Annotated in this window: 41 protein-coding genes and 2 tRNA genes; 24 read left to right on the forward strand and 19 right to left on the reverse strand. The window is 70.0% G+C overall.

Annotation, left to right across the window (positions count from 1 at the left end; all coding sequences use genetic code 11):
• Positions 1–40 precede the first annotated feature (40 nt).
• The 4 genes from RUH65_RS04150 to RUH65_RS04165 all read left to right on the forward strand — a co-directional run bounded on the left by RUH65_RS04150 (position 41) and on the right by RUH65_RS04165 (position 3,244).
• The gene (locus RUH65_RS04150; RefSeq protein ID WP_313815939.1) at positions 41–934 is read left to right on the forward strand and encodes a F0F1 ATP synthase subunit gamma; all 894 of its coding nucleotides are present in this window, start codon (positions 41–43) and stop codon (positions 932–934) included.
• A gap of 93 nt (positions 935–1,027) precedes the next feature.
• Positions 1,028–2,485 (forward strand): F0F1 ATP synthase subunit beta, encoded by a 1,458-nt coding sequence (atpD, locus tag RUH65_RS04155; RefSeq protein WP_313815940.1) that lies wholly within the window; start codon positions 1,028–1,030, stop codon positions 2,483–2,485.
• Positions 2,486–2,490: 5 nt separating this feature from the next.
• On the forward strand, positions 2,491–2,784 hold the full coding sequence (locus RUH65_RS04160) for a F0F1 ATP synthase subunit epsilon (protein WP_313815941.1): 294 nt from the start codon (positions 2,491–2,493) through the stop codon (positions 2,782–2,784).
• A 1-nt stretch (position 2,785) separates the two neighbouring features.
• The gene (locus RUH65_RS04165; RefSeq protein WP_313815942.1) at positions 2,786–3,244 is read left to right on the forward strand and encodes a DUF2550 family protein; all 459 of its coding nucleotides are present in this window, start codon (positions 2,786–2,788) and stop codon (positions 3,242–3,244) included.
• A 97-nt stretch (positions 3,245–3,341) separates the two neighbouring features.
• Here RUH65_RS04165 and RUH65_RS04170 read toward each other — a convergent pair whose 3' ends face one another.
• Positions 3,342–4,499, reverse strand: a complete 1,158-nt coding sequence (locus RUH65_RS04170; RefSeq protein WP_313815943.1) for an N-acetylglucosamine-6-phosphate deacetylase — start codon at positions 4,497–4,499, stop codon at positions 3,342–3,344.
• 10 nt (positions 4,500–4,509) lie between these two features.
• The gene (nucS, locus tag RUH65_RS04175) at positions 4,510–5,205 is read right to left on the reverse strand and encodes an endonuclease NucS (protein WP_313815944.1); all 696 of its coding nucleotides are present in this window, start codon (positions 5,203–5,205) and stop codon (positions 4,510–4,512) included.
• 95 nt (positions 5,206–5,300) lie between these two features.
• Between nucS and RUH65_RS04180 the strand changes: the two genes are divergently transcribed.
• On the forward strand, positions 5,301–5,636 hold the full coding sequence (locus RUH65_RS04180; RefSeq protein ID WP_313815945.1) for a hypothetical protein: 336 nt from the start codon (positions 5,301–5,303) through the stop codon (positions 5,634–5,636).
• 25 nt (positions 5,637–5,661) lie between these two features.
• Here the strand turns inward: RUH65_RS04180 and RUH65_RS04185 are convergent, their stop codons facing one another.
• On the reverse strand, positions 5,662–6,996 hold the full coding sequence (locus RUH65_RS04185; protein ID WP_313815946.1) for an AI-2E family transporter: 1,335 nt from the start codon (positions 6,994–6,996) through the stop codon (positions 5,662–5,664).
• Positions 6,997–7,167: 171 nt separating this feature from the next.
• Here RUH65_RS04185 and RUH65_RS04190 point away from each other — a divergent pair, with 171 nt between their 5' ends.
• The 6 genes from RUH65_RS04190 to RUH65_RS04215 all read left to right on the forward strand — a co-directional run bounded on the left by RUH65_RS04190 (position 7,168) and on the right by RUH65_RS04215 (position 15,096).
• Positions 7,168–9,021: a hypothetical protein gene (locus RUH65_RS04190; protein ID WP_313815947.1), complete on the forward strand. Its 1,854-nt coding sequence runs from the start codon at positions 7,168–7,170 to the stop codon at positions 9,019–9,021.
• 68 nt (positions 9,022–9,089) lie between these two features.
• The gene (locus RUH65_RS04195) at positions 9,090–10,097 is read left to right on the forward strand and encodes a tetratricopeptide repeat protein (RefSeq protein ID WP_313815948.1); all 1,008 of its coding nucleotides are present in this window, start codon (positions 9,090–9,092) and stop codon (positions 10,095–10,097) included.
• Between the two features lie 116 nt (positions 10,098–10,213).
• A complete protein-coding gene (locus RUH65_RS04200; RefSeq protein ID WP_245952031.1) occupies positions 10,214–11,032 on the forward strand; it encodes an ABC transporter ATP-binding protein in 819 nt (272 codons plus the stop codon).
• A complete protein-coding gene (locus RUH65_RS04205; RefSeq protein WP_313815950.1) occupies positions 11,017–12,594 on the forward strand; it encodes a hypothetical protein in 1,578 nt (525 codons plus the stop codon). Before RUH65_RS04200 ends, RUH65_RS04205 begins: the two co-directional genes overlap by 16 nt.
• A 51-nt stretch (positions 12,595–12,645) precedes the next feature.
• Complete coding sequence (locus RUH65_RS04210; protein ID WP_313815951.1) at positions 12,646–13,020, forward strand: DUF3039 domain-containing protein; 375 nt, start codon at positions 12,646–12,648, stop codon at positions 13,018–13,020.
• 255 nt (positions 13,021–13,275) lie between these two features.
• Positions 13,276–15,096, forward strand: a complete 1,821-nt coding sequence (locus RUH65_RS04215; RefSeq protein ID WP_313815982.1) for a DEAD/DEAH box helicase — start codon at positions 13,276–13,278, stop codon at positions 15,094–15,096.
• Positions 15,097–15,117: 21 nt separating this feature from the next.
• Here the strand turns inward: RUH65_RS04215 and RUH65_RS04220 are convergent, their stop codons facing one another.
• Together RUH65_RS04220 and RUH65_RS04225 are read right to left on the reverse strand one after the other, a co-directional pair.
• Complete coding sequence (locus RUH65_RS04220; RefSeq protein WP_313815952.1) at positions 15,118–15,789, reverse strand: isochorismatase family protein; 672 nt, start codon at positions 15,787–15,789, stop codon at positions 15,118–15,120.
• Positions 15,790–15,843: 54 nt separating this feature from the next.
• Complete coding sequence (locus RUH65_RS04225) at positions 15,844–17,184, reverse strand: nicotinate phosphoribosyltransferase (protein ID WP_313815953.1); 1,341 nt, start codon at positions 17,182–17,184, stop codon at positions 15,844–15,846.
• A gap of 87 nt (positions 17,185–17,271) precedes the next feature.
• On the opposite strand from RUH65_RS04225, the gene clpS reads away from it, so the two are divergent.
• The 7 genes from clpS (at position 17,272) to RUH65_RS04260 (ending at position 23,023) form a co-directional block, all read left to right on the forward strand.
• The gene (gene clpS / locus RUH65_RS04230; protein WP_313815954.1) at positions 17,272–17,688 is read left to right on the forward strand and encodes an ATP-dependent Clp protease adapter ClpS; all 417 of its coding nucleotides are present in this window, start codon (positions 17,272–17,274) and stop codon (positions 17,686–17,688) included.
• Positions 17,688–18,362 carry a DUF2017 family protein gene (locus tag RUH65_RS04235; protein ID WP_313815955.1) on the forward strand — a complete coding sequence of 225 codons (675 nt, stop codon included), beginning with the start codon at positions 17,688–17,690 and terminating at the stop codon, positions 18,360–18,362. Before clpS ends, RUH65_RS04235 begins: the two co-directional genes overlap by 1 nt.
• Before the next feature lie 74 nt (positions 18,363–18,436).
• Positions 18,437–19,459, forward strand: a complete 1,023-nt coding sequence (murI, locus tag RUH65_RS04240; protein ID WP_313815956.1) for a glutamate racemase — start codon at positions 18,437–18,439, stop codon at positions 19,457–19,459.
• Entirely contained in the window at positions 19,456–20,277 is an 822-nt protein-coding gene (locus tag RUH65_RS04245) for an MBL fold metallo-hydrolase (RefSeq protein ID WP_313815957.1), read from the forward strand. The genes murI and RUH65_RS04245 overlap by 4 nt, the downstream gene beginning before the upstream one ends.
• Before the next feature lie 96 nt (positions 20,278–20,373).
• Complete coding sequence (gene rph / locus RUH65_RS04250; protein ID WP_313815958.1) at positions 20,374–21,171, forward strand: ribonuclease PH; 798 nt, start codon at positions 20,374–20,376, stop codon at positions 21,169–21,171.
• A complete protein-coding gene (rdgB, locus tag RUH65_RS04255) occupies positions 21,168–21,833 on the forward strand; it encodes an RdgB/HAM1 family non-canonical purine NTP pyrophosphatase (protein ID WP_313815959.1) in 666 nt (221 codons plus the stop codon). Before rph ends, rdgB begins: the two co-directional genes overlap by 4 nt.
• Positions 21,833–23,023, forward strand: coding sequence for an exonuclease domain-containing protein (locus RUH65_RS04260; protein ID WP_313815960.1), 1,191 nt, complete (start codon positions 21,833–21,835; stop codon positions 23,021–23,023). Before rdgB ends, RUH65_RS04260 begins: the two co-directional genes overlap by 1 nt.
• Positions 23,024–23,120: 97 nt before the next feature.
• Here the strand turns inward: RUH65_RS04260 and RUH65_RS04265 are convergent, their stop codons facing one another.
• Positions 23,121–25,025, reverse strand: coding sequence for a DUF222 domain-containing protein (locus tag RUH65_RS04265; RefSeq protein WP_313815961.1), 1,905 nt, complete (start codon positions 25,023–25,025; stop codon positions 23,121–23,123).
• A 205-nt stretch (positions 25,026–25,230) separates the two neighbouring features.
• Complete coding sequence (locus RUH65_RS04270; protein WP_313815962.1) at positions 25,231–26,202, reverse strand: LysR family transcriptional regulator; 972 nt, start codon at positions 26,200–26,202, stop codon at positions 25,231–25,233.
• A gap of 229 nt (positions 26,203–26,431) precedes the next feature.
• Between RUH65_RS04270 and RUH65_RS04275 the strand changes: the two genes are divergently transcribed.
• Positions 26,432–27,724 (forward strand): Glu/Leu/Phe/Val dehydrogenase dimerization domain-containing protein, encoded by a 1,293-nt coding sequence (locus RUH65_RS04275; RefSeq protein WP_313815963.1) that lies wholly within the window; start codon positions 26,432–26,434, stop codon positions 27,722–27,724.
• Positions 27,725–27,759: 35 nt separating this feature from the next.
• Here the strand turns inward: RUH65_RS04275 and RUH65_RS04280 are convergent, their stop codons facing one another.
• Both RUH65_RS04280 and RUH65_RS04285 read right to left on the reverse strand, forming a co-directional pair.
• Positions 27,760–28,518, reverse strand: a complete 759-nt coding sequence (locus RUH65_RS04280) for a maleate cis-trans isomerase (RefSeq protein WP_313815964.1) — start codon at positions 28,516–28,518, stop codon at positions 27,760–27,762.
• Positions 28,515–29,273, reverse strand: a complete 759-nt coding sequence (locus tag RUH65_RS04285) for an Asp/Glu/hydantoin racemase (protein ID WP_313815965.1) — start codon at positions 29,271–29,273, stop codon at positions 28,515–28,517. The genes RUH65_RS04280 and RUH65_RS04285 overlap by 4 nt, the downstream gene beginning before the upstream one ends.
• 221 nt (positions 29,274–29,494) lie before the next feature.
• Here RUH65_RS04285 and RUH65_RS04290 point away from each other — a divergent pair, with 221 nt between their 5' ends.
• On the forward strand, positions 29,495–30,877 hold the full coding sequence (locus RUH65_RS04290; RefSeq protein WP_313815967.1) for an amidase: 1,383 nt from the start codon (positions 29,495–29,497) through the stop codon (positions 30,875–30,877).
• 3 nt (positions 30,878–30,880) lie between these two features.
• Here the strand turns inward: RUH65_RS04290 and RUH65_RS04295 are convergent, their stop codons facing one another.
• Both RUH65_RS04295 and RUH65_RS04300 read right to left on the reverse strand, forming a co-directional pair.
• A complete protein-coding gene (locus RUH65_RS04295; protein ID WP_313815968.1) occupies positions 30,881–31,384 on the reverse strand; it encodes a DUF3830 family protein in 504 nt (167 codons plus the stop codon).
• A 17-nt stretch (positions 31,385–31,401) separates the two neighbouring features.
• The gene (locus tag RUH65_RS04300; RefSeq protein ID WP_313815969.1) at positions 31,402–32,661 is read right to left on the reverse strand and encodes an aminotransferase class III-fold pyridoxal phosphate-dependent enzyme; all 1,260 of its coding nucleotides are present in this window, start codon (positions 32,659–32,661) and stop codon (positions 31,402–31,404) included.
• Between the two features lie 110 nt (positions 32,662–32,771).
• Here RUH65_RS04300 and RUH65_RS04305 point away from each other — a divergent pair, with 110 nt between their 5' ends.
• Complete coding sequence (locus RUH65_RS04305) at positions 32,772–34,244, forward strand: NAD-dependent succinate-semialdehyde dehydrogenase (RefSeq protein WP_313815970.1); 1,473 nt, start codon at positions 32,772–32,774, stop codon at positions 34,242–34,244.
• 13 nt (positions 34,245–34,257) lie between these two features.
• On the opposite strand, the gene RUH65_RS04310 is transcribed toward RUH65_RS04305, so the two are convergent.
• The gene (locus RUH65_RS04310) at positions 34,258–35,448 is read right to left on the reverse strand and encodes an ADP-ribosylglycohydrolase family protein (RefSeq protein ID WP_313815971.1); all 1,191 of its coding nucleotides are present in this window, start codon (positions 35,446–35,448) and stop codon (positions 34,258–34,260) included.
• Positions 35,449–35,567: 119 nt separating this feature from the next.
• Here RUH65_RS04310 and RUH65_RS04315 point away from each other — a divergent pair, with 119 nt between their 5' ends.
• Together RUH65_RS04315 and RUH65_RS04320 are read left to right on the forward strand one after the other, a co-directional pair.
• Positions 35,568–36,803 (forward strand): exonuclease SbcCD subunit D, encoded by a 1,236-nt coding sequence (locus tag RUH65_RS04315; protein WP_313815973.1) that lies wholly within the window; start codon positions 35,568–35,570, stop codon positions 36,801–36,803.
• Positions 36,800–39,895 (forward strand): SMC family ATPase, encoded by a 3,096-nt coding sequence (locus RUH65_RS04320; protein WP_313815975.1) that lies wholly within the window; start codon positions 36,800–36,802, stop codon positions 39,893–39,895. The genes RUH65_RS04315 and RUH65_RS04320 overlap by 4 nt, the downstream gene beginning before the upstream one ends.
• On the opposite strand, the gene RUH65_RS04325 is transcribed toward RUH65_RS04320, so the two are convergent.
• The 7 genes from RUH65_RS04325 to RUH65_RS04355 all read right to left on the reverse strand — a co-directional run bounded on the left by RUH65_RS04325 (position 39,882) and on the right by RUH65_RS04355 (position 46,560).
• On the reverse strand, positions 39,882–41,366 hold the full coding sequence (locus RUH65_RS04325; RefSeq protein WP_313815976.1) for a malate:quinone oxidoreductase: 1,485 nt from the start codon (positions 41,364–41,366) through the stop codon (positions 39,882–39,884). The two genes, RUH65_RS04320 and RUH65_RS04325, sit on opposite strands and share 14 nt — an antisense overlap.
• A gap of 55 nt (positions 41,367–41,421) precedes the next feature.
• Entirely contained in the window at positions 41,422–43,125 is a 1,704-nt protein-coding gene (locus RUH65_RS04330) for an ABC transporter substrate-binding protein (protein ID WP_313815977.1), read from the reverse strand.
• 45 nt (positions 43,126–43,170) lie between these two features.
• Positions 43,171–43,255: transfer RNA gene (locus tag RUH65_RS04335), tRNA-Leu, on the reverse strand.
• Positions 43,256–43,338: 83 nt separating this feature from the next.
• Positions 43,339–43,815, reverse strand: coding sequence for a thioredoxin-dependent thiol peroxidase (gene bcp / locus RUH65_RS04340; protein WP_313815979.1), 477 nt, complete (start codon positions 43,813–43,815; stop codon positions 43,339–43,341).
• Between the two features lie 76 nt (positions 43,816–43,891).
• A complete protein-coding gene (locus tag RUH65_RS04345) occupies positions 43,892–45,520 on the reverse strand; it encodes a peptidoglycan DD-metalloendopeptidase family protein (RefSeq protein WP_313815980.1) in 1,629 nt (542 codons plus the stop codon).
• Between the two features lie 319 nt (positions 45,521–45,839).
• A tRNA-Lys gene (locus RUH65_RS04350) sits at positions 45,840–45,912 on the reverse strand.
• A 96-nt stretch (positions 45,913–46,008) separates the two neighbouring features.
• Entirely contained in the window at positions 46,009–46,560 is a 552-nt protein-coding gene (locus RUH65_RS04355; RefSeq protein WP_313815981.1) for a hypothetical protein, read from the reverse strand.
• Positions 46,561–46,770: 210 nt separating this feature from the next.
• On the opposite strand from RUH65_RS04355, the gene ilvD reads away from it, so the two are divergent.
• Positions 46,771–48,331: dihydroxy-acid dehydratase (ilvD, locus tag RUH65_RS04360; protein ID WP_313815983.1), on the forward strand; the 1,561-nt coding region annotated here is incomplete at its 3' end.

The following is a 48,331-nucleotide window of genomic DNA, read 5'->3' on the forward strand; positions in this document are numbered from 1 at the left end:
GGCGGGGCGCCGGAGGCGGACGCGTAAGGAAAGGACCACCATGGGAGCCCAGATCCGGGTCTACCGCCAGAAGATCGCCTCGACCCAGTCGATGCAGAAGATCTTCAAGGCGATGGAGCTGATCGCCACGTCCCGCATCGGCAAGGCACGCGAACGCGTGTCCGCGTCGCTGCCGTACGCCAACGCGATCACCCGCGCCGTGTCCGCCGTGTCATCGCAGCAGGACATCGAGCACGTGCTGACGTCCGAGGTCGAGAACCCGAAGCGCGTCGCCGTGCTGGTCCTCTCCTCGGACCGTGGCATGGCCGGCGCCTACTCGGCGAACATCCTGCGCCATGCGGAGGCACTGCTCGAGTCGCTGCACGCCGAGGGCAAGGAGACTGACATCTACCTCGTGGGCCGCAAGGCACAGGGGTACTTCGACTTCCGTAACCGCGAGTATCAGGAGGTCTGGACCGGCAACACCGACGCTCCGGAGTTCCTGCGGGCCCGCGAGATCGGAGAGCGACTCGTCGACTCGTTCCTGGAGGACACGGAAGCCGGTGGCGTGGATGAGATCCACGTCGTCTACACCGCCTTCCACTCGCTCGTCACCCAGGTCCCGACCGTCGTCCGCCTGCTGCCCCTCGAGGTGGTGGAGGAAGAGGTCACCGACTCCACGGACCTGCACCCGCTCTACGAGTACGAGCCGGCCCCGGAGGACGTCCTGGACGCCCTGCTGCCGAAGTACATCGAGTCCCGGATCTTCTCGGCCATGCTCCAGGCGTCGGCATCCGAACTGGCCAACCGCCAGCGCGCGATGAAGTCGGCCGGGGACAACGCCAAGGACCTGGTCACCGAGTACACCCTGAAGATGAACAACGCCCGCCAGGCCGAGATCACCCAGGAACTGACCGAGCTGATCGCCGGTGCGGACGCGCTCAGCGCATCCTGACCGGGCACCGGCTCTTCACCCGACGAGCCAACTGACTGCCAACTGACTGTCAACTGACTGTCAACCTCCAGCCACACCAAAGAAGTGAGAGAGATGACTGCCACCACGAACGAACAGGGCACCGGTACCGCCACCGGTGGCGCCACTGGCCGCATCGCCCGCGTGATCGGGCCGGTGATCGACGCTGAGTTCCCGGCCGACGCCATGCCGGCCCTGTACAACGCTCTGACCGCCGAGCTCACCGTCAACGGCGAGACCCACACCATCACCTTCGAGACCGCGCAGCACCTGGGCGACAATCTGGTCCGCGCCATCTCCCTGCAGGCCACCGACGGTCTGGTCCGAGGCTCCTCCGTGGTCGACTCGGGCGCCCCGATCTCCGTGCCCGTCGGTGAGGTCGTCAAGGGACACATCTTCAACGTCCTCGGCGAGTCCCTCGACGTGCCGACCTCGCAGCTCGAGGTCACCGAGCGCTGGCCCATCCACCGCCCGGCGCCGAACTTCGCCTCCCTCGAGGGCTCCACCGAGATGCTCGAGACCGGCATCAAGGTCATCGACCTGCTGACCCCGTACATCAAGGGCGGCAAGATCGGCCTGTTCGGCGGCGCAGGCGTGGGCAAGACCGTGCTCATCCAGGAGATGATCACGCGTGTGGCCCGCAACTTCGGCGGCACCTCGGTGTTCGCCGGCGTCGGTGAGCGCACCCGTGAGGGCAACGACCTCTGGGTGGAGATGGAAGAGGCGAACGTCCTCAAGGACACCGCCCTCGTGTTCGGCCAGATGGACGAGCCGCCGGGAACGCGTCTGCGCGTCGCCCTGTCGGCCCTGACGATGGCGGAGTACTTCCGTGACGAGATGAACCAGGACGTGCTGTTGTTCATCGACAACATCTTCCGGTTCTCCCAGGCCGGTTCCGAGGTCTCCACGCTGCTGGGCCGTATGCCCTCGGCCGTGGGCTACCAGCCGAACCTCGCCGACGAGATGGGCGTGCTGCAGGAGCGGATCACCTCCACCCGTGGCCACTCCATCACCTCGATGCAGGCCGTCTACGTGCCCGCGGACGACTACACCGACCCGGCGCCGGCCAACGTGTTCGCGCACCTGGATGCCACCACGAACCTGACCCGTACCCTGGCCTCCCGTGGCCTGTACCCGGCCGTGGACCCGTTGGCATCGACCTCCCGCATCCTGGACCCGCAGTACGTGGGCCAGGATCACTACGATGCCGCCACCCGCGTCAAGCAGATCCTCCAGAAGAACAAGGAACTGCAGGACATCATCGCGATCCTCGGCGTGGACGAGCTCTCCGAAGAGGACAAGATCGTCGTCTCGCGTGCCCGCCGCATCGAGCAGTTCCTGTCCCAGAACACCTACACCGCCAAGCAGTTCACCGGTGTCGAGGGTTCGACCGTCCCGATCAAGGACACCGTGGAGGGCTTCACCGCCATCGCCAACGGCGACCTTGACCACATCTCCGAGCAGGCCTTCTACAACGTCGGCGGGCTGGATGACGTCGAGCGCAACTGGGCCAAGATCCAGTCGGAGAACTGATCCCCATGGCTGAGCACGAACTCGAAGTCGAGATCGTCGCCGAGGACCGCTTCGTGTGGTCCGGACCGGCGCAGTCGGTCAGCGCCCGGACCGCAGAGGGCGAGATCGGCATTCTGCCGGGCCACACCCCGCTGCTGGCCGTGCTGGGTGACGGCGACGTCGTGGTCCAGCGGACCAACGGGCAGACCATCACGGCACATGCCGAGGGCGGGTTCTTCTCGGTGGACAATGACCGCGTCGTGATCGTGGCCGGGGCGGCGACCCTCCAGGGCGAGTCTGCCGGCCAGGGCGCAGCCTGAGGTGACGCCCGGGTGGTCCGCGCTGATCGTAGCGGTGCTGGCTGCCCTGGTGGCGGCCGTCCTGGTCGTCGCCTTCATGGTCTACTGGCGCTGGCGCACTTTGGTGCGCACTCCCGGTACCTTCACCGCCCGCATCCGCGGGGCAGGTGAGGGCACCGGGGGTGTCCGCGTGATCGGTCGGTACGACGAATCCGGTCTCGACCTCATGACGGTGGCCTCGGTGGATCCGCGACCCCGCTGGTCGGCGGCCCGTCACCTGTTGCGGCTGCAACGCGAGGGGACGGTCCGCCAGGACGGCTCGGTGGTGGTGCGGGTGGACGGCGGGCCGGCCCCGGTCGACCTGGTCATCCAGGCGGACGCCTGCGCCGGACTCTCGGCGTGGGTCGAGTCCGGTCCGGCCGTGGGTTTCGGCACCTGGCGGGAGCTCCCGCCGCGGGGCTACCGGCGCAGGGCCCACTAGGACACCTCACGCGGTCCAGCAGACGGACATCATCATCTCACCAGGCACCCCGGCCTCGCCGGGGTGCCTGGTGCTTTAAGGAGTGCCGTCAGGGCCGTCAGTGCCCCGGAGCACCCGGAGGAATGACGACGGCCGGCGGGCCGGGCGCGGTCGTCCCGTTCTCGGCCTCCCACTCCCACTCCACCCACCCCGAGGCGCGGCGTGCGGGTGGCAGGGTGAGGGCCGGCGTCGTGCTCACGGCGGGGACCGCGAGTTCTGTCGGAACGCCCCACGCGAGCAGGTTCCGCAGCGCACCGTCCAGGGTGACGGCACCGGAGGCCAGGGTCGGCTGACCCGCCACGCGGGGTGCGGCGGAGATCCCGTTCTCAGGGATCCCGGTGTTCCGTGCGGACTCGATGGCGACCGCGCCCAGGGTGTAGGCGCCTGCGGGCGCGTCGGTGGCGGCGGAGGCGTCTGAGACCACGCAGACGGCACCCGGGGCGAGGCGCAGGACATCCAGAACGACGCCGGGATCCACATGGAGGCCGTCGGCCACCAGCTCGACCCGGAGGTCTCCACGGGCCGCGGCGCGCAGGGCCGCCGGCACCGGTCCCGGGGCGCGGTGGTGGAATCCGGGCATGGCGTTGAAGAGGTGGGTCACGGCGGGGCGCCGCTGCTGGCCCGTGCCGCCCAGGTTCGGACCCGGCGTGTGCATTCCGGTCCACCGCTGCAGTGCGGTGATGAACTCGGCCTCCGTGGCGTCGGTGTGGCCGGGGGAGGGCAGGACGCCCGCGGTGAACAGGGTGCGCTCCACCACCTCCGCGGCGTCGAGTTCGGGGGCATAGGTCATGGCGACGATCGCTTGGGCGTCCGGGCCGCCGTGATCGTGCCGTCCGGCCTGCACCAGCGACTCGAGCAGCCGGCGGGACCGGTCCGAGCCCGGTTCCAGCACATCCTGGGCGGACTGCGCCCCGCAGTGGTGGCGGGACAGGAACGGCCCCTCCAGGTGCAGACCCGCCAGGGTGCCCTCCCAGACCAGCGGGGCGAGTCGCCGGACGGCGGCCAGCAGGTCGGCGGCGGGCAGGGTCGGGAGGGACGCCACCACGCGGGTCACACCCCGCCGGGCCAGCTCCCGGAGCGCCTCACGGACCTGGTGCACGGGGGCCGTGGCGAAGTCCACGCCGTCCAGTCCGTGGCAGTGCTGGTCGACGAGTCCGGGCGTGATGAGACGGCCCGTCCGTGGTCCTGGTGCGGAGCCGCGGTAGGCTGCCGGCACGCCAGCCGGCTCAGAAGAGTCGGGACTCGGCATCGTCCACGCCGCGCATGGCGTCGTAGTCCAGGGTGAGGCAGCGGATGCCCCGGTCCTCGGCCAGGGTGCGGGCCTGGGGCTTGATCTGTTGCGCGGCGTAGACACCCCGGACGGGGGCCAGCAGCGGATCGCGGTTCATCAGCTCGAGGTAGCGGGTGAGCTGCTCCACCCCGTCGATGTCCCCGCGGCGCTTGAGCTCCACGGCCACCGATCCGCCGGTGGCGTCCCGCGCGAGGATGTCCACGGGACCGATGGCGGTCATGTACTCACGGCGCACCAGTGTGTGGCCGTCGCCCAGGAGGTTGATCTGCTCGGCCAACAGCCGTTGCAGATCAGACTCGACGCCGTCCTTGACCAGTCCCGGGTCTACGCCGAGCTCATGGGAGGAGTCATGCAGGACCTCGAAGAGGTGCACGATCAGCCGGTCGTCGGACTTCGTGGCCTGCACCGTCCAGACCTGGACGACGCCCTCGGCGGCCAGCTCCTCGGTGGGCTCGGCTGTGCGCAGGGTCGCCGGCGGGCTCATCCAGTTCAGCGGCTTGTAGGAGCCGCCGTCCGAATGCACCAGCACCGAGCCGTCGGCCTTGACCAACAGCAGGCGCGTCGCCTGGGGCAGGTGGGCGCGCAAACGCCCCTCGTAGTTCACGGAACACCGGGCTATCACCAAACGCACACAGGGGAGTCTAGCTGTACTGTCCCGCCAGGTGAGGCACGAGGTCCGTGCATGAGCGGCGTCCGTGCACCGGCGGGCTGTGGAAAGATGGTGGTGTGCCCCGCTCGAACCGACCCCGCCGCTCCGGGCCCGCCCGGCGCCCGGCGCCGGCACCCGGTCGGCAGGACCGGTTGGATGCCCTCCTGGGCCTGGATCCCGGGTACCGGCAGGAACAGGGGCACGACGGCGGCTGGCACGTTCGCCAGATCGCCGCCTGGCGCGCGGTGAAGGACTACACCTGCCCCGGTTGCGGCCGGGCGATCCCGCCTGGGATGGCCCACCTGGTGACGTGGCGCAGCGATTCGATCTTCGGTGACGAGGCGGCCGGTGCGGACCGCCGCCATTGGCACCGGGCCTGCTGGTCCAATCGCCGGCAGGACGGGCTCTACTGACTGACGGGCTCTGCTGACGGGCTGGTCAGATCCGGTCCTGCCGGGGGATCAGCACTTCCTTGACCACCAGCATGACGGCCGCCGCGAGCGGGATGGCCATCAGGGCGCCCAGCACCCCGAGGAGGGCGGCACCGGCGATCACGGCGATCACGGCCACGGAACCCGGCACGGCCACCGCCTTGCTCATCACGCGCGGGGAGACGAAGTAGGCCTCGACCTGGAGGTAGATGAAATAGATCGCGGCGAAGATCAAAGCCGGCTGCCATCCGGAGGTCAGTGCCACGAGGGTCACGATGATGCCGCCGGTCAAGGCGCCCACGAGGGGGATGAAGGCCATCAGTCCAGCGAAGAAGGCCAGGAGCGCCCCGAAGGGGATCCCTGCGATGGAGATGGCGATGATGGCCACCAGTCCGTTGAGGCCCGCCACGGCCGACTGACCGATGACGTAGTAGCCCACGGAGGAGGTGATCTCCTCGCCGAGGTACTCCACCCGGGGACGTCGGCTACTGGGGGCGAGCCGGTAGGCCCAGAACTTCATGGCCGGCAGGGTGGCGAGGAAGTACAGGGTCAGGACCAGCACGATGAGCACGGAGAACCCGGTGTTGACGATGGCGGTGCCCACCCCGAAGAGCCCGCCGAAGATGGCGGTGACGTTGGCCGAGTCCCCGATGAACTTCTCCAGCTCAGACATCGCGATGTCCCGGATGCCGAACTGGCTGTCCAGGTCGTGGAAGAACTGCGATTCGAGGAAGTCGGAGACCATGGCCGGCAGGTTGTTCACGAAGGCCGTGGTCTGCTCGACCACCGTGGGGATGAGCAGGGAGAAGAACAGCGTCAGGATCGCGGCCAGCAGGAGCACGGCCGCCGCCACGCCCACCCCTCGGGGGGCGCCCCATGACTCGATGCGCCGGACCACCGGATCCAGCCCGAGGGAGATGAACAGGGCCGCGCCGATCCACACGAGCAACTGGGTGTTGGCGGAGATGATCCCGTACAGCAGGAAAGCCAGGCCCACGCCGAACGTGAACAGGAAGCCGGTCTGGACCGGATGGGCCCACTGGACCAACCGGACGCGGTGGGACGGATCGGTGGCGTCGGCGGCACGAACTGCCGGACCCGTATTCGCCTCGACCTCTGCCGCGGAGGCTGACGCGGCCGCCGGCCGCAACTCGAATCGGGGACGGGGCCGGGCACCGGGCAACCGGCGCGCGGCCCACCACCGTCGGAGGATGCCGGAGCGCGGTGTGGCGGCCGAGGTGTCGGCGGCTGCGGGGGTACCGGAGGCGGCCCCGGACGGGCTGCCGGAAGCGGCCTCGGGGACGGAATCGGAAGCCGCGTGGGGGGAGTCGTGGTCCTGCACAAGCCACAGGTTACGTCACCCGCATGAGTCCCGGGACGACCTGCGTCGTTATCATTCGGTGACCTTCTCGGTATACTGGGGTGCTGAGGTGCGGCAGGAATCTGTCCTCGCACCGCCGTCAGCAGTGACACCGCCACAGATCACCCCCCGAACCACAGACAGGTAGACCGCGTGCGAGTAGTTTCCGGAGTAGTAGCCCTGGTACTGGGCCTTGCCGCCATTTTCGGCGCCGTCGGCCTGCAGACGATCTGGGCCCCTCCGGCGACGCTGACGGCCACCACCGACCAGTCCTCCGTCGATGCCGCGCCGGAGGCTCCCCTGACCGTCATCACCGGTGGCATCAACGAGGTCGCGGAGGACCCGGTGGACTACACGCTCACCGGTGACGGCGACTACACGGTCATGCTCGGCCAGACCCGGGACATCGAGGCGTGGATCGGCGACGCCGCCCACAACACCGTCACCGGCGTCGAGACCGAGGTCCCTGACGGCCAGGACCCGCAGGTGGTGGTGGAGCACACCGAGGGAGAGGCCACGGTTCCCGACCCCGCCGGTTCCGATCTGTGGGTGGACACCCAGGAGGCCAGCGGCACGATCGACCAGCGGTGGTCCGTGCCGTCCGAGGGGGACTGGTCCCTGTTGGTCGCCACTGACGGCACCGAGCCTGCACCGGCCGAGATGACGGTGAGCTGGACCAACACGCTCGGCGACAGCCCGTGGATCGTCCCGCTGGCCATCATCGGCGGCCTGTTGGTCCTCGCCGGACTCGGCCTGCTGGTGTGGGCGTTCCTGATCCTCCGCCGGAAGGCTCCGGGCAACACGGGACACCACCATCACGACGGCGGTGCCGACGGTACCGGAAAGGTCTCCCCGGACGTGCGTGGCAGCTCGGCTTCGACCACGTCGTCCAGTTCGACCACGCCGACCGCCGACGGCACCGGGCAGGTCTCCCGCACGCATGCTCCCCGCATGAATACTGCCCGGGCCCGGCTCGCCGGCCTCCTGGCCGGAAGCCTGGCGCTGGTGGGGGTCCTGGGCGTGGGCCCGGCGACCGCGCAGGGCACTCAGAGTGCTCCGGCCAGCGACGCGCCCCAGACCCCGGACCAGGAGCCGGCGGGCGAGGGCGATCAGTACCCGATCCTGACCGACAGTCAGTTGGAGCGCATCCTCGGTCAGATCGAGTCGGTCGTGGCCGAGGGCGATGAGGCGCAGGACCCTGACGTCCTCACGCCCCGCGTGGCCGACCCCCAGCTGTCCATGCGGCGCGCCAACTACGCCAATGTCCAGGTCTCGGACGACGTGCGGGCGGCAGAGCCGGTGGCGGCCACACCCCTCCGGTCCGTGCTGGCACCGGCCGATCCCGCGTTCCCGCGCACGGTCACCGTCGTGACCCAGGGTGAGGCCAACACCACCCCGCAGCTGCTGGTGTTGCGGCAGGACTCGGCACGGACGCAGTACCGGCTGGTGACCGCCGCCTCCATGATCCCGGCGGCCAGGCTCCCCGCCAGCGACCTCTCCAACACCGAGGTCGAGATGGTGGCGGAGGATGACGGCAGTGGTCTGGTCATGTCCCCCGCCACTGCCGTGGACGGGCTGGCTCGGTACCTGAATGTGCCGGACCACTCCTTCGGCGACCAGTTCGTGCACAACAGCATGGTGGATGGCATCCATGACTACCAGGCCAGCATCGAGGAGGAGGCGCCGGACGCCCGCCTGTCCCTGCTCCGTGAATCGATTCCGGGGACGACGACCACGATGCGCCTGGCCGATGGCTCGGCCCTGGTGACCGGTCTCCTGGACGCCCGGATGACCATCGCCCCGCGCGAGGAGGGGGCCACGGTGATGGTGGACGAGGTGGCTGCCGCACTGGCGGGCGAGGACAGCACCGAAAGCGACTCGCCGGTGGAGATGACGTACCGTGAGGTGGTGGCCCTGCGCATCCCGGCCGAGGGTGCCACCGGAGACGAGGCCAAGGTCTCCATGGTGGCCCTGACGGACGAGTTGCAGGCCGTCACCTACGAGTGACGGGTGCCCGCCTCAGTTCTCGATCCAGTCCTCGACCCAGCTCTCGATCCCTTCAAGGAGTGCCCGGAATGTCCCAGCAGCCCCCAGCCATGCCGACCCACCTGCGCGGGGCGCTCGACCTGTCCGCCCTCAAGCGGCCGGCGGGCCAGCCCGGTCAGCCGCCCGTTCAGCAGGCGCATGCCGGACCAGCGGGTCAGCCGTCAGCCCAGGGCGCGCCCGCGGGAAGTTGGGTCCTGGAGCACGCGAGCCAGGGTGACCTCCAGCAGCTGGTCCAGCTGTCCTCGCGCGTCCCGGTCCTCGTCCATCTGGCGGCGCCCTCGAATCCCGCGAGCCAGCAGATCGACGATCTCGTGGCCCCCGCCGTGGACGCGCGGGGCGGCCAGCTGATCCTGGCCAGGGTGGATGCCGAGGCCGATCCGCAGGTGCTCCAGGTCTTCGGGCTGGCTGCCGGGCCGGCCGTCGTCGCCGTCCTGGCCGGCCAGCCGATCCCCGTCCTGAACCAGGCGGTTCCGGCCGACCAGCTCGAGCAGCTCCTGGACGAGCTGCTCGCCGCCGCCGCCCAGAACGGCGTCTCCGGCACCGTGCCCCCGCTGGCCCCGGCCCGCGAGTACGGTCAGGGTACTAGCGGGTCCGCGGGGGACGACACCCCGGCCGCCCCGCCGCTGCCGCCGCTGCACCAGGAGGCCCAGGACGCGCTCGAGGCCGGGCAGTACGAGGATGCCGAGGACGCCTACCGCAGGGCACTGGCGGAGAACCCCGCCGATGCCGAGGCCAAGGTGGGACTGTCCCGCGCCGGGCTGTTCGCCCGGACCGCGGCCATGGACTCGAATGCCGTGCGGGAACGTGGCGCCACCGAGCCGGACGAGGTCCAGGCCCAGATCGACGTGGCCGATCTCGACGTGCTCGGCGGCCACGTGGAGGACGCCTTCCACCGACTGGTCCGCTTCATCGCCGGACACCCGGGGCAGGAGCGGAACACCGCCCGCGAGCATCTCGTGGACCTCTACACCGTGGTGGGTGACCAGGACCCGCGCACGGCCGCGTCCCGCAAGGCGCTGGCCATGGCGTTGTTCTAGACATGGGTTGACAGACACGTGCGGACAGGCCCCGGCCCAGATCCTGACTTAAGTCATGGCCGTCCTGGCCATGGCGCTCTCGTGCTCTGGGTCCGGCCCTTGCTAGCGTCAGGGACATGAGCAATCCTGAGAGCTCCCTGTCCGCGCCGTTCCCGCCTCAACAGCCCGGTGCCGTGCCGGATCCGGACACCGCGCTGGCCATCCGTGGTCTGGCCAAGCGGTTCGGGGAGAAGATCGCCGTCAACGGCATCTCCCTTGATGTGCCCGCCGGTTCGTTCTACGGACTGGTCGGACCGAACGGTGCCGGTAAGACTACCGCCATGTCCATGGCCACGGGACTGCTGCGACCGGACCACGGACAGGTCTGGATCCACGGCACCGACGTCTGGTCCGAGCCCCTGACCGCCAAACGGCGCATGGGCGTGCTCGCTGACGGCGTGCGCCTCTTCGACCGGCTCACCGGCGAACAGCTCGTCACCTATTCGGGACTCCTGCGCGGGCTGGACCGGGACACGGTGGCAGAGCGCACCGCAGATCTGCTGCGCGTCATGGACCTCACGGGGGACGCCGGAAAGCTGGTGGTGGACTACTCGGCCGGCATGACCAAGAAGGTCGCACTGGCCTCGGCCATGATCCATGCCCCGAAGGTCCTGGTCCTGGACGAGCCCTTCGAGGCCGTGGACCCCGTCTCCGCCGCCAACATCCGGGACATCCTGGCGCAGTTCGTGCAGTCGGGTGGAACCGTGATCGTCTCCAGTCACGTCATGGACCTCGTCCAGCGGATGTGTGACCACGTGGCCATCATCGCCCAGGGCAACCTGCTGGCGGCCGGAACCGTGGACGAGGTCCGGGACGGACAGAGCCTCGAGGACCGCTTCGTGGACCTCGTGGGCGGCCGCTCGACCGGAGAGGGCCTGTCATGGTTGCGCACCTGATCCGCATGAAGCTGGCCATCACGGTCAACGGGTGGAAGAAGAGCACCGGCCAGTTGGTTCTGGCCATCCTGCTGATGGCGTATCTCGCCTTCGTCCTCGTGATGGTGGGCGTCGGGGCCTCCTTCATGCCGGAGCTCGGGACGGACGCCCGGGGTACCATCCTCACGCTGGTCGGTGCCGTCGCCGTGCTCGGCTGGATCATCATCCCCGTGTTCTTCACCGGGGTGGACTTGACCCTGGACCCGGCGAACTTCGCGACCTTCGGCGTCCCGTCCCGTCAGCTGGTCCTCGGCCTGGCCATGGCCGGTCTCGCCACGATCCCCGGCGCGGCCACCCTCATCGGCTTCCTGCTGTCAACGCTCGCGTGGCGGGACCAGGTCGGCGCGATGCTGCTGGCCGTGCCGACCACCATCCTCGGGGCCGTCTTCTGCATCTGCATCTCCTATGCGGTGACAGGGCTGCTGGCCGGGATCACCGGGCAGCGGCGGATCCGCGAGATCATGTCCATCGTCGCCTTCATCCCCCTGATGCTGGCCGGTGTGATCCTCACCGGCATCGTCGAGTCCGTGGAGGCCGCCCTGGAGCAGTTGCCCGGCCTGGCGGCCATTGTCGCCTGGACCCCGCTCGGCTCCTTCACCGGTGCCCCCTGGGCGCTGGCCGAAGGGCGCCTGCTCGAGGCCGCGGCGCAGGCGGTGCTGTGCCTGGTCTGGGTGGCCGGGGCCCTGTGGCTCTGGCAGCTGGCCGTGAACCGCAGCTACGCGCAGGTGCGGGGTTCCGGACCCGCCAGCTCGAAGACCAAGACCGGCGTGGGACTGCTGGGGGTGTTCCCGGGGACACCGGCCGGAGCCATTGCCGCCCGGTCGCTGATCTACTGGCTCAAAGACCCCCGCTACTCGGCCTCCCTGGTGGTGCTGCCGCTGCTGCTGGTGCTCTTCTGGTTCCTCGGCTACCAGTCCGGTGAGTACGTGATGATCCTGTTGATGGGTCCCATCACCGGCTTCATGCTCGGCTACTCCATCTCCGCGGACATCAGCTATGACGGTTCGGCCTTCGCCCAGCACGTGACCGCCGGTGTCTCCGGCCGGGACGACCGCGTCGGCCGGATCGGCTCCCTGCTGTCATGGGGGATCCCCGTGACGCTGCTGTTCACCGTCGCCACCGTGTGGATGGCCGGCCAATGGTGGCTGCTGCCCGGGCTGATCGGTATCGGGATCGGCGCCCTGCTGACCGGGGCGGGTGTCTCCGCGCTGGTCTCGGCCCGGTTCATCTACCCGGTGCCGCCACCCGGCGCCAGCCCGTTCGCCACGCCTGAAGGCGGTGGCATGCGCATGATGCTCATCTCCCTCGGTGCCATGGTGGTGGTCGGTGCGCTCTGTTTGCCGGGACTGATCCTCTACGTCGTGGCCTTGGCCACCGGCGCCATGCCGCTGATGTGGATCACCCTCGTGGTGGGCCTGGGAGTGGGGGCGTTCCTGCTGTGGCTGGGCATCCGGCTCGGCGCGAAGTGGTTCGACCGTTCCCAGGCCGAGACCTACCAGTCGGTGCTGGCCGCCACCGGCTGAGTGACCCTGACCTTGACCGGACCTGGGTGCCAGGGCGGTAGACTGGTGGACATGAGTTTGCCTGCCGATCCTGACCCCCACCAGCCTGGCGCCCCGGGGGCTCCCGGCGGCCCCAGCAGCGGCGGAGCCGCGGTCCTCGACCGCCAGGAGCAGCTGCAGGAGGCCGAGCCGGGCGACCACGAGCGCTTCTCCCACTATGTCCGCAAGGAGAAGATCATGGAGTCCGCCGTCACCGGCGATCCCGTGGTGGCCCTGTGCGGCAAGGTGTGGACTCCGGGCCGGGACCCGGAGCGATTCCCCGTCTGCCCGGAGTGCAAGGAGATCTACGACGGCCTGAAGTCCCCCAAGGACGGCAACTCCGGTGAGGGCTCCGGCCAGGGCGGATCCGGCGGGGGGCGGCGCGGCTGGTTCGGCGGCCGCGGCTGAGTTGCGGTCCTGTCCAGTTTTGCCGTGACCGGACCGTTCGTCCGTCCCGCCGTGACCTACGCTGCGTTCCCGTACCGTTGGGCACCCGTCTTTCCCTGACCGCGTCCACGTGACGCGCCGCGCCCGACCCGGCCGGCCGGCGTCGCGCCGGGTCCCTCATCCCGCGGTCCGGGACCGCTCCACGCATGACCCTGTGCATGCCCACGCCCGCAAGGAGGCCTTCGAAGCTCCGTGACTGAACCCGTGACTGATGCCATGCCCGGCGCCCTGTTCCACATCGGTGATGACCTGCCCCCGGCCCTGCCGGAGCGGGCAGCCTGGGGTACCGCCCAGAAGCTGCGTCAATGGCAGCAGGAGGCCCTGGAGCTGTACTTCTCCCGGCAGCCGCAGGACTTCATGGCGGTTGCCACCCCTGGAGCCGGCAAGACCACGTTCGCCCTGCGTGTGGCCAAGATGCTGCTGGAGGCCGGGACTGTCACCCGCATCGCCGTCGTGGCACCGACGGAGCACCTCAAGCGCCAGTGGGCCGACTCTGCGGCCCGCATCGGCGTCGCCATCGACCCCAATTTCAAGAACTCGGACGGTCGGCACGGGGACGAGTACATCGGCGTCGCGCTGACGTACGCCCAGGTCGCGTCCAAGCCCGTCCTGCACCGCAACCGCACCGAGAACGCGCGCACGCTGGTGATCCTGGACGAGATCCACCACGGCGGTGACGCTCTGAGCTGGGGCGAGGGCATCCGTGAGGCCTTCGAGCCGGCCACCCGGCGGCTGTCCCTGACCGGCACCCCGTTCCGTTCGGACACGGCGACCATCCCGTTCGTCGAGTATGTGGAGTACGACGACGGCATCCGCCGCTCGAAGTCCGACTACACCTACGGCTATGGTCCAGCCTTGCGGGACCATGTGGTGCGTCCGGTGATCTTCATGGCGTACTCCGGACAGATGCGCTGGAAGACCACCACGGGCGACATCATGGAGGCGCAGCTCGGCGAGGCCGCCACCAAGGACATCACGGCTCAGGCCTGGCGGACAGCGCTCAACCCGGAGGGGGAGTGGATCCCCTCGGTCCTGGCGGCCGCGGATCGTCGCCTCACGGAGGTGCGCCGCAATGTGCCCGACGCCGGCGCGCTCGTCATCGCGACCGACCACGAGGATGCGAGGGCGTACGCCGCGCAGCTGACGCGGATCTCCGGCGAGCAGGTCACCGTGGTGCTCTCGGACGACAAGGGCGCCTCGGAGAAGATCGAGGAGTTCTCGGCTGGGACCCAGCGGTGGATGGTCGCCGTGCGCATGGTGTCCGAGGGCGTCGACGTGCCGCGGCTCTGCGTGGGCGTGTACGCCACGTCCACGTCCACGCCGCTGTTCTTCGCCCAGGCCGTCGGCCGTTTCGTGCGCTCCCGCAAGCGCGGGGAGACCGCCAGTGTCTTCCTGCCGTCGGTGCCGCAGCTGATGTTGCTGGCCAATGAGATGGAGGCCGAGCGGGATCACGCCCTGGACCGGCCCGAGTCAGCGGCCGGGGTGGACGAGCTGGAGGACCTGTCCCAGTCTCCGGAAGAGGACCTGCTGGCCGCGGCCAACCGGCAGGAGCGTGCCTCGGACTCCCTGACGAAGTCCGAGTTCAAGGCCCTGGAATCCCAGGCGTCCTTCGACAAGGTCCTGTTCGACGGCTCCGAGTTCGGGACCGGAGGGGCGATCGGTTCCGAGGATGAGCTGGATTTCCTCGGCATCCCGGGTCTCCTGGATGCCGAGCAGGTGGGGGAGCTGTTGCGCCAGCGCCAGGCGGATCAACTCAAACGCCGGCCCAAGACCAGCGCGAACGCCGCGGCGGACCAGGCGCACCACGGAGCCGGCCCGGGGGCTGAGCCGGTGGTGGATCACCGTCGGCTCAAGCAGATGAGGTCGGAGCTGTCCAAGAACGTCTCGGCGTGGTCGGCACGGTCCGGGACCCCGCACGGGATGGTCCACAACCGCCTCCGCGAGATCAGCGGCGGGCCGGCCGTGGCCCAGGCGACGGCCGAGCAGCTGGAGATCCGGCTGAAGACCCTCCAGGGCTGGTTCGTCGGCCGGAAGTGATCAGGACGTGAGGACGCGGCGCTAGTCTGCCGTGCCGCCCCACATCTGCAGCACGGCGCCGTTCTCCTCCATGAGTTCCAGGGCCTCCTCGGACCGTTCCGTGTCCACGCCCGCCACGAGGTCCGTGAACACGGAGGTGTCATAGCCGGCGTCGATGGCGTCCAGCACGGTGGCACGGACGCAGTGGTCGGTGGCGATCCCGACCACGGTGACGGAGTTGATGCCCTCGGCCCGCAGCCAGTCGTCCAGGCCCGGGGCGTCCTCCTCGACGGCCGTGGCGGCTGCAGCAGTGGCGCCGAAGGGGCCAGACGTGCCCTCGGGGGCGCCGGAGCGCACCATGTCCGGAACGCCGAGCTGGCCGTCGAAACCGGAGTACGAGGCATCGAAGCGGCCCTTGAGGAACTGGGCGTCGATGAACTCGGTGTCCAGCTCCGGATGCAGTTCGGCACCGCCGGTCCCGGCGACGCAGTGCACGGGCCAGCTCTCGGTGTAGTCCGGCTCGGTTCCCTCGACGGCGAAGTGGGGCCCCGGATCCACGTGCCAGTCGCGGGTGGCGACCACCGCGGCGTAGTCCTGGGCGTGCTCGTCCAGGAAGGCCGTGATCCTGCCGGCCACCTGGGCGCCGCCGTCGACGCCGAGGGTGCCGCCCTCACAGAAGTCGTTTTGCACATCCACGATGACCAAGGCGCGCATGGTGAAGTTCTTTCCTGTTCTGACGCGGGGGTGAAGCGGTGGTGGGAGAGGCCTTCAGGCCTCGTTGAACACGGTCGGGATGACCGGTTCGCCGGGCTGCAGTCTACGCACAGCGGCGGGCAACTCCGCACGGGAGGCCCGGTGCCGGTCTGCCGCGCGGGTGACGGCGGCCGGTCCGGTCCAGCCGGGCTGGAGCTCACCATCGCGGACGAAGGTGTGTTGCAGCGGGCGGTCGTCGCCCCCGGGATCGGCCCGCTGGTTGACCGTGAGCAGTTCGGCGGTGGCGCGCCCGGCCCCGTTGCGCCGGCGGACCGCGTGCTTGCGGCCGCCCATGGACTTCTTGCCGGAGGCGGCCTTGGCCACGTCGATCCATGCGCCGCTGCCGTCCTGACGGCTGACCAGCTTGTAGACCATCGAGGCCGTGGGTGCGCCCGAGCCAGTGACCAGCCGGGTGCCCACGCCGTAGGAGTTCACCGGCGCCGACTGCAGGTGGGCAATGGCGTATTCGTCCAGGTCCGAGGTGACCATGATCCCCGTCTCGTGGTTGCCGAGCTCGTTGAGCAGGGAGCGCACCCAATGCGCCTGCTCCACCAGGTCACCCGAGTCCAGCCGCACGTTGCGCAGCTCCCGTCCGGCCACCTCGACCGCGGTCCGGACGCCGGACTCCACGTCGAAGGTGTCCACGAGCAGGGTGGTGTCCTTGCCCAGCGAGGCCACCTGGGCCTCGAACGCCTGGCGTTCGGAATCGTGCAACAAGGTGAAGGAGTGGGCAGCGGTGCCGACCGTCGTGAGGCCGTAGCGGATTCCGGCCGCGAGGTTGGAGGTGGAGGCGAAGCCCGCGATGACGGCGGCCCGGGCCGCGGCGACGGCGGACTCCTCGTTGATCCGCCGGGAGCCCATCTCGATGCAGGGGCGGCCGTCGGCGGCCGAGGTCATGCGCGAGGCGGCCGAGGCCACCGCGGAGTCGTAGTTGAGCACGGACAGCAGGTAGGTCTCGAGCATGCAGGCCTCGGCGAAGGAGGACTCGACCTGGAGGAGGGGGGAATAGGGGAAGTACGCCTCGCCCTCGGCGTAGCCGTAGATATTGCCGGAGAAGCGGAAATCGGCCAGCCACTGCAGCGTGGTGTCCTTGACCACCCGGTGGTCGGAGAGGAAATCGAGTTCCTCGGTGCCGAAGCGAAAAGTGGCCAGCCCCTCGAGCAGACGACCGGTCCCCGCCACCACGCCGTAGCGGCGGCCCTCGGCCAGGCGGCGGGTGAAGACCTCGAACAGGCTGCGGCGGTGTGCTGCCCCAGACTGGAGGGCGGCCTCCAGCATGGTCAGTTCATAGTGGTCCGTGAACAGGGACGTCGGAAGCAGCCAGCGGGCCGTGCCGGTGGAAATCTGGTCGGTCACGACTGACACCCTACAACTCTTGACCACGCCTGGACGCCGGGTGCCGTATGCCGTCGGCCGTGTGCCGTCCGCCGTAGAATGACTGCCATGTTTGTGACCCTCAGTTCCCCCGGCCGTTCCCCTGGGCCCCGGGACGGAGCTCCCAGCGGTGCTCACCACGAGCGCCCCCGTGACGTTCCGGGCCGAGGGCCCGGGACGGGAACAGACGTGTTGGAGCGGGAGGAGACATCGGCCGGAACCGCTGAGCGCACCGCCGCAGACCGGCCCTGGCAGGTGGTCGTGTGGAATGACCCCGTCAACCTCATGAGCTACGTCTCCTTCGTGTTCCGGTCCTACTTCGGCTTCAGCCGCGCCAAGGCCGACACCCTCATGCTCCAGGTGCACCAGGAAGGCAAGGCGATCGTCTCCTCCGGGGGCCGGGAGGAATCCGAGCGCCACGTCCAGGCGATGCACGGTTACGGACTGTGGGCGACCCTCCAGCACGAGCAGGGGGAGGGGTCCTGATGGCCCGGGCCTTCAAGAGCACGCCGAAGGGGTTCGTCGCCGATCTGGAGAAGGCGGAGCGGCGCCTGCTGCGGACCCTGTTCAAGGACGTCATCCAGCTGTTGGACGCGGGGCAGGAGACGCCCGCAGGGTTCGCCTCCGAGCCTTCCTCCGACCCGTTCTGGGACATCGTCTCGGGGCTGGGACCGCTGGGAGCGGACGACGCCGGCGCTGGCGAGGCGGCCGGCGTCGGGAATCCGAGGGGGACGGGCGAGGGCGCCCCGGTGCGGGAGGCGCCGCAGGACGAGGCGCTCGCGCGGCTGCTGCCGCCCGGGGTGCACGGCGACACCGCTGCCGAACAGGCCGCCGCCGGCGAGTTCCGGGCTTTGACGGAGGACGGCGTCCGCCGGGCCAAGACGGCCGATCTCCAACGGGCAGTGGCGGCGCTGCAGGTCAACCCCGTGGTGTTGGACGAAGAGCACGCCATCGCCTTCAGCCGCGCCCTCAATGACGTGCGCCTGGTGCTCTCCGCCCGGCTGGGTATCGATGCGGAGGAGGACGCGGAACGAGTGCACGCGGTGGACGACTGGTCCGCCGCCCAGGACGTGGAATCCTATATGGCGCTGTTGTACAACTTCACCACGTGGCTGCTCGAGACGTTGATGCTGGCCCTGTCCACGCGGCTTCCCGACTGAACCGTGCTTGACTGCAGACTGCTGGAACCGCATCTGCTGGAACGACACCTGCTGACCGAAGGACCGACCTGACCATGATCAACACGCCCGTGCCGACGGCCCCCATCGGCGTCTTCGACTCCGGGGGCGGCGGGCTGACGGTCGCCCGCGCCATCATCGACCAGCTGCCCGGCGAACAGATCGCGTACGTGGGTGACACGGCCAACGGACCGTACGGGCCGCGGAGCATCGCCCAGGTGCGGGCCTTCGCCCTCGGCATCATGGACGAGTTGGTCGACGCCGGCGTGAAGGTCCTGGTCATCGCCTGCAATTCCGCCTCGGCCGCGGTGCTGCGCGATGCCCGGGAACGGTATACCGCCCGGTATGGGATCCCGGTGGTGGAGGTCATCCAGCCGGCGGTGCGCCGTGCGGTCGCCGCCACCCGCAACGGGAGGATCGGGGTCATCGGGACCGAGGCCACGGTTAGCTCGCGGGCCTATGAGGATACCTTCGCGGCCGCACCGCAGTTGGAGATCACCTCGGTGGCCTGCCCGCGGTTCGTCGAGTTCGTGGAGGCCGGCGTCACCACCGGGCCGGAGCTGCTGGCCACTGCCGAGCGGTACCTGGCTCCACTGAAGGAGGCGGGGGTGGACACCCTGGTGTTGGGGTGCACCCACTATCCGCTGCTGACGGGTGTGATCTCGCTGGTGATGGGGGAGTCCGTCACGCTGGTCTCCTCCGCGGAGGAGACGGCGAAGGACGTCTACCGGGCGTTGGTCCGGCACGGTCTGGAGAGTCCGGCGGGTGGTGCTGCCGAGCAGTCCGGTCACCGGTTCATGGCGACCGGCGATCCGCAGCACTTCGAGACCCTGGCCCGTCGTTTCCTCGGGCCCGAGGTCGGCGGCGTGCAGCAGGTCGACCATATTTCCGAGCGTTACCCGACCGGTGTGCTGGCCCGGATCACCCCGGAGATGCTCTCGGCGGCCCAGGGCGGAAACGGACACGGTGCGAACGGACAGTACAGTGGTCCCAACGCAGGACCCCCCGTGCCGACCTCAAGCGTGACGAGCTCGGGTCGCCGGGGGATCGCCACGGAGGAAAGGCCGGACGCAGGGTGAAGCTCACGATCATCGGTGCCTCAGGATCGTTTCCCGGTCCGGGCTCGCCGGCCTCGTGCTACCTCGTGACGGCTGAAGGTCCGGACCCGGACGGCGCCCCCGGCAGCCGGAAGACCTGGCGGATCCTGATGGACCTCGGCAACGGTGCCCTGGGCACGTTGCAGCGCTACATGGCCCTGGACGACATTGACGCGGTGCTGCTCACTCACCTGCACCCGGACCACTGCATGGACCTCTGCGGACTGCACGTGGCCATCCGTTGGAACCCGTATGGCTGGAAGGGTATCCACGTTCCGGTGTACGGTCCCGAAGCCACCGCGGATCGCATGGCGACGGCCTACGGACTCGACCCGGACCCGGGCATGCATCCCGATTTCGACTTCCATCACTGGCAGGCGAACGTCCCCGTGACCGTCGGCCCCTTCACCATCACGCCGGTTCCGGTGCGCCACCCCATCGACGAGGCGTACGCGCTGCGCCTCGAGATGACCGAACCCGGCCCGGACGGGGAGCCGGTGCACCGCGTGCTGACCTATTCCGGTGACACGGACACCTGTGATGGCCTGGTCGAGGCGGCCCGCGACGCCGACCTGTTCCTCTGTGAGGCCGCCTTCCAGGAGGGCCGCGACGACGGCATCGATGGCGTCCACCTCACGGGCCGGCGCGCCGGCCAGATGGCCACCGACGCCGGCGCCCGCCGACTGCTGCTGACACACCTTCCCGTGTGGACCGATCCGCTGGCCGCCTCCATCGAGGCACGGGAGACCTATGCGGGCGACCTCGCCGTCGCGGTCTCCGGAGTCACCTACCGGGTCTAGACCGCTGCGGTAGGTCCGGCACGCTCCCGGTGCCCGACGCACCCGAGGTGCTTCAGCCCGGATTAACGCGTCCGGGCCCTCGGTAGGATGGCGGTCATGACCTCATCGACTTCCGGAGCTTCCGCCGTGCCCGAAAACAGCACCACCGGCGCCCTGTCCACCGCGACCCGCCAGGACGGGCGCGCCGTCAACGAATTGCGCCCCATCAGCATCACCCGTGGCTGGTCCCGCCAGGCCGAGGGCTCTGCACTGATCGAGTTCGGCAACACCCGCGTGCTGTGCACCGCCTCCTTCACCCAGGGCGTCCCGCGCTGGCTCAAGGGCGAGGGCACCGGCTGGGTCACCGCGGAGTATGCGATGCTGCCGCGCGCCACGAACACCCGCTCCCAGCGCGAGTCCGTCAAGGGCAAGATCGGCGGCCGCACCCATGAGATCTCTCGCCTCATCGGCCGCTCGCTGCGTGCCATCATCGACCTCAAGGCCCTGGGCGAGAACACCATCGTGCTGGATTGTGACGTCCTGGAGGCCGACGGCGGCACCCGCACCGCCTCGGTCACCGGTGCCTATGTGGCGCTCGCGGAGGCGATCGCCTGGGCCAAGGGACAGGGCGTCATCGCGGCATCCGCCCAGCCACTGAAGGACTCCGTCGCCGCGGTGTCTGTCGGCATCATCGACGGTGTCCCCATGCTGGATCTGCCTTACGTGGAGGACGTCCGCGCCGAGACGGACATGAACGTGGTGGTCACCGGATCGGGCGACTTCGTGGAGGTTCAGGGCACTGCCGAGGGCGCCCCGTTCAACCGTTCTGAACTCGACTCCCTGCTCGACCTGGCCGTGGCCGGGTCCGCCGAGCTGGCCCGCATCCAGCGCGAGACCCTGGCCGGCGAGCGGTGAGCGGCCCCGAGGGCACCACCCGGCCCCGGCTCGTCCTGGCCACGCGCAACCAGGGCAAGCTGCGCGAGCTGCGCGAACTGCTCCGCGGACAGGTGCCCGGACTGGACGTCGACACCCAGGTTGTCGACGCGGCGTCCCTGGACGCCCCGGACGTGGTGGAGGACGGTGTCACCTTCGAGGAGAACTCCCTCAAGAAGGCCCATGCCGTCGCCCGGCACACGGGGCTGGTGGCCGTGGCCGACGACTCCGGCCTGTCCGTGGAGGTGCTCGGGGGTGCCCCCGGCATCTTCTCCGCCCGGTGGTCCGGACGGCACGGGGATGATGCCGCCAACCTCCAGTTGCTCCTGGACCAGATGGCGGACGTGAAGCCCGAACACCGGAGCGCCGCGTTCGTCTGTGCCGCCGCGGTGGCAACACCGGTCGGCGAGGACCATGTCGAACTCGGCTTCCTGGCCGGAACCCTGCTGACGGCACCACGGGGCAGGGGTGGCTTCGGCTATGACCCGATCCTGCAACCGCACGGCATGCACGTCTCGGTGGCCGAATTGGATCCCGAGGTGAAGAACTCCATCAGCCACCGCGGCACCGCGTTCCGGCAATTGCTCCCCGAACTGGTGCGGTTGCTGGCCGGATCAAATGGTGCGTCCGGCGGAGGGCGCTGATGGCGCTCGACTTCACGGCGCTGGATTTCGAGACGGCGAACGGCTTCCGCGGTTCGCCGTGTTCCGTGGGCCTCGTCCGGGTCCGCAACGGTCAACCGGTCGAGCGCGCGTACTGGTTGATGAGACCACCGGCAGGCTTCGACCGGTTCGATGCACGGAACGTGGGAATCCACGGCATCACGGCGGCGCAGGTGGCAGGCGCCCCGCGATTCGCCGAGGTGTTCGGGGACATGGCGGACTTCATCGGGACGGACCCCCTCGTGGCCCACAACGCGGGCTTCGACCTCGGAGTCATTGAATCTGCGCTCGAGGTCTCCGGCCGGGACATCCCGCGCTTCGACTATGCCTGCTCCCTGGTGATGGCCCGGCGCACCTATGACCTGCCGTCCTACGCGCTGCCCGTGGCCGCCGCGGAGGCGGGACATCCGCTCGAGAACCACCACGATGCCCTCGCCGACGCCGAGGCGTGTGCGTGGATCATGATCGACGTGGTCGAGCGGCGATGGGCAGTCCGGCAACAGGCCGACTGGCAACCGACGGCCGAGCAGTCGACGGACCAGCCGCTGCTGGAACATCCGGCCGCTGACGTGCACCTCGCGACGCGGGGCGAACCGAGGTCACTGGCCACAGCGGGGTCCTCCACTGGCCTGCTGGAGGTGGGGCTGGCCGAGATCCTGGCTCAGGACGGCGTGCGGTTGCGACAGTTGGAGTCTCGCGGGGCCGGAACCACCCCAGAATCCCGAGCTACCCGCCAGGCCCGCGGGCTCGGGCCGGTCTTCGACTCCACTGTGGTGCTGCCGCATGCGGAGCGGATGCCTGATCTGATGCACTGGCCGGATGAGGGAGTCAACCCCGAGCCTGCCGCCGACGCGGACCCGGCTCATCCCCTGTATGGACAGACCGTGGTGTTCACGGGCAACCTGGGCATGCCCCGGCAGGAGGCCAAGAACCGGGCCGCCTCGTGGGGAGCGCGGACGGGCAGCCGGGTCAACGCGCAGACCACCATGCTGGTCGTCGGAGACGGTTTCCGCGCTGAGGACCTCGGCACGGCAACGCGCGGCGGGGCGGTCGGACACCGTAAGACGCGAGATGCCCTGGTTCGCCGTCAGCAGGGCCAGCGGGTGGAGCTCGTCTCCGAACCGGAGTTTCTGCAGATGCTGGACGGCAATTGGCCCGACGCCGCGGTGTAGGGGATTCCGTCAGCCACGCCGCCTCGTCGCCAACCAGCCACGCATGGTGCCCAGCGCCAGCCACGCGCCCTGGCACCTCGCGTCGGTTCGCATCGGCTTAGGTCCGCCAATACCGATTGCGCTGAGGCGTCCTGAATGGATCCAGGTAGGGGGCGGGGATGAACCAGGGGACGCCGTCGTCGTCGACGCGGATGTCCCAGGAACCGCTGTGGACCGCGTGATGATGCCGACTGCAGAGCAGCACACCGTTGTCCACGCTGGTCGCTCCGCCGTGGGTCCACCACTGGATGTGGTGTACCTCGCACCACGGCGCCGGCATCGTGCAGCCGGGCGACGCGCATCCGCCGTCGCGGGCTGTGATGGCCCGGCGGAGTCGAGGTGGAAAGAGTCGCTGGGTGCGCCCCATGTCCAGGAGCTGCCCAGAGCCGCCCAGGACCACCGGCAGGATGTCAGCGTCACAGGCGAGGGTGCGGATGGTGGTGGGACTGATGGGGCCGGTGAAAGCCGCCTCTGATCTGAAGGTGCCCACGTCAAGAGGGCCGGTGGCGAGGAGATCAGCCCTGTCGGAGTCATGGGGTTCGTGGGATTGGTGTGGCGGACTGGTCGTTGCTGGCACTTCTGATGCTTCTGGTGGTTCAGACCGGTCGGGTTGTCGCGGAGGATCTGTAGCTGTGGAGGCCGACGAGGTTCCGCCTGGGGGCGTGCGGCCACGACTGATCTGACCGGCGAGGGTCTCGTAGTCGATGGTCACCATGACCTGAGGCCGGTTCCCGCCGGAGGACGGCAGTCCGTTGCCCTCCACCAACGCCAAGGCCCCGACGAGGGCGGAGGTGAGGCCGTCCAGTTGCCGCTGGTGACGGGACCGGCGATCAACGGCCATGACGTCGGCATCCGGCCAGCGGTCTGCCCCGGCCAAGGGATCCTGGACGGGCGCCCCCGCGGCCGACGTCGTGCTGCTGGTGGTCTCGCCACCGCCCTGGACGCCTTGGCCCGGTGCACCTTCACTCTGCGGGCCTTCGTCCTGCGCGCTGTCGCGTTGCACGCCTTCACTCTGAGCGCGGGGATTGCTCGCGGCGCCGGCGATGGTGCTGAGAACTTCGTGCTGCAGGTCATCAGCAGCGATCCTCCACAGATGCAAGCCCCGCCGTTGGCCCCGGTAGGAGAGGCCCTGCTGGACCGACGGAACGGCGTCGGTGGGTTCGTCTCCATCCGGGTTGAGCGCATGTTGGGCCCACTGACGCCACCGAGCGCACGCGTGGCGCATCAACTCCGGGTCCAGAACGGTGGCCTGGGCCGTCAGTGTCCTCTCGCCGCGGGACAGCCACTCTGCGGTCGAGGACGCGTCCGCATGCGTCGCCTCGGCATCCTTCCTCGTCTGGTCCAGTGCCGTGGAGATCAGGTCGAGTGTGCATGGGTCGAGATGCCCCTGCAGGAAGGCCTCCGCCAGGACAGGGTACGCGGCACTGCGCTGGTGGCCCGTGATCTCCGGGACCGGCGGCTGGATCTGCCGGGCACGATGGATGCGCTTGCGCGCCTCCGGCCGCGGGATCCGTAGGGTCTTCACCATCCAGTCCGGGGCATCGCGAAACGGCTTGGCCCCACCGGGAATGCCGAGCATCGGCTCGCGGAGGCATCCCTCCTCCATGGCATGGGCGGCATGACCGGCCAACGACGTATGAACTGCAGTCAGAAGACGTCCCAGATCTTCAACCCGCCGGTGGATGACGGGTAGCGAACCGGTTGCGAAGGTCTCGGGTGCCGCCACGAAGTCCGGGCCGTGGGGCGACTCTCCCGGGGCGATCGGCGCGAGGGAGGTCAGCCCGGACCAGTCCTCGCCAGGTAGTGACGGGACCACGCGTTCGAAGGCGTCAACCGTGGTGGGACCGGACAGGCGTCGGGCCAGTAGCTCCAGGGCCTGGCGAGCGACATCAAGGACCTCCGGAGTGGCCCACTCGGCCAACTCGTCCAGGCCACGCGCGGGCTCACTCTCCTCTGTTGCCACGCCCTGACCCTCCTTCCAGATCATCACCGCCCGTGCGCAGCCCGAGTGACCCTGGTGGCTCTGCCTGCCCTGCGTGCTAGTACATATATTCGATCATGAGTGGCGGACGAGATAAGCGCCCTCCATTGAAATGTGGAGGGTTGCGCGAGAAACGCATGCTGTGGAGTACAGCGGCAATCAAGGCTCAGGACTCAGGGATCAAGGCTCAGGATGAAGGGTTCTGGAGTGGGTTGGACGCCGGAGCGGACACCGACGCGGCCGGGGCTGAACCGATGGCCAACCCCTTCTCTGCGGCGGCCGTGCGGATCGCGTCGATGACGAGCTCGAGCGATGGCCGACGTGTGGGGGTGGCCCGATACGCGATGGAGACCGTCCTCATCACGGGTTCCTCCAGGGCGATGATGTCCACTCCGTCCGGGATCAGCTCCAGCGCGAGATCGGACACCAGCGTCACCCCGAGCCCACCGGCGGCCATGGCCAGCGCGGTGGGCTGTTCGGCGACGGTGTGGACGATCCTCGGGTCGAAGCCCTTCTGGTGGCAGGCGATGCGGACCGCATGGCCGAAGTGGTCACTCTCCCGGGCCAGGATCCACGGATAGTCGGCCAGCTGGGCCAGGCGCACCGTCTCGGAGGGGATCATCCCGGTGGGCACGGCGGCGTGGAGCCGCTCCACGGCGATGACCGTCCGGGTCAGCTGGGGGTCCCAGGTCACCGGGGTCACCGAGTAGTCGATCACGAAGGAGAAATCCAGGGTGCCGTCCTTGACCGCACCCGCCGTCTGCTCAGGATCCAGCTCAACGGTGCGGACCTCGATCCCGGGATACCTCACCGCCAGACTGGACAGGGCCTGCGGCACGAGACTGGAGGCCACGGACGCCCAGACACCCGCGGTGAGGCGGGCCATCACCCCATTCTGAGCCTGCTCCAGGGCCATCGTCGCCCGGTCGACCGAGCCGAGAATCTGCTCGGCATGCTCTGCGAGGACGAGCCCCAGGTCGGTGAGCAGCAGCCGGCGGCCATGCCGCTCCACGAGCCGGGCGCCGACGTCGCGCTCCAGCTGGGCCAACTGCTGGGAGACGCCGGACGGACTGTAGTGCAGGGCAGCCGCCACGGCGGTGACGGTGCCACGCAGGTGCAACTCGCGCAGCATCCTCAGCCGACGCAACGACAACTCCATGCAGGTCAGCTTAGGGGCGGGCCGCCAGCACAGGGGAGACCTTGCAGTCCCGGTGCACGGCATCGTGCAGGAACCGGCGATAGACGCCAGCGGCGACCCCCTCCACGCTGGGAGTACGAGCCGGAGCTGAGCCGGCGGACACCGAACCTGCACCGAAGCACGCACCGGAGCACACGCCGGAGGGTGAATCGCTGCGGGACCAACTATGAACTCGATGGAGGTGGCGGGCATGACCCTGATCCAGAACCCTGATGGCAACCGAACGCACGACAGCACCAGTGGGCCGGCGCGTGGCACCCGGCCAGAGACCCTGCCCCGGAATCCGGCGCGCGAGCCGTTCACGCGGCCGGACCCCTTCGACCGTCCACCGCAGCATGAGCTCGTGTGGACGGATCCGGTCACCGGCTCCCAGGGCTGGCTCGTGGTGCACACCCTGGTCGGGGGCATGGCCACGGGCGGCACCCGCATGCGAGCCGGCTGCACCCGGGACGAGGTCGCCGACCTGGCCCGCTGCATGGCCACCAAGACCGCTGCGTTCGGCCTGCCCGTCGGCGGGGCCAAGGCCGGTATCGACTGCGATCCGCGGGACCCGGACGCGCTGGGGGTCCTGGAGCGGTTCTTCGCGCACATGCGGCCTTGGCTCGAGAATTCCTGGGTCACGGCCGAAGACCTCGGCGTCTCCCAGTCGGACCTCGACGCCGTCTTCGCCCGGTTGGGACTGGACCAGTCCTTCCACGCCGCCATCCGGCGCTCGCCGGACCCGGCTGCCACACTGGACCGCGTCCGCGCAGGACTCGACACGGTGGACCGGGACGGCCTGCCGCTGGGGGACGTGATCGGTGGCTATGGGGTGGCTCAGGCCTGTCTGGGGACGGCGGCGGCCCTCGGTTGGGAGCCCTCGCGGACCACGGTGGCCATCCAGGGTATCGGCACCATGGGCGGCGGAGCCGCGTGGTACCTGCACGAGGCGGGCGTCCCCGTGACCGCGATCGCCGACGCCGCCGGCACCCTGTTCTGTCCCCGCGGTCTGGATATCCCGGCCCTGCTGGCCGCCCGCGACCACTACGGCGAGATCGACCGGGCGACGGTACCGTCCGGCGTCGAGCTCCTGCCGCGCGAGGCGGTGCTCGCGGCGCCCTCGGACATCCTCGTCCCGGCCGCGGTCTCCTATGCGCTGGGGGCCGGATCCGTGGCCGACATCGCGGCGCGGGCGGTGGTCGAGGCCGCGAACTCACCCACGACGCCGGACGCGGAGGAACGCCTGGCCGTGCGCGGGATTCCGGTGATCCCGGATTTCGTGGCCAACGCCGGTGCGGCGGCCTGGGCCTGGTGGTTGCTGCAGGGCCAGGTGGGCACGGAGCCTGAGGACTCGTTCCGCCGCCTGCGGGAGGAGATGCAGGGCAAGGTGGGCTACATGCTCGCGGAATGGACTGGTGCCAGGGTGAGCCCGCGGCGCAGTGCCTGGGGTTTCGCCAGCGCCAACCTGGAGGCGCTCGCCGGTCGTCAGATCACCATTCCCTAGCGGCGACGGCCGCAGACGCAGCGCCGCCGGCACCGCTACACCCGGGTGAACAACGCGCCCAGCCGGTCCGAGACCACCGACGAGCCGGCCAGCCGGAGACCGTGCCAGATCGTGACCTGGTTGGCCGTGAACACCGGCTTGCCCAGCCGGGCCTCGATCGCGGGCAGCACCTCCAGCGTGTGCATGGCCGTGTCCGGGATGAGCAAGGCCTCGGCGGCCGGATGGTCGTTCTGGAGGGCCAGGTCCATCACCCGGGCGCTCTCCAGGGAACCCACCTCCGCCGCCGTGTCGATCCCGGCACTGCCGCGGGCCACCACGTCGATCCCCGAGGCCGCCAGGAAGTCGGTGAAGAGCACCGCCACCTCCTCGGGATAGCTGGCCGCCACGGCCACTCGCCTCACACCGAGAGAGGACGCGGCGGCCACGAACGACTGTGATGTACTCGCCGCCGGCACCCCGGCCGCCTCGGCCAGCTGGTCGGCCTGCTGGCGCACGCCCGCATAGCCGTAGACGAAGCTGCCGGAGGTGCAGGCCCACACCACCGCGCCCACTGTCTCCGCGGAGTGCGCGGCGGCCCCGGCGGCCACGGCAGATCCTCCTGCCACGGTCGCGAGCAGCCGCCCGACCCCCTCCGCGAGCTTCTCCGGGCTGCCCAGATCGAGGAGTTCGGGAACCGCGTGGAGATCGGTGCCGTAGATGTGCACGACCGGCAGGCGCACGCCGAGCCGGTCCGCCGCCGTCGGGTACTCGTCCTCGGCCGCATGGTCCGGATAGATGATGCCGATGGTGGTCATGAGGGGAAGTCCTCTCGGAAGACGTCGGCCAGCCAGCGCCCCGGGCCGACCATCGGCAGGCCCATGCGGCCGAGGCAGGCCCAGACGGTCAGCTGGTTCGCGGTCAGGACGGGCTTGCCGAGCCGGCGTTCCAGCGGTTCGATGATGTCGTAGGTGGGCAGGTTGGTGCAGGAGACGAAGACGGCCTCGGAATCGGGGGTGTCCGCCGCGAGGATGAGCTCGGCCACGGTGCGGTAGTTGACCCGCCAGATACCGCCGCCCAGGCCGAGATAATGGCGCCGTGGTACAGTCACGTCCCCTTCCCCGAGGAAGGCGACCAGACGGTCCGTCAGATCGGCGTCATAGGGCGTGATCACCGAGATCCGCCGTAGACCCAGGACCCGTACGGCCTCCGCCAGGGCGCCGGAGGTGGTGACGGCATCGGGAGCGCCGGCCTCCAGGATGGACCGGCGGAGTTCGGCCTCGTACTCGAGCCCGTGGATGAAGCTGCCGGAGGTGCAGAGGTAGGCCACCACCTCCGGATCCACGCCGAGCACGTCCCGGGTGGCCGACTGCACGTGCCGCTTCTCGGAGACGAGCTCGGCCATCTTCAGGCTGACCGGGACCGGCTCGAAGGGCGTGCGGGCGAGGTGGAGGCTGACGTCCATCGGCGTCCACCGCCACAGCTCCCGCTCCAGGGCCAGGTCGAAAGGAGCGATCACGCCGATGCCGCGCTGGGTCACGGGGCCGTCGAAATCGATGTCTGACAGGTCCACCGCGGCCGCGCTCTCTTTCGCGTCGATCTGCCGAGTTGATGATGGGCTGAATCATAGGGGTGTCACCGTCCCCGCGACCATGGGCCGGTCACGACGCGTGGGCCCTTCCATCCGCGCAGATCAAACGCCCATAATGCGGGGACGAGGGCCGCGAGCCGGAGCGTCCGCGATGCCGTCCGCACGATGTCACCGAACACCATGTCACCGACCGGGAGCTGCAGATGGACCCCACCCAGATGACCGCCGTCGAACTCGTGGCCGCCTACGGCAGCAGGGAACTCTCACCCGTCGAGGCCACCACCGCGATCCTGGACCGCATCGGGACGGCGGACGGCGAGCTCCGGGCCTACTGCCTCGTGGACGGTGACCGCGCCCTGGACCAGGCCCGCGCGTCCGAGGCGCGGTGGCTCAGTGACCATCCCCAGGGGCTCCTGGACGGCGTGCCCGTCTCCATCAAGGACATCTTCCTCACGGACGGCTGGCCCACCCTGCGTGGTTCGAGGTCCATCGACCCGGACCAGCCGTGGACGGTGGACTCGCCCGTCGCGGCCCGGCTCCGCGCGGACGGTATGGTCTTCCTCGGGAAGACCACGACGCCGGAGCTCGCCTGGAAGGCGGTCACGGACAGTCCGCTGACGGGCATCACCCGCAACCCGGCCGACCCGCGGTTGACCGCCGGCGGCTCCTCCGGGGGTTCTGCGGCCGCGGTGGCGGCCGGCCTGGGGCCGTGCTCCGTGGGGACCGACGGCGGCGGCAGCGTCCGCATCCCGGCCTCCTTCTGCGGCATCGTGGGCTTCAAGCCCACCCATGGGCGAATCCCGCTCTACCCGGCCAGCCCCTTCGGTCCGCTGGCCCACGCCGGGCCGATGACGCGCACGGTGGAGGACGCGGCCCTGATGATGGACATCCTGGCGTTGCCGGATCCGCGGGATCCCACCTCGCTGGCGCCGCCGCAACGGACCTTCCGCGGGGAATTCAACCGTGAGGTGGCGGGACTGCCCGTGGCCTACTCGCGTGACCTCGGCTATGCGGACGTGGACGGCGAGGTCGCGGCCGTCGTGGACGCGGTGGTGCGGCGGATCGACGAGGCGGGCCTGCCTGTCACCGAGGCCGATCCCGGCTTCACCGACCCGATCGAGGCCTTCGAGGTGTTGTGGGCCAGCGGGGCAGCCACCCTGCTGGACACGATGGCGAAGACCTCGCCCGGCACGCGAGACACGGTCGATCCGGGCCTGGGGCGGGTGTGGGATCAGGGGGAGCGGATCAGCGCGGTCGAGTACCTCCGGGCCCGGGACGTCGCCGCGCAGGCCGGGATCACGATGGGCTCCTTCCACGAGGAGCACAACGTGCTGCTCACCCCCGCTGTGGGGATCCCGGCGTTCGAGGCCGGGCACGAGGTCCCGCCCGGCAGCGGGCTGGCGCGTTGGCCGCAGTGGGCGACGTTCAGCTTCCCGTTCAACCTCACCCAGCAGCCGGCCATCAGCATCCCCGTGGGCACCACCGCCGCCGGTCTGCCCGTGGGGTTGCAGATCGTGGGTCCGCGGCACTCCGATGACCTGGTGCTGGCCGTCGCGCGATTCGTGGAGTGGCTGCTGGAGCAGTAGCCCCTACTCCCGCTCGAACACCAGCCGTTCCCCGGCGAAGCCGTTGCGCCACAGGTCGTTGCAGGCCACGGCCATGGCCGCGAGCCCGGCCACGACCGTGCCGAAGACGTTGCCCGGCACCCAGCCGACGTCGCCGTTGAGGAGCAGGTTGTTCCGGTCGTAGAACAGGGCCAGGTCCGTGGCGCCGCCCTGAGAGCCGGCCGGGTGGGCGGTGGTGCCGGGCTCGTAGCCGTAGGCGGGATGGCCGATCTCCCAGGGCTCGAAGTCGAACAGGCACACGTCCCCGGGGATCGGTGTGACCGTGGGGTTCTCCCGTCGGGGTGCCGCCGTGATGCGGGGCAGCAGGGCGTACACCTCGTTGCGGGCGAACTTGGCGTGATAGGCGTCCCCGGCCAGCGGGAGGGCGTCCCAGACGGCCGCACACGTCGCCGGGGCGAGGTCGTCGAGCAGCTGGACGCGGCAGGAGACCTGGCGGGTGGCGAGCGTGAGGGTGAGGTGGCGAGGCATCTGGTGGTCTGTTCTGCCTAGATCTCCGCGAGGACCTCGGCCCACAGGCCCAGCCCCTCGTCGATCTCCTCCGCGGTGACCACGAGCGGGGGGATCATCCGGACCACGTTCATGTAGGCGCCACAGGTCAGCATCAGCAGGCCCTTCTCCGCTGCCACGGTCAGGGCGGCCTTGGCCCGGTCCGCGTCGGGGGTGCCCTCGGCGGTGGTGAACTCACTGCCCACCATGAGCCCGAGCCCGCGGACGTCGCCGATCCCGTGGGCACCGGGGGAGCCGGCCGCGGCCGCCGACCGGGCGCCGTCGAGCAATTGGGTGCCGCGCGCCGCGGCGTGGCCCACAAGCCCCTCGTCCTCGATCACCTGCAGAGTCGCGACGGCGGCCGCACAGGACACGGCGTTGGCACCGTAGGTGCCCCCTTGGGACCCCGGCCAGGCCCGGGCCATCACCTCTTCGGTGGCGGCGATCCCGGACAGCGGGAAGCCGGAGGCGATGCCCTTGGCGAAGGTGATGATGTCCGGGGACACGTCGAAGTGCTGGTGCCCGAAGTATCGTCCGGTGCGGCCGAACCCGGTCTGGATCTCGTCCATCACCAGCAGGATGCCGTGCCGGTCCGCCCGCTCGCGCAGCCCCGCGAAGAAGGCGGTGTTCCCGGGGATGTAGCCTCCCTCGCCGAGGACCGGCTCCACGATGAACGCCGCCGTCTCCTGCGGGGACGTCACGGTGGCGAAGAGGTAGTCCAGCTCTCGCAGGGCGAAGGCCGTGGCCTCCTCCTCGCTCCAGCCGTAGCGGTAGGCGGTGGGGAAGGGGGCCACGTGCACGCCGGACATCAGGGGACTGAACCCGGCGGAGAACCGGGTGCCAGAGGTGGTCATGGTCGAGGCGGCCACCGTGCGGCCATGGAAACCGCCATGGAACACGATGACGTTCGGCCGTGCGGTGGCCTGGCGGACCAGTCGCAGCGCCGCCTCCACGGCCTCGCTGCCGGAGTTCGCGAAGAACAGCGAGTCCAGATGCTCCGGCAGCACCTCGGCCAGCTTCTCCGTCAGCTCGAGCAGGGGCCGGTGCATGACGGTCGTGTACTGGCCATGGATGAGCGAGCCCACCTGCTCCTGGGCGGCTGCCACCACGCGCGGATGGCAGTGGCCCGTGCTGACCACGCCGATGCCGGCGGTGAAGTCGAGGAACCGGCGCCCGTCACGGTCGTAGAGGCAACTTCCGCGGGCATGGTCCACGACCACGGGACTGGCCTGCTTGAGATGGGGTGACAACGCCGTCATAGATGAGCCTCCGGTCGAGGGATGGATGCTGGTTCGGTGGCTGCGGTTGGGTGTTGACAGTACTTCTACGATGGGCTGACCGGCAAGGATCCACGACGCGGAGGCAGCCCATGCGCCAGTCAACCCCCTCTTCAGCCACCGAGGCAGAGGCCATCGCCTCCGTGCCGACCGGCCTGTTCGCCGGCGGCCGGTGGCGGACCACCGCCCGGACCATGCCCGTGCAGGACCCGTCCACGGGAGAGGTCCTGACCGAGGTGGCCGATGCCAGCCCGGAGGAGGCCGCCACCGCCCTGGATGCCGCTGCCGCGGCCCAGGCCGACTGGGCGGCGACCCCTCCACGGCAGCGCAGTGAGATCCTGAGCCGGGCCCACCGGCTCATGGTCGAGGAGACCGACCGGCTGGCCTTGGTCATGACCTTGGAGATGGGCAAGCCCCTGGCCGAGGCCCGCGGTGAGGTGGCCTACGCGGCCGAGTTCTTCCGCTGGTTCGCCGAGGAGGCGGTGCGGATCGACGGCGGCTACATGACCGCCCCCGCCGGTGACTCCCGCTTCCTGGTGGCCCGCGAGCCCGTGGGGCCCTGCCTCCTCATCACGCCGTGGAACTTCCCCCTGGCCATGGGGACCCGCAAGATCGGGCCGGCGCTCGCCGCCGGGTGCACCTGCGTCATCAAGCCCGCCTCCCACACGCCGCTGTCCATCCTGGCCCTGGCCGAGATCCTCGTCCGCGCCGGGGTACCGGACGGAGTCGTCAACGTGGTCACCACGAAGCGCAGCAACGACGTGATGACCCCCCTGATCCTCGATCCGCGGTCCCGCAAGCTGTCCTTCACCGGCTCCACCGAGGTGGGCAAAGGCCTGCTCGAGCTCGCCGCGAAGACCGTGATGCGCACCTCGATGGAACTGGGCGGCAACGCCCCGTTCCTGGTCTTCGAGGATGCCGACCTGGACGCCGCCGTGGAGGGGGCGATGCAGGCCAAGATGCGCAACATCGGCCAGGCCTGTACCGCCGCCAACCGCATCCTGGTGCAGCGCCCGGTGGCAGCGGACTTCGCCGATCGGCTCACCCGGCGCATGGCCGAACTGCCGCTGGGGCGCGGCGTGGAGGACGGTGTGGTCGTGGGGCCGCTCATCAACGCCGGGGCCGTGGACAAGGTCACCGACCTCGTGCGCGACGCCGTCGGGCGCGGGGCCGAGGTGCGGCTGGGTGGCCAGGCCGTGGACCGGCCGGGTCACTACTATCCGGCCACGGTGCTCACCGGGGTGCCGGCGGACGCTGAGATGTGCAGCGCCGAGATCTTCGGGCCCGTGGCCGCGCTCTCGGAGTTCGAGACGGAGGAGGAGGCCGTTGCGATCGCCAACGACACCCCCTACGGGCTGGTCTCGTACCTCTACACCACGGATCTGGCGCGCGGCTTCCGCGTCAGCCACGCCCTGGAGACGGGGATGGTCGGCCTCAACCGCGGGGTGGTCTCCAACCCGGCGGCCCCGTTCGGCGGGGTGAAGGAGTCCGGGGTGGGCCGTGAGGGCGGCTTCAGCGGTATCGACGAGTTTCTGGAGACGAAGTACATCAGCGTCGGCCTCTGAGGCCGGTTCCGGATCAGCTGGTCGCGGCGACCCACCGGCGAGCGGCCTCGGCCATGATGTCCCGCTCGCCGATCCAGACTGGCACGGCGGCGTCGGGGAAGATGGCCATCCCGTAGCGGGCCCCCAGGAGCTGGCCGGCCAGGGACGCGGTCGAACCGGAATCGCCGCCGTGGTTGACGGCCAGGTGCAGGGCCGCGCGCGAATGCGGCGCCGCGCTGAAGTCGACGGGCGCCAACGCCTCGGCGTCCGGGTGCTCCGCCGGGTCGCGACCATCGGGTCCCGCAGCCCGCGCGGCATCGGCCGCACCGCCCGTCACCAGCACGGCGTAGACCGCGATGGCCAAGGCCTCCTCGGCCACCCGGCCCTCGCCCAATTCGGCCGGCACAGAACCTGGACCGCCCGGTGCGCCGGACCTGCCGCCCCCCTCAGGATCACCAGACCCAGCCAGAGTGACCGCCGCGCGGACCGCCGCGGCCGTGCCGCCGTCGTCGGGCACGGTATCCAGCCACTCCAGTGCGGCGGTGACGGAGGCGTCAATCCCGTGCCCGGCCATGAGCCGGGAGATCATCAGGCCGAACGCGGCGGCAGAGGTCCAGGAGGCCGGGTGGCCGTGGGTCAAGACGGCGCCCCGCCGGGCGAGGGACACCACCATGGTGTCCTCGAGGCCGGGGACCATGCCGTAGGGGGCCGAGCGCACGATGGTCCCGCAGCCGTTCGACTCGGGGTTCCGCGGCTGGTGGGGCAGGCCCATGTCACGCGAGGACAGGCCGGACAGGCAGGCGTTGCCGGGGGCCCGGCGCACGTGCATCTCCGGGCGTTCCTCGAGCCAGCGGGTGGGTGGCTCGGGGGCACCGTCCGGGAGGGTGCCGGTCTGGGTGCGGTACCAGCGCAGGCAGGAGAGCCACACGCACGCGGCGGGATCGGCCATGGAGCCCTCGTTGGCCCACTCGATCCAGTCGAGCAGGCCGTCGAGGACGAAGAGCGTCATCTTCGTGTCGTCGCTGACGGGGATCGTCCCGCCCGCGCGGATGGCAGGGACCTGGAGGGGGTGTGTCAGCCCGCCGTCGCCATGCTCGGCGCGGATCTGCGCCAGCGAGGAGGACTCGACGGTGTAGCCCAGGGCGTCTCCGGCGGCACCGCCGGACAGCAGGCCCAGCACCCGTGAGGGATAGGAGGGGGAGGACGGCGCGGCGGATTCGCTCATGACCTCCATCGTAGGCACTGCCGAAGGCATCGCAGGACCACCTCGGCAGGACCATGGTTGTGGAGAACGGTTGTGGAGAAGTCCCTCGAGCGTCCCCGGTGACGGATAGCGTGGGGTTCATGTTGATCCTGCACACCTCTGACTGGCATCTGGGCCGGTCATTCCACGGAACCGGCCTCCTTCAGGCACAACGAGAGGTCCTCGTCCAGATGACTGACACGGTTCGGGACCGGGGCGTGGACCTGGTCCTCGTGGCCGGGGACGTGTATGACCGTGCCCTGCCCGCCGCTGATGCCGTGGAGGTCCTCGACGGGGCCCTCGCGGAGCTGGTGACGGCCGGAGCCGCCGTGGTGCTGACCAGCGGAAACCACGATTCCGCCATCCGGCTGGGCTTCGGCGGCCGCCTCATGGGCGCCTCCGGGGTGCACTTCCGCACTCGGATGGACGAGGTCACCGCGCCGGTGGTGCTGGAGGATCCCGACGGCGGCCGGGTCGCCGTCTACGGGGTGCCCTACCTCGAACCCCGGCACGCCGGCCAGGTGTGGGAGGTAGATCCGAACCATACGGCGGTGACAGCCGAGGCGGTGCGGAGGATCCGGGAGGACGCCGGGGCGCGGTTCGCCGGTCAGGAGCAGGAGACGGCGGTGATCACCATGGCACACCTCTTCGCCGCCGGCGGTGCCGGGTCGGACAGTGAGCGGGACATCGGGGCGGACACTCCAGGGGGCCAGGCGGGGCAGGCGGACTGCTCATCGGAGGAGTTGCTGGTGGGCACCCTCGGACAGGTCCCAGTCTCCGTCTTCGAGGGAGTCGACTATGCGGCGCTGGGCCACCTGCATGGCCGCCAGCGGATGGCGGAGACGGTGCGGTACTCGGGATCGCCCCTGCCGTACTCGTTCTCCGAGGCCCACCACACCAAGGGCGGGCTGCTCGTGCGGACGGCTGGGGGCGCGGTGACGGGCGTCGAGACCGTCGACTGGTCCGCCGGGAGGAAGCTTGCCGTTCTGCGAGGACGGATCGAGGACCTGATGGACAACCCGGACCATGCGTGGGCGGAGGACCGCTGGTGCCAGATCACCGTCACGGACCCGGTGCGCCCCCCGCAGGCCTACCGCCGGCTCAAGGAGCGCTTCGACGGGCTGTTGAACTTCGTCCTCGATCCCGACGCCGGCGCGGCCGCGGTGAGGTCGACCTACGCCGCCCGGCTGGCCGCCGCGACCTCGGACCTCGAGGTGTGCACCGGATTCGTGGAGCATGTGCGCCAGCGTCCGGCGTCGGCAGCCGAGACGGCGTTGCTGACGACCGCGCTGGCGGAGAGCCGGGCCGAGCTCGATGACGAGGGACGTGCCGCATGAGGATCCATCGGCTCGAGTTGCAGGCGTTCGGACCCTTCGCGGAACGGGAGAACATCGACTTCTCTGAACTCAATGAGGCCGGATTGTTCCTGCTGGACGGCCCCACCGGTGCCGGCAAGTCCACCGTGCTGGCCGGGATCTGCTTCGCACTCTATGGAACGGTCCCCGGTGGCCGGAGTGCCGAGGGACTGGCCAGCACCCAGTCGCCGATGGGCACCCGGCCCGAAGTCCTGCTGGACTTCACCATCGGCGCCCGGAACTTCGAGATACTGCGATGGCCGAAGTACCGGCGGCCGGCCAAACGCCGCCGTCAGGGCGAATCCGGCATCAGCCTGACCGAGGAGAAGGCCGGCGCGGTGCTCCGTGAACTCCGGGACGGTGTGTGGGCCGAGGTCTCCGTGCGAGCGGACGAGATCGGCCAGCTGCTGCGCCAGGAGCTCTACTTGGACGCCGAGCAGTTCATGCGCGTCGTGCTGCTGCCGCAGGGGGAGTTCGCGGCGTTCCTGAGGGCCGGCTCCCAGGAGAAGGAGACGCTGCTCCGCAAGCTCTTCGGCACGGGCCGGTACGACGGGGTCGCGACGTCTCTGGCCGCACGGCAGCAGGCACTGGAACAGGCCGTGCGGCGGGACCGGGATCTCGTGGCCACGGCCCGCCAGGACCTCCTGTACTCGCTGCACGACGGACTGGGGGAGGGCTGGTGGGGCTCGGACGCAGATCCAGAGGGGTGGCCGGACGCCGAGTTCGCGTCCCAGTCGACCGCTGCCGTGGCCGCCGCGCTCGAGTCCTCCCGGGCCGCACGCCAGGACGCCGTGGTGGAGGCGTCCCGTGCTCAGCGGGCCCTGGACGCGGTGAGCCGGACCCGGCAGGACCTGCAGTCCGCACAGGCCTGGGCGGACCGGACCCACCGCCTCGAGGAGAAGCGGGACCGCACGGTCTCCGCTCGGTCTGCCGTCGAACGGCACCGGGAGGCCGCGCCCGTGAACCGCCGGGCCGCGGAGGCCCGGGCGGCCGAGGACGCCCACCGCGAGCATCGTGCCGCCCTGGACCGTGCCCTGGAACGGGCGTGGGCGGATGAACACTGCCTCACGTGGGACGGTGCCGGGTCCGGAGCCAGGACCGGGGACGAGGAGTCTCGGGACCTGTCCTCCCGCTTTGACGACCTGCGCCAACGGGCCGAACGGGACCTCGACCGGCTGGCCGACCGCGAGCGGGACGCCGCAGCCCTGACCCGGGCCGAGGCGGAACGCGCCCGGCTGGCCGACTCCATCGAGGTCTCGACCCGTACCGCCGCCGCGGCCGAAGCCGAACGGGACATGCTGGTGGCGGCGCAGCGTAGCCTGCACCAGCGCCTCGAGGAGCTGGCCAGTCCGGCCGCGGGTCTGGACCCCGCCCGGCTGCAGCTCGAACAGGCCACCGCCCGGAGGGAGGCGGCCCGGGCCCATGAGCGGGACCACCACGCCCGGGCGGCCGCCGAGGACGCCGTGCGGACGGCCACCGACCAGGCTCAGTCGGCCGTGGACGCCTGGCAGGACATCGTCGAACGGCGGTTGGCCGGGGCCGCCTCACTGCTGGCGGCTGCCCTGGAGGACGGCGTGGCGTGCCAGGTGTGCGGATCCGTGGATCATCCGTTTCCGGCGGTGCCGGGCGACGCCGAGATCTCCGCCGAGGCACAGGGCCGGGCGCGTCAGGACATGGACGAGGCCATAGCACGTCGGCGGCGCGCGGAGACCGCCGTGGACGAGGCACGCCGCACCGCTGAATCCAGCCGGCTGGCCTCCGCCGGTCTGTCCCCGCACGACGCCGAGGTGGCCCTGGGCCAGGCCCGGGATGCGGTGTCTGCCGCCCAACAAGCCGTCCGGGATCTTGAGGAGACGCGGGCCGCTGTGCAGCAGAACGAACGGGACCAGCTGGCCCAGGCCCAGGCCGCCGAGACGGCCCGTGCCGGCCTCGCCGCGGCGCAGACCCGGCTGACTGCGGCGGACGAGGACCTCGATCGCCTCCGCCGGGTGGTGGAAGAGGCCCTGGGCGGTCGGACCGACCTGGCTGAGGTGCGTCGGGAACTGGAGGCCGCCAAGCAACTCGTGGACGCGGTGGTCGGGGCGGCGGCCGCCGAAGCCACCCATCGGTCCCTGACCCTCCAGGCCGCCGAACACCTCACCACTGAGCTCGGAGCGAGTCCCTTTGCCACCGTCGAGGACGTTCTCGCCGCCGTGTTGCCGGCCGAGGAGGAGGCCCGCCTGGCGGCTGCCGTCCGGGACTGGGACCACGAGGAGGCGCGCGTGGCCGAGTTGGCCGCCAGTGACTCGGTGCAACGCGGACGTGAGCTTCTCCGAGCCGGCACCGAACCGCCGCCGGGGGAAGAGGTGGCACAGCACGAGGCTGCCGTGGACGCCGCCACGCAGCATCGGGATGCCGCGGGCGAACGGGTGGGTGTGCTGGAGTCACTGCACCGGCAGACGGTCCGGCAGGCCGGCGTGCTGACCGAGGTCGCGGGGCGCTCCGCCGGACAACGGGCGGATCTCGAAGAGACGGACGGGCTTCTCAAGCTGGTCCGCGGTGCCGGGGAGAACTCCTACAAGATGACTTTGGGCAGTTACGTGCTGGCCGGTCGCCTGGAGGAGGTGGTGGCAGCCGCCACGGAACGGCTCCTGGGCATGACCCAGGGCCGGTACGAGCTGCGCCACGACGACTCGGTCCGGGGCCGCGGCATCCGTGGGCTCGACATCACGGTGTTCGACCGGTACACCGAAGACGAGCGGGCCGCCTCGACGCTGTCCGGCGGGGAGACGTTCATGGCTTCGCTGGCCCTGGCCTTGGGCCTGGCGGACACCGTGCAGGCCGAGGCCGGCGGCGTGGATATGGACACCCTGTTCGTGGACGAGGGCTTCGGCTCCCTGGACACCGCCACCCTGGCCGACGTCATGGACGTGCTGGACGGGCTGCAGGCCGGAGGCCGGACCATCGGCATCGTCAGTCACGTGGACCGGATGAAGCAGGACATCGGGTACCGGCTCGAGGTGCAGAAGACCCAGCAGGGTTCACATCTTCGGGTCCGTGTGCCGGACCGGGCGGGGCCGGTCAGGCGAGCTTGAGCGCGGCGCTGGTGGCCTGCTCGACCTCTTCCATCAGGGACCGGTTCTCGTTGAGCCGGTGACCGCGGGAAGGGATCATCTCCTGGAGCTTGGGCTTCCAGGCCTCCATCATGGCGGGGAAGCACTTCTCCAGCAGCCCGACCATGATCGGGGCCGCCTGCGATGCGCCCGGGGAGGCACCGAGCAGGGCGCCGATCGAGCCGTCGCCGGCCGTGACGACCTCGGTGCCGAATTGCAACACGCCGCCCTTCTTCGGGTCCTTCTTCATGACCTGCACACGCTGACCGGCGGTGATCATCTCCCAGTCGCCGCCGTTGGCGAGCGGGTAGAAGTCCTGGAGGGCGTCGACCTTCTTGGTCTGGCTCTTCGTGACCTCGGTGACGAGGTACTTCACCAGGTCCACGTTGTCCTTGGCGACGTTGAGCATGGGCAACAGGTTGTGCGCCCGGACCGAGAGCGGCAGGTCCAGATAGGAACCGGACTTCAGGAAGTTCGAGGAGAATCCGCCGTAGGGGCCGAACAGCAGCGAACGGCGTCCGTCCACGAACCGGGTGTCCAGGTGCGGGACGGACATCGGCGGGGCACCGACGGACGCCTGGCCGTAGACCTTGGCCATGTGCTGGTTGACGATCGACTCGTCAGTGCATTTGAGGAACTTGCCGGAGACGGGGAAGCCGCCGAAGCCCTTGCCCTCGGGGATGCCGGAGGACTGCAGCAGGTTCAGGGCGCCGCCGCCGGCCCCCAGGAAGACGAAGCGGGCCCGGGCGGTGAAGGACTCCCCGGCGGCCTTGTTCTTGACCTTGAGCTCCCACCGGCCGTCAGTGCCGCGGTCCACGGAGGTGACCTTGTGGCCGAAGCGCACGTCCACGCCGGAGTTGGCCAGGTTGGTGGTCAGTTGCCGGGTCAACGAGCCGAAGTCCACGTCCGTGCCGTTGGTCTGCCGGGAGGCGGCCAACCGCTGGCCGCCCTGGCGGCCGTCGATCAGCAGCGGGGCCCAGTCGCGGATGGTGTCCGGGTCCTCGGTGTACTCCATGGTCTCGAACAGCGGGTGGGCGCTGAGGGATTCATGGCGGGTCTTGAGGTAGTCGGCGTGGTCGTTGCCCCACACGAAGCTCATGTGCGGCAGGGGGTTGATGAAGGTCTTCGGGTCGCCGAGCTTGCCCTTGTTGACTAGGTAGGACCAGAACTGGCGGCTGACCTGGAACTGCTCGTTGATGGCCAAGGCCTTGGTCGGATCAACCGTGCCATCCGGGCCCATCGGGGAGTAGTTCAATTCGCAGAGTGCGGCGTGGCCGGTGCCGGCGTTGTTCCACGGGTCGGAGGACTCGAGACCGGCCTGGTTGAGGTTCTCGAACAGGCCGATCGACCAGTCCGGCTGCAACTGCTGCAGGAAGGTCCCCAGCGTGGCGCTCATGATGCCACCCCCCACCAGGACAACGTCGTAGGTGGTTGCGGCAGACTGCTGGCTCACGATTCTCTCCCAGGGTTACGGATGGGTGTCAGATAGGGGACTGCCCTTGACTTTACTACCGGCGCGGCCCGGTCTGATCCACCGGGACGATCCGGTCGAAACGCTCGTCCAGGACCGGTGAGGTCGGATAGGAGACCAGTGTGTGTCCAGAGGCGACCGCGGAGATCGGATACACCAGGGGCAGGGCGGGCAGGTCCAGCGCCAGCGATTCCGCACCGCGCCGATACAGCCTCGTGCGGGTCTCGGCATCCCTGGTGGACACCGCCGCGGCCAGGGTCTCGACCACGAACGGGTTCGAGTACCCGAATTCGGTGGAGTGGCTGCCGAAGAGCGGCTCGAGGAAAGGGTGCGGATCGCGGTATTCACCGGTGCGGCCGGACAGATGGAAGGCCCGGCCCGTGTCCGCGGTGAGGCGGTCGAGATAGCCGTCCTCCCACCGGACGGGAACCGGTTCCAGGACGAAACCGACGTGCGCCAAGTCCTCGGCGATCCGGGCATAGACCGGTTCCGGGGAGGGCAGGTAGGGCCGTGATGTCTCCACCGGGTACAGGAACTCCAGCGGCTCACCGCGATATCCGGCCAATTCCAGCAGCTCTCGGGCCTTCTCGGCGTCATAGCCGTAGGTCGTCAACTCCGGATGGGCCACCCCCAGGGACGGCGGGACGAACTCGTCGGCCCGTGAGGACCCCGCCAGGAAATACTCCTCGGCCAGGGCTCTCCGGTCGAGGGCATGTGCCACGGCCTGGCGGACATACAGCTGACCCAGGATCGGATGCTGGGTGTTCATCCCCAGGTACAGGACGGAGAAGGGGTCCCGTTGGAGCACCTGCGCGCCGCCCTGCACCAGCGGGCGCAGGGTGGACGGGGAGACGTAGTCGAAGGCATCGAGGCGACCGCGGCGCAACTCCCGGAGCCGTTGCTGCACGCCGGTGATCATGGACAGGGTCACCGGTCCGACGGCGGAGGGCCCGCCACGGTAGTCCGGGTCGGCTTCCAGCACCAGCAGGTGTTCGCCGGTTCCGCCCGAGGGTGCTGCACCCCAGAGGAACGGGCCGGTCCCGGATGGTCGGGCCTCCGGGAGATCGCCGGGCTCAGTGTCCGCCAGGGCGCGGTCGAACTCGACCCATGAGTCGGGCGAGCTGAGGGCGAACGGCGGGGAGGTGAGCGCTGCGGCGAGGAAGACGATCGGTGCGGACAGGACCAGGGACACTGTTCGTTCACCGACCGTCTGGCACTCGACGTAGCGGCACTGCTCGTCTCCGGCGTAGCCCCCGAAGACGGAGGCAAAGGCCAGGCGGGGCAACCGGTCCAGGCGGTCCTGTCCCAGGAGATCGGGCAGCCGGGCCCACCGCTCGAAGTTGGCCGCGACGACGTCGGCGGTCAACGCGGTGCCGTCATGGAATTCGACATCCGGGGTGAGGGAGAAGGTGTAGCGCAGGCCGTCGTCGGAGACCGTCCAGTCGCTGGCGAGGTGGGGGATCGGGGCACCCGTGTTGTGGTCGACCCCGAGGAGCGTCTCCAGGACCTGGCGCGTGCTGCGGTGGGACTCGGCGTCCACGGTGAGAGACGGGTCCAGCGACTGCGGCCGGGCCGGTACGCCGATGGTCACGGGCACCGTGGCCGCGGCGGGGGGCGTCGACGGGGGCGGACTGGAGCTCTCCGGGCTGGATTCGCTACGGATCTGGGCCGCACACCCGGTCATCGGCAAGACGAACGCCGCCGCCAGGGACGTGATGACGGTGCGGCGCGAGATCTCCACGCGTCCGGGCCTCCCTGAAACTGAGGTGAAAGGGTCTGGTACTTCTGGTGCGGGCGGGGGGACTTGAACCCCCACGTCCGAAGACACTGGAACCTAAATCCAGCGCGTCTGCCAATTCCGCCACGCCCGCAGATCCCCGCTGACGGGAACAACGGCCCATCATACCCGCTGTGGCGGAAGCGGATCTGTGTCGGACCCGGGCGGCGATGCGCCTCAGATGAGGTGGAGATCCCGGCGGAGCTTGGCCACGTGTCCCGTCGCCCGGACGTTGTACTGGGCCAGTTCCACGGTGCCGTCGGCGCCGACCACCACCGTGGAGCGGATCAGACCCTCGTAGGTCCGGCCGTAGTTCTTCTTCTCTCCCCAGGCGCCGTAGGCCGCTGCCACGGCGTGATCCTCGTCAGAGAGCAGTGGGAAGGCCAGTGACTCGGCCTCGGCGAACGTGGCCAGCTTGGCCGGGCCATCGGGGGAGATGCCCACCACGGCGAATCCCTCTGCCGCGAACGCCGCGAGGTTGTCACGGAAATCGCAGGCCTGGGTGGTGCACCCGGGCGTGGCGGCAGCGGGGTAGAAGTACACGATGACCCGCTGACCGGCGTAGTCGGCGAGGGAGACGGTGTTGCCCTCCTGGTCGGTCAAGCTGAAGGCGGGGGCCGTGTCGCCCGGGGCGAGTCGCTGCTGATCAGTCATGCGCACCACTGTAGGGCTTGTCCCGAGGCGCGACGTGTCCGCGGCGAGCAGTCGGTACACCGTCGGCACCGGGTTCTTACCGCGTCGTCGCTGCTCCAGGTGTCGCTGGAGTCGAGGCGGCAGACGTGGCTGCCGTGAGGAAGTCCTCATCAGAGCAGGCGGGGAGGGATTCCAGCCAGACGGTGCTGGGGTCCACCTCCGCCAGGTGCCGTGCGTCCACTCCCTCGGGCTCGCCGGCCGCGCTCAGCACGGCGATGACCTCCGTCAGCACGGTATCGGCGGTGATGTCCAGCTCGCCGCCGGGGAGGTCGTCCGGGCCGAGGTCCACACACCAGCGTGCCGCCTCGGCCTCGTCCAGCGCCTCGGGAGCCGCCGGTTCTGCGGGCGGCGTGGCGGGAGAAGTGGTGGGCGGGGCGGTGGACGGCGTGGTCGCCGGAGTGGACGGTGTCGGTGTGGGCGCCGAAGGTGTCGTCGTCGGGGTCGGGGTGGGTATGGGAGTCGGCGTGGGTACAGCCGTGGGTGTGGGTGTGGGAGCGGGGGTGGTAGTGGCGGCGGGTGTCCGCGTGGGTGTCCGCGTGGGTGTCGGCGCCGCCGGCGGGGCGGTCGGCTGCGACGGTGTTGGCCGGCTGGGCTTCGGCTGGGACGGTGTTGGCCGGCTGGGCTTCGGCTGGGCGGTGGCCGGAGGGCGCGCGGACGTGTCGGGCCGTTGGGGGATCTTGGCCGGCGGGGCATCAAGTCGAGGGACCTCGGAGCCGCCCGCGGCTCCGGCCTGGTTGCTGCGCCCCCGGTCTTCCTGGGCCCGGCCGTCCTGTCCTGGTGGAACGGAGCCCCGTCCAGCGGAGGTGGAGTCCTTCGGGCCGGAGGCGATGCTGGTCGGTGGGGCCGTGGTCGGATTCCCGTGGGAGGCGTTGCGGATGCGTTCCAGGTCCTCTGGGAAGAGGGAGGCCGGCTGGCCTGCCACGGGCGGCAGCACGAGGGAGGGATCCAGGTACCGGCCGTCCAGGGTGATGCCGAAATGGACGTGGCAACCGGTGGAGTTGCCGCTCGTTCCAGCCAGGGCGATCACGTCACCCCGGGTCACGCGGTCACCGGCGGAGACCAGGAGCACCGAGTTGTGGTGATAGGCGGTGGCCAGGCCGTCACCGTGGTCGAGGTCGATCCGCAGCCCGGACGTCCCCCGGTCCGCGGCGAAGCGCACGGTGCCATCGGCGGAGGCCCGGACCGGGGTGCCACAGGCCACCGGGTAGTCCTGACCGATGTGGAACTGCATGGCTGGACCGATGTCGGTCGGGTTGACACGCCAGCCGAAAGCCGAGCTGAGGGAGACGGGCCCGGACACGGGATGGTCCATCACCACCGTGATGCCGGGGATCGCGCCGCGATGGGCCGAGGCCGGAACGTGGCCCGAGACGGCGTCGGCGGACCCGGTCCGCTCCTGCAGCGTCTGCTGCTGGGATGCCGAGAGGACGACGAAGGCGCCGGGGTAGGCGCTCCGGGCGGTGGCGAAGGAGCCGTCCACGACCGGGGCGGGGTCCCCAGGGGAGCCGTCGTCGGAAGGGCCGGCTGGTGGGGCCAGCGAACCGGGAAGGAGGAAGGTCGATCCTCGCTGCGCCTCCTGGCCGCCGGTGGCATGCGTTGCGGCCCCCGTGGAGGCGCGGTCGGTGGCCGTGGAGGCAGGCTCGGTCCCCGGTGACGGAAGGGCCATCGAGGTGCTTACTCCTCCGGAGACCGCCAGCAGAACCAGTGCCGTCGTTGCAGCACCAGCCGGTGCCCATCCATGCTTCACGATCCGGTGAACCTCGATCTTCCCTCATCGCAGCGACTGTCGATAGCCGATAGCGTCGCACGCTTTGGACACGGGAGGTAGACCTGAAGATGAACGGACAGTGCGCCGGGCGTGTCGCGTCTCATAACGATGCCGACGGCGCCTCCGGGGGAGCACTCGTGCCGGTGACGGTCGCTGGTGGCGGAGAGGCCAGAATGCACCAGGGCCCCGGTCCTGTGACCGGGGCCCTGGTGATGGGTGCACCCCCCGGGACTCGAACCCGGAACCCATTGATTAAGAGTCAATTGCTCTGCCAGTTGAGCTAGAGGTGCCTGTTGTCTGGACCGGTAAACGGTCCGTGCAACGAGGAAAAACTTTAGCAGAGAACCGCGGAGGACGCGAAATCGGCAGAGACGTGGCCTTCGCCACTAGGGGCGGCGGTCGCCGTGCGCGGCCGGGGCAGGGGCCTCGTCAGGGTCACCCTCGCCGAGGGCCTCACCGGGCTCGGCGTAGTAGGACTCCAGGGTGTCCATGAAGTGGGACATGAACTGATGGAAGTCCTCGGCGTCCTCCTCCTGCTCCAGGACCAGAGTGCCGTTGTCGTCCTGCTCTGGGCCGGTCCGCAGGGCGGTGAGATGGATCCGGAGGTTCTCCGTCAGTGGCACCCGGGGAGCCCCGGAGACCTCGAACCAGGTCCGGAAGCCGGTCACGGTCTCGACCTGGTAGCCGGTGCCAGTGTCGGCCAGAGTGGCCACGTTGCCCAGGGCGACCGTCGCGATGGACGTGTCGTCCGGGACCTCGGGAAGGGTGTCCAGATCGACGGGGCACAGCAGTAGCTCGAGGGGCTGCCGGCGATAGCCGATCGTCCAGGGATTGCCGGCGCCGGAGGGCTGTGCGTAGACGAGATTGAAGTCGCCGTGGTTGAACACGCGGGCGTCGAACACCCCGCGGAGCAGGTGCTTCAGGTCTTCGCCGTCCATGGGGTCAGTCTACGGACCGGGAGGCCGGCCTGCGCGGGGCTTGAGGTGGGTGGTGTCACGTGGGGGCCGAGCGTGGCGGGCGGTCCTAGGATGTTGCCCATGACCACCCCCACCGCAGACACCACCCTTCCCGGCGGTTCGGAGGGCGGAGGCGACTCCGGCGCCTCCACCCCGGACATCAAGCCACGCTCCCGCGCGGTCACCGACGGAATGGAGCGCGCCCCCGCACGCGGCATGCTCCGTGCGGTCGGCATGGGCGACGAGGACTTCGCCAAGCCCCAGATCGGCATCGCCAGCTCCTGGAACGAGATCACCCCGTGCAACCTCTCTCTGGACCGCCTCGCACAGGCCTCCAAGGAGGGCGTCCACGCCGGTGGCGGTTACCCGCTCGAGTTCGGCACCATCTCCGTCTCCGACGGCATCTCCATGGGCCACGACGGCATGCACTACTCGCTCGTATCCCGTGAGGTCATCGCCGACTCCGTGGAGACCGTGATGCAGGCCGAGGCCCTGGATGGCTCCGTTCTGCTGGCCGGCTGTGACAAGTCCCTGCCGGGCATGCTGATGGCCGCCGCTCGTCTGGACGTCTCCAGCGTGTTCATCTACGCCGGCTCCACCATGCCGGGATACGCCACCCTGGAGGACGGCACCGAGAAGCAGGTCACCCTGATCGACGCCTTCGAGGCGGTGGGCGCGTGCGCCCGCGGGTTGATGAGCGAGAAGGACCTGGACACCATTGAGCGGGCCATCTGCCCGGGCGAGGGTGCCTGTGGCGGCATGTACACGGCCAACACCATGGCCTGCATCGGCGAGGCGCTGGGCATGTCCCTGCCCGGTTCCGCCGCCCCTCCCTCGGCTGACCGCCGGCGCGACGCCTTCTCCCGCAAGTCCGGCGAGGCCGTCGTCAACCTGCTGCGCCTGGGCATCACGTCGCGGGACATCATGACCATGAAGGCCTTCGAGAACGCCATCGCCGTGACCATGGCCTTCGGCGGTTCCTCCAACGCGGTGCTGCACCTGCTCGCGATCGCCCGGGAGGCCGGCGTCAACCTCACCCTCGATGACTTCAACCGCATCGGTGACAAGGTCCCGCACCTGGGCGACCTCAAGCCCTTCGGCCAGTACGTCATGACGGACGTGGACAAGGTCGGCGGGGTTCCCGTGGTCATGAAGGCGCTGCTGGACGCCGGGCTCATCCATGGCGACGCGCTGACCGTCACGGGCAAGACCGTGGCCGAGAACCTGGCGGACATCACGCCCCCGGACCTGGACGGGAAGGTCCTGCGTGCCCTGGACAACCCGCTGCACCACAACGGTGGCCTCGCCGTCCTCAAGGGATCCCTGGCCCCCGAGGGCGCCGTGGTGAAGTCGGCCGGTTTCGACGCCGACGTCTTCGAGGGCACCGCCCGCGTCTTCGAGCGAGAGCGCCAGGCCATGGACGCCCTCGAGGCGAACAAGCTGCAGGCGGGTGACGTCGTCGTCATTCGGTACGAGGGTCCCAAGGGCGGCCCGGGCATGCGCGAGATGCTGGCCATCACCGGGGCCATCAAGGGCGCCGGCCTTGGCAAGGACGTCTTGTTGCTGACAGACGGCCGCTTCTCGGGTGGCACCACGGGCCTGTGCATCGGCCATGTGGCCCCGGAGGCGTCCGACGCCGGCCCGATCGCCTTCGTGCGCGACGGCGACCGGATCCGCGTGGACATCGCCGCCCGCACGCTGGACCTCCTCGTCTCCGAGGACGAACTGGAGGCGCGCCGGGACGGCTGGGAGC

The sequence above is a fragment of the Citricoccus sp. genome (assembly GCF_032154715.1).
GTDB lineage: Bacteria > Actinomycetota > Actinomycetes > Actinomycetales > Micrococcaceae > Citricoccus.

Excerpts from the sequence above, each read along its gene's own strand:
- RUH65_RS04150 (WP_313815939.1), top strand. The coding sequence starts at position 41 with ATGGGAGCCCAGATCCGGGTCTACCGCCAGAAGATCGCCTCGACCCAG.
- atpD (WP_313815940.1), top strand. The coding sequence starts at position 1,028 with ATGACTGCCACCACGAACGAACAGGGCACCGGTACCGCCACCGGTGGC.
- RUH65_RS04160 (WP_313815941.1), top strand. The coding sequence starts at position 2,491 with ATGGCTGAGCACGAACTCGAAGTCGAGATCGTCGCCGAGGACCGCTTC.
- RUH65_RS04195 (WP_313815948.1), top strand. The coding sequence starts at position 9,090 with ATGTCCCAGCAGCCCCCAGCCATGCCGACCCACCTGCGCGGGGCGCTC.
- RUH65_RS04200 (WP_245952031.1), top strand. The coding sequence starts at position 10,214 with ATGAGCAATCCTGAGAGCTCCCTGTCCGCGCCGTTCCCGCCTCAACAG.
- RUH65_RS04205 (WP_313815950.1), top strand. The coding sequence starts at position 11,017 with ATGGTTGCGCACCTGATCCGCATGAAGCTGGCCATCACGGTCAACGGG.
- RUH65_RS04210 (WP_313815951.1), top strand. The coding sequence starts at position 12,646 with ATGAGTTTGCCTGCCGATCCTGACCCCCACCAGCCTGGCGCCCCGGGG.
- RUH65_RS04215 (WP_313815982.1), top strand. The coding sequence starts at position 13,276 with ATGCCCGGCGCCCTGTTCCACATCGGTGATGACCTGCCCCCGGCCCTG.
- RUH65_RS04220 (WP_313815952.1), bottom strand. The coding sequence starts at position 15,789 with ATGCGCGCCTTGGTCATCGTGGATGTGCAAAACGACTTCTGTGAGGGC.
- clpS (WP_313815954.1), top strand. The coding sequence starts at position 17,272 with ATGTTTGTGACCCTCAGTTCCCCCGGCCGTTCCCCTGGGCCCCGGGAC.
- RUH65_RS04235 (WP_313815955.1), top strand. The coding sequence starts at position 17,688 with ATGGCCCGGGCCTTCAAGAGCACGCCGAAGGGGTTCGTCGCCGATCTG.
- murI (WP_313815956.1), top strand. The coding sequence starts at position 18,437 with ATGATCAACACGCCCGTGCCGACGGCCCCCATCGGCGTCTTCGACTCC.
- rph (WP_313815958.1), top strand. The coding sequence starts at position 20,374 with ATGACCTCATCGACTTCCGGAGCTTCCGCCGTGCCCGAAAACAGCACC.
- RUH65_RS04260 (WP_313815960.1), top strand. The coding sequence starts at position 21,833 with ATGGCGCTCGACTTCACGGCGCTGGATTTCGAGACGGCGAACGGCTTC.
- RUH65_RS04270 (WP_313815962.1), bottom strand. The coding sequence starts at position 26,202 with ATGGAGTTGTCGTTGCGTCGGCTGAGGATGCTGCGCGAGTTGCACCTG.
- RUH65_RS04275 (WP_313815963.1), top strand. The coding sequence starts at position 26,432 with ATGACCCTGATCCAGAACCCTGATGGCAACCGAACGCACGACAGCACC.
- RUH65_RS04280 (WP_313815964.1), bottom strand. The coding sequence starts at position 28,518 with ATGACCACCATCGGCATCATCTATCCGGACCATGCGGCCGAGGACGAG.
- RUH65_RS04290 (WP_313815967.1), top strand. The coding sequence starts at position 29,495 with ATGGACCCCACCCAGATGACCGCCGTCGAACTCGTGGCCGCCTACGGC.
- RUH65_RS04295 (WP_313815968.1), bottom strand. The coding sequence starts at position 31,384 with ATGCCTCGCCACCTCACCCTCACGCTCGCCACCCGCCAGGTCTCCTGC.
- RUH65_RS04300 (WP_313815969.1), bottom strand. The coding sequence starts at position 32,661 with ATGACGGCGTTGTCACCCCATCTCAAGCAGGCCAGTCCCGTGGTCGTG.
- RUH65_RS04305 (WP_313815970.1), top strand. The coding sequence starts at position 32,772 with ATGCGCCAGTCAACCCCCTCTTCAGCCACCGAGGCAGAGGCCATCGCC.
- RUH65_RS04310 (WP_313815971.1), bottom strand. The coding sequence starts at position 35,448 with ATGAGCGAATCCGCCGCGCCGTCCTCCCCCTCCTATCCCTCACGGGTG.
- RUH65_RS04315 (WP_313815973.1), top strand. The coding sequence starts at position 35,568 with ATGTTGATCCTGCACACCTCTGACTGGCATCTGGGCCGGTCATTCCAC.
- RUH65_RS04320 (WP_313815975.1), top strand. The coding sequence starts at position 36,800 with ATGAGGATCCATCGGCTCGAGTTGCAGGCGTTCGGACCCTTCGCGGAA.
- bcp (WP_313815979.1), bottom strand. The coding sequence starts at position 43,815 with ATGACTGATCAGCAGCGACTCGCCCCGGGCGACACGGCCCCCGCCTTC.
- RUH65_RS04345 (WP_313815980.1), bottom strand. The coding sequence starts at position 45,520 with ATGGCCCTTCCGTCACCGGGGACCGAGCCTGCCTCCACGGCCACCGAC.
- RUH65_RS04355 (WP_313815981.1), bottom strand. The coding sequence starts at position 46,560 with ATGGACGGCGAAGACCTGAAGCACCTGCTCCGCGGGGTGTTCGACGCC.